Below are 55,485 nucleotides of genomic sequence, written 5' to 3' on the forward strand. Positions count from 1 at the left end.
AACGCTGACCGGCTACGACGACCTGCTGAGCACCAACGCCACGATCCAGAGCGCACCATGAGTGCTCGAACCCAGGACGCCGCCCAAGCCGCCATCGGTGCCGCGGCCCGCGAACTGCATCTGCCCACCGTCCGCGACGAAGCCACCCGCCTGGCCGAGATCGCCGTGCGGGAACGTCAAACCCACCTGGGCTTCCTCGCCGAAGTCCTCACCGCCGAAGTCGACGACCGCAACGATCGGCGCCGCGCTCGGCGCATCAGCGAAGCGAAATTCCCTCGCCTCAAACGGCTCGCCGAGTTCAACACCGACGCCGTGGCATCGGTCAGCGCCGCGCAGCTGGCCACTTTGGCCGGCGGCGCCTGGATCGACAACGGGCAACCGCTGGTGCTGCTCGGCGACTCCGGGACCGGCAAAACACATCTGCTCATCGGCCTGGGACTGGCGGCCTGCGAACAAGGCCGCCGGGTCCGCTACGTGACCACCGCACAGCTCGTCAACGAACTCGTCGAGGCCGCCGACGACCGGCAACTATCCCGCGTCGTTGGTCGATACGCCCGCCTGGACCTGCTGCTGCTCGACGAGCTGGGCTACGTCCAAATCGACACCCGCGGAGCCGAACTGCTGTTCCAGATCATCACCGAACGAGAGGAACGCGCCAGCATCGCCATCGGCACCAACCTCCCCTTCAGCGAGTGGGGAACCGTCGTCGCCGATCCGCGCCTGGTCGCCGCGATCGTGGACCGAATCACCTTCAACGCCCACATCCTCGAGACCGGCACCCAGTCCTACCGGCTACGCACCAGCAAGACCCGTCGAACCAAGAACACCCCCTGACCAGCGAAAGGAAAAACGACCATGCCCGACATCACCATCAACAGCGGCGACGCCGCCGAATTCGCCGACCTGCTGAGCTGCCTGCGCGACTGGATCGACCTCGAGCAAGACCAACTCGATCCGCTGCTGACCAAACACGGCTACGACCTCACCGGCCTGCGGGTCGGCCTCGACCAACTCAGCGCGCTGCTGAGCCGCAACGACGACGAACCGGTGTTCTGATGCCAGACACAACCACAACCACCGAGCACCTCACCGCCGGCCAACTGGCCGACCGGGCCGCGCACGCCATCTACCAGCTCAACCACCGCACCCACCCGGGCGGTGACGACCTCGTCTATCCCGCCGACACCGCCGCGATCATCGCCACCCTGGCACACATGACCGGCATGCTCCCGCAGTTGCTCGCCCAGCTCACCCGCTGGCTGGCACACCAGCACCAAACCGGCAGGCTGACCCTCGACTCACTCGCGCCGCAGCCCGACCTCGCCCCGACGATGCACGCCCTGACCAGCAGCCTGCAACACGCCATCGAACACGCGCAGCACACCGCCGCCGAACTCGACACCGCACACCAACACGCAACGCACCTCGCCGCTGCCGAACCAGCCACCAACGATCAAGAACCGAACACCGCCACATGGGGCCAAAATTCATGCAGATCAGTGGGGCCAAACCACTTGACGAAACGCAGCACGTTCTGCTCGTCGAGCAGTCTGGGCGTCAGAGGGGTTTCTCGCGCAGGTGAAAACTTAGTCTGCCAAGACGATGGCAGCGGAAAGAATCGCTGGCTCCCCCTCCGCGAAGGTGTGTTCTGCTCGGCAAGCAGTCTAGGAGACAATGGATTTTCTTCGGCGGGGCAAAACTTGGTCTGCCAAGACGATGGCAATGGTCAGAACCTCTGGCTTCCAGAGCCTCCCCAGGAGGCGGCGAACTAGCTAGGACAAAATGACTCTCCGGCGAGTGGTCGCCCTGGCCCGTACGGCTACTCGTTGCGGGGCACCCACGCTGAGTGGGAACCGGTGTCGCTGATGGGCACGGCCTGGGCTCGCCCGCCCGGCCAGCCGGTCCTTGGGGGCCGGTTCGACATGCCGCAGCTGACCCACGTCGGGCACAGGCACGGGCTGCCCTAAGTGAAGTCAACGGACACCCGTTAACTTCACTTAACCACATAAGTGAGGCTAACCCGAAGCAATGACTTCACATCGCCCCCCCGGCTCGGGCGCGGCTGCGCTAAGTGAAGTCACCCGGCGCTATTAACCTCACTTAGTCGTATAAGTGAGGTTAGACTGCAGCAATGACTTCACTTCGCCCCATCACCTACGAGGACGTTCGTTGGGAACCACAGGGGACGCGGTACGCGAGCGCGGCGCTGCCGAAGTACGGCACCTACCACCCTGCCGTGCCGGCCAACATTGCCGAGCTGATCCTGGACCTGCCGCCGTCCATGCTCGCAGAAGCCGAATCCGCCAGCCGCGAGGTCACGCGCTTCGACGCGGAACTCGGAGGCGAAATCGCGCCGCTTGCCGCCGTGTTGCTGCGGTCAGAGTCCGCCGCCAGCTCACAGATCGAGAACCTGACCGCATCAGCCCGCGCTATCGCCGAGGCCGAGCTGCCCGGCGGCAGGGCCAAGCGCAACGCTCAGATGATCGTCGCCAACACCGCTGCGATGCAAGCAGCGGTCGCCCTGTCCGACACTGTTGACGCCGACGCCATCCTGGCGATGCACCGCGCGTTGATGGCCACCGAGCCACGCCATACACCAGGCGAATTCCGTACCGCGCCAGTGTGGATCGGCGGCGGCTCCACCCCCATCGGCGCGACATTCGTCGGCCCGCGCCACGAGCTGGTCCCCGGCGCGATTGACGACTTGATCGCCTTCGCGCAGCGCGCCGACGTTCCCGCACTGCCGCAGATCGCGGTGGCCCATGCACAGTTCGAAACCATTCACCCCTTCACCGACGGGAACGGACGCACGGGCCGCGCACTAGTACAAGCCATGCTGCGCAACAAAGGCTTGACCCGCCAGGTGACGGTGCCGGTCTCGGCCGGGCTGCTGGCCGACACGGGCGCATACTTCGCCGCGCTGACTACCTACCGCGACGGTGACGCCGCGCCGATTGTCGAGCGCTTCTCACAGGCCAGCGTCCTGGCTATCGCGAACGGGCGTCAGCTGATCGCCGACATTCGCGATATCCGCGAAACCTGGAACGACGTGATCACCGCGCGGTCCGACTCGGCGGTGTGGAAGGTCGCTGATTTGTTGACCCGCCGCCCGGTCGTCAACGCTGCCCTACTCGCGCACGAGCTGGGCATCGAGTCCACCAACGCTCACCGCTACCTCAACCCGCTCACCGAGGCGGGAATCCTCGTCGAGACGACCAGCGGCCCCCGCAACCGCGTGTGGCGTTCTCCTGCAGTGCTCGCTGCACTCGACGCATTCGCCGAACGGGCCGGACGGCGGGGCTGACCGCCGTGTGAAAACTTCATTGGCGTTGCGACCCAACACTATTGCCCGGACGTTAAAACATGATCGCCCTGCTCATGTCCGATCGCGAATGATCTGGCTCCACTTCACTGTCAGCAACGACTCGAGCCGTCGACGTAGGTTAGGTGCCGGGTGGTCTCATTGAAGGTCAGGCGCCCCTCCGGAACCGCGACGTCGCGGCCGTCAGCGCTGAAGTAGCGCGCCGAGCTGGGTTCTTCGTCCTCTCGGACTAGACATCCCAGGGCCCCAATTCGTCAAGCGGCGGCCATGCGGTGTGCCCAGACGGGTGTGTTCGTTGAAGGGCTGTTTGTGGCGTAGGCGGCCGTGCAGGATGCCGACGAGGCGGTTGCCTAGGTGGCTGGTGTTTTTCGCGTGGCGTTGACCGGGTAATCGGGTGCGGTCGGCGAGAATGGTTGGGTGAGTTTGGGTTTGACGCCGAAACAGGCGGATTTGTGGCGGTCGACGGTGGATTTCTGCGAGGGCCGGGTGGCGCCGGACTCGATTTACAGCGTGCTGCACCGGGAGTGCTTCAACTTGTTCGGCGATGAAATGTTCGCCGACTTGTTCACCGATGTCGGCCGGCGCAGCGTGCCGCCGATGATTGTGGCGGTGGTGATGGTGTTGCAGCGCATCGAGGGGCTTTCGGATCGGGAGGCGGTGGATCGGTTCGCGTTCGACGCGCGGTGGAAGTATGCCGCGGGCGGGCTGGACTTCGATTATCCGGGGTTTGTGCACACCGTGTTGGTGGACATGCGCGCGAGGCTGGCCCGCTCGGATCGCCCGGACCGGATCTTTGAGGTCACCCTGCAAGCGGCCAAGGCGGCCGGGCTGGTGGGCCGTAAGCGGGTGCTGGACTCGACCCCGCTGTATGACGCGGTGGCCACCATGGACACGGTCACATTGATCCGCTCGGCGATCCGGGGACTGCTGGCGGTCGCCGGCGCGGAGCTGCAACCCGCGCTGCGGGCGCGGCTGTCCCGCGACGACGACTACGTCAGCGCCGGCAAACCGGTGTGTGACTACGACGACGTGGCGGCGCGCGAGGCGCTGGTGGACGCGCTGGCCCGCGACGCGTCTGCGCTGCTGGCCTGCCTGGATGAGCAGGCGCTGAAGCCCGAGGTGGACAAGGCGGCCAAACTGTTGGCCACCGTGGTCGGCCAGGACCTCGACCAAGACGCCGCCGACGGGATATTCCGCATCGCGCGCCGTGTGGCCGCCGATCGGGTGATCTCCACGGTGGACCCGCAGGCACGCCACGGCCACAAGACCTCCGCGCGGGGTTTCGACGGATACAAGGGTCACATCGCGATCGACCCCGACGCCGAGATCATCACCGCCACCGAAGTCACCGCCGGCAACGCCGGCGACGCCCAACCCGCCACCGACCTGCTGGCCGGCGACCTACCCACTCCGGTGACCAGCGACACCAACACCGCCGACGGAGATTGCGTTGATCCTCAGGACGACTCGAGCCTCGGTGCAAGTGCTGGCACGACGACCGCGGCCAGCGCGGTCGGTGATGGTGATGGCGACGGGAGCGCCCCCAGCGTGTGCGGAGCCCAAGACCAGCGATGCCCGGCGGTTTACGGCGACGCCGCCTACGGTGCGGGCAAACTGCTGGCCGTGTTGGAAACCGCGGGCGCGGAAATCTTCACCAAGGTGCAGCCACCGACCGCGCCGGGTGGCCGCTACGCCAAGGACCGCTTCGTCATCGACCTCGACGTCGGCACGGTCACCTGCCCGGGCGCGGTGACCGTGCCGATCCGCCCGGCCAAGGGCGGCGGCGGCAACGCGGTGTTCGGCCCGGCTTGCGCCTGCTGCCCACTGGCCGAGCAGTGCACCAGCTCAACCGCCGGGCGCACCATCGCGATCAGCCGCTACGAGGCCGAACTCACCCGTGCTCGCACCACCCAAGCAGATCCGGGCTGGGTCGCCGACTACAAGGCCACCCGGCCGAAAGTGGAACGCAAGATCGGCCACCTGATGCGCCGCCGCCACGGCGGCCGCCGTGCGCGCGTGCGCGGCACCACCAAGGTCGCCGCCGATTTCTCCCTGCTGGCCGCCGCGATCAACCTCGCACGCCTGGGTGTGCTCGGATTACACCGGGAAGGCGCAAACTGGGCCGCCGCCACGACCTGAGGCCGGTCGGCGATGCCAACCGGCCCACCAGGACCGCCTGTAGACCAGCCAAGCAACGGAATCGCCAATCCCGACAACCGAATTCACCTGAGCTAGGAACCGCTCACGACCACACGAGCATCGCCCAATAGCCCGACCGGTCAACCAGCGCCCCCACAATGGCCGTTCGACACCAGCCACCTAGGGCGCGGAGGGCTTGATGGTGAGTGTCGCCGGCTGCGCGTGTTGGTCGCAGAACGCGCGAGCGCCGGGGCTGGTCGACAGCGCGCTAAATGCCCATAGCGCATCCGCAACTCCGCGAGAAGACCTCGCGCCGGTGGCGGACGATTTCGGTCCCGTGCAGGATGAGCACGTGACTCATATGCAGGCGGGCTTCGCGATGCAGGTTCCGGTCGACTTCGACCTGCACGGCTATGAGTTGACCGTGCCGTCCGGGCACGTCCTGCTGCAGTTCCACTCCCCCGGCGGGGGCCTGTTCCAGCCGTACCGCGAGCAGGGCCTGGCCGAGGTGGTGACCGCGCTGGAGCGGCTCGGTCGCCGCGGTGTCGCGGTGGACATCGGCGCCAACGTCGGCGACACCCTGGCGCTCATCGCCCGCTACAGCACGCTGAACGTCCTCTGCGTGGAGCCGTCGGACTACTTCCTGACGTACCTGCGCGACAACGTCGCTCGCCACTTCGCGGGTCGAGCCACGGTCGCGGACTGCTACGTCACGGCGCACGAGGACGAACCCGCCCGGGCGTTGTTCCACTGGGGCGGCACGGCCAAGCCGATCGACGGGCCGTACTCCGAACACGGGGCGGTCGTCCCGATCGGTCGACTGGTCAGCGAGGCCGGGGACGTGGCGCTGGTGAAGATCGACACCGACGGCACCGACCTGGCGCTCGTCGACGGTTGCCTGGATCTGCCGGCGCCGACGTTTCCCATCTACTTCGAGCTCGAGATCACCACGCCCGACCGAGCGGAAGCGACGGCGGCGTGCACACGGGCCCGACGACTTTTCGCGCGCCTGGTCGAGGCCGGGTATCGGCGGGCTTTCGTCTGGGACGACCCGGGACGATTTTATGGCCGCCTCGATCTTTCGGCCGAACCGCCCGTCACCAACCTGCTCAACTACCTGACCCACATCCGGCACCGCCCGGTTTGGGGCTTTGACATCTGCGTCGTTCACGACAGCGACTCGCCACTGGCAAAGACTCTGTCGTGTGTGATCTCCGAAGACCTCTCGCTCCCGCTGGTTTGACGCGCGGCAGCCTCCGACAAGAGTTGCGCGCCTTGACATCGCGCTTACTCTGTAAGGCGGTTTCAGCCAAAGGAGGCACCGTTGAGCGAGCACGAAGTGAAGATGATCATCTTGTCGACCGACGACCTGGACGAGTCGATCCGGTTCTACAGCGAGACGCTGGGAATGCCGCTGAAGTTTCGCGACGGTGCCCATTTCGCGGCCCTGGATGGCGGGCCGGTCACCCTCGCCCTGGCGACCGAGGTGGACCACCCCATTCCCGGACAGGTCGTCGTCGGCATCAAGACCGCCGACGTCGACGCCGCGGCGAAGGCGGTGGAGGACAGCGGCGGCGGCATCGTGAAAGGCCCGTACGACGACGCACACGAACGCCGTGCCGTGGTCTACGACAACAAGGGCAACGGCCTGGTTTTCTACAAACCGCTGGCCCGGTGAAAGACGACGTGCCGCAACGCCCTTCCGCCTGACAGCGAGCACGCGGCGCAGCGGTGAATTAATTTCGCGTTCGCCGCCCGTACCCGTTGAGCGGCCGTCGATGCCACGCAATTGACGCACAATGTCGCGTCAGACCGGACAGCGTGGCGTCGAAGGAGCCCCCTGTGTGACAGGGTTAGGTGAGACAGCAGCAGTAGCCGATTATCGCTACAGGGCGAGACAGGATCACCATTTCCGTGACTATGACGATCGCATCCCTGCAGGGGTGCGCTGATACTGATCAAGTGGACAGCGCGCCGGATCCAGGTGCTCGGGCCCGGCGGCGCACGTTTACCGCTGAGTACAAGGCCCGGATCCTCGATGAGTACGACGCGCTGCCGGCGGGTTCGTCCGAGCGTGGTGCGTTGCTGCGCCGCGAGGGCCTGTATAGCTCGCACATCGCCGAGTGGCGCAAGGCCCGCGACGCCGGTGCCCGTGCCGGGCTGGCGTCGCGGGGCAAGCCGAAACGCAGCGCTGAGCAGGTCGAGCTGGACAAGCTGCGGCGGCGCACCAAGGCGCTGGAAGCCGAGCTGAGCCGCACCAAGCTGGCCCTGGAGATCACGGGAAAAGCACACGCGCTCTTGGAGATGCTCTCCGGGAGCGCGGACTCCGAGCCGAGGTGCAAGCCGTGATCGGCGAGCATCTGCCCGCCCTGGAGGCGGCGACGTCGACGACGCGGGCGTGTGAGTTGCTGGGCGCGTCACGGGCCACGCTGTATCGGCGCCGCAACCCGCCACCACGCCCGGCGCCGCGGGCTCGGCCGGAGCCGCCCAACAAGCTCACCGAGGCCCAACGCCAGCAGATCCTGACGGTGCTGCGATCGGCGGAGTACTGCGATCTGGCACCGGCGCAGGTGTGGGCGCGGCTACTCGATGACGGCATCTACTTGTGCTCGATTCGCACCATGTACCGGCTTTTAGCCATTGCCGGGGAGAATCGGGAGCGGCGCCGTCAGCGCACCCACCCGGCGCGCAAGAAACCCGAGCTGATCGCCACCGCACCCAACCAGGTCTGGTCGTGGGACATAACGAAACTGCAAGGGCCGCAACGCGGTATCTTCTATCAGCTGTATGTGATCATCGACATCTTCTCGCGCTACGTGGTCGGTTGGACCCTCGCTGCCACCGAGACCGGTGAGTTGGCCAAGCAGTTCATCGACGACACGCTGGCCAGCCACGGCATCGAGCCCGGTCAACTGGCCCTACATGCCGATCGCGGCACTTCGATGACCTCCAAGCCGGTCGCCCAACTGCTGACCGACCTGGGTGTGGACCGCAGCCACAGCCGCCCGCATGTATCCAACGACAATCCCTACTCGGAGGCCAATTTCAAGACCCTCAAGTACTGCCCGGCGTTCCCGGCCCGGTTCGGCTCCATCGAAGACGCCCGCGCCTTCTGCGGCGCATTCTTCGATTACTACAACCATGAACATCGTCACAGTGGCATTGCGCTACACACCGCGGCCTCAGTGCACTACGGCACCGCAACCCAGATCCAGGCCCAGCGCGCCGCCACCCTGGATGCGACCTACGCCGCCAACCCCGCCAGATTCCGGCACCGCCGACCCACCCCACCGAAACTGCCCACCGTCGCCTGGATCAACCAACCAACCCCCGAAGCACTCATCAAATCCGCGTAAGAAACTGTCTCACCGGCCTTGACATGTTCCGGCCGGATGTCGTTTGTGATCGCGGCCCCGGAAACGTTGGTGTCGGCGGCGCGTGACCTGGCCGGGATCGGCTCGGCGATCAGCGGCGCCCAGGCGGCCATCGCGGCACGGTTCAGCACCCACGCGCTGGCCTATCACGCGCTGAGTGAGCGGGCGGCGGCGTTCCACGACCAGTTCGTGCAGGCCGTGACCGCCGGCGGTGGCTCGTATGCGGCCACCGAGGCCGCCAACGTCGAGCAGAGCCTGCTCGGTGCGATCAACGCGCCCACCGAGGCGCTGTTCGGCCGCCCGCTGATCGGCAACGGCGTCAATGGGACCACCGTCAACGGCGTCGGGCAGCAGGGTGGTCCCGGCGGGATCCTGTACGGCAACGGCGGCGCCAGCACGACCGCAGGGGTGGCCGGCGGGGCAGGCGGGCCGGCGGGACTGATCGGCGTCGGGGGCGGTGGCGGCGGCGTGCCCGGCTTCGGCAGCACCGTCGGCTACGGTGGCGCGGGCGCCACACCGGGCGGCGGCCGCGGCGGCTACGACGTCGGCGGTGCCGGCGGCGCGGGCACAGCGGTGGCTCCGGCGGCGGGGGTGGCGGTGGCGGCGCCTACAACGGTGGCGCCGGTGGCGCCGATCCGGGCTGGTGGTGGCTGTAGCGCGTGGAACGCCGCGGCTACGGCAGCACCGTGTGCATCAACATCACGTCATAGGCCGACCACAGCGACAGGTTGAAGTACAGGTCCCTGCCCGACGACCACGGGTGGATCATCGGCGCGTAGATGCCACCGGGCATCTGGAACGACGACACGAGCGGTTGCTCGGGGCTCCACGGCCCCTGTGGGGCGGGCGCCGTCCTCGCCACGACGTCGTTGCTGCCGCCGTTGGTGTAGAGCACCAGGTACTGCTTGAGGTAGTTGTTGTACTGGGCCGACATCTCCCCGACCGGGCCCGGGATCACCGGTGTCGCGGCCCCCGGATCGGCCGGGACCCAGGTGTTGGAGTCGCCGTTCCAGTACTGGTATTTGCTCAGGTCGGGCAGGACGCCCGGCTGCACCCGGGCCAGGTAGGCGTTCCCGCCACGGCCGGACGGGGTGCCGAACGAATACAGGTAGCCGTCGTTACCCTTCATGAACGCGCCCATCTGGAAGTTCTCGTTCCCCGGGACGAACCTGGCGCCGGGAATGGCGTCCGGTGAGGCGGTACGGATGGTCCCGGGGTAGACACCCCAAGTCTGGCCATTGTCAAGCGATCTCGCGATCGCCGAATAGTTCGTCGACCACTCGCCGTCGCGGCCCCATTGCCGGATGGACATGTAGTTCATGAACTGGGTTCGCCCGACGGAGATGGCCGCGGTGGGAATGATCCCCGTCTCGTGGGGGGCCTTGTGGATGCTGTTGACGACCTGTTTGGAGAGGCCGCTCGTCCACACCGGCGAGCCGGAGTACCTGTTGTTGGGCACGCCGTCGGCGATGTGGATCCCCTGGGACAAATCGCGGTCCGAGCTGCGGAAGAGCGTGTTGTAGCGCCACTGCTGGCCGTGCACGCTGCAGTAGCCGAACGTGTCACCGAAGGCCATCAGCACCTGGTGGTTGACGGGATCGCCGTTGTCCCAGGCGATTCCGAGGTCAGTCCCGGAGATGCCGAACCGCTTGAGGGTCTGGTTGGGGCTGTTGGTCCCGGTCACGAAGTCGACGAGGGACGTCGGGGCCCCCGCGATCGAGGGAACCTCGGCCTCCGGCGCCGGCGCCGGCGGCTGCGCCGGTGCGGCGTTCGGCGCCAGCTGGTTCGCATTCGGCGGCTGCGGGGCCGGGGGGTTGGGTCCGGGCGGAGCGACCCCCGCCTGCGGCTGCAGCGGCGCGGCGTACCTCGTGTTCGGGGCAACGGGCTTGAGCAGCGACGAGATCAGTGGACCCAGCTTGGGCAACGGCGCGCTGTCGTTGGTGTGCGCGGGCCGGCGACCCGTCGGCGGTTGCACGACAGGACCGGGCGCCGGCATGGCCGGCTGCATGTTGGGCGGCGGAATGTTCGCTTCCGGCGCACTGCAAGGCGTGGCGGTCGCCGACGGAGCGGTACCTATCGCGACGGTAAGTCCGATAGCAGCCGCCGACGCCATCGAAAGCGCCAGGCTTCGAAGAATCGCCGACATGTAACACCTTTCCGCGGGCAGAACCTCGCATTGACGCCGCAGTGGGCAAATGTGACGATAGTGATTCACGGGGCGATTGTGACTAGTGAGTTGCCGATAGGTATGCATCCGTGACCGTGTCGAAACTCAGCCGCCTCGGGGTCGACGGCGACGAAACCGCGGTAGTCAGCGCCCCGCGGCCCCACGGCCGTTGCGTGCTCCCGCACCGGCCGGGCGCACCCGCCCGCGTTCCCCTCCCGGAAGACCGGCGGCAAACGTCGTGACCTCATTTTTTCCCCGCCGATCGGGCCTTGCGCGGCACGCCCGCGGTGCTATCCGGTCGGGACGACAGATTCGCACCACGGATCAATACGATTCGCTATCCGGAACTGCCGCCGGACGAGTCAACCGCCCTCTCCCATTTCGGACAGGAGCACGGCCCATGAAAGCCCGACACTCGCGGCATTACGCCCTGCTGGCGATCGGCGCGGGAATCGCTCTCGCCGGAATCGCCTGGGATGAGAATTGGCACTCGAACGCCCTCGTCTCCGCGACGCGCCACCACGCCCACCCCGCTCACGACGTTGCCGCCGCCGTCGACCCTTTCCGCTCCCCCCGGCGCCGTCGGCGCCGCCAGCTCCGCCGCTGCAGTAGGCTCGGCGACGCTCGAAACACCCGTCGTACCGCTGTACGATGGCGCGCGACCATCGTGGGCACCGCGATGATCGCCGAAATGCGCTGCCGCACAACCGGTCCGACGCCTCGTGAGCTTGCGTGCCGTACTGGGCAAACCACGGCGCCCACGGCTCGAGGCGTTCACCGCGCCCTCACAGAGTGTCGAATTCCGATGTTTGTCTCCTGGCGCCGGGGGCAATGTTCCAAAAGAGGTGAGCGCGTCGGCCGGCCTACGTGCTCGCCCAGGTCCCGTCGGTTCAGCCCGAGAGCCGGCGGGGCCGCCCTTTATCCGAGCGAAGGGGGATTCATTGCGGGGTCTCGCCGCCGACTGATTCACCCTGGCCGGGGTGCACACTGGTTGCTGCGGGTCCGCATCCGCGCGCCGCGCGGCAGCGTAGCTCGGCGGATCGGAGAAGCCGTGGAAGACCGGAGACCTCACCGCGCAACGCACTGGCCCGCGCAGTTGGCGCCGATCGGCGCGATCCGCTTCGCCCGGCGCTCGCCGAACTTCCACGACACCGTGCGGTTCTACCGCGATCTGGTGGGCCTGCCGCTCTTCGAGACGTTCGAAGCCAGCTATGGCAGCACCGGTGCGATATTCGGCCTGCCCAGCTGGAATCTGACGCTCGAAATCGTCGAGTCGGTCGAGCCCGTGACGGTGGATCCCCACGACCAGCTGTGCCTGTACTTCCCCGACGAGCACGCCTTGCAGGCGGCGACCGCGCGGCTGCGGGCCGCGGCAGCCGAACCGGTGCCGCAGCACCCGTACTGGGAAGCGACGGGGGCGGTCACCTATCGGGACCCGGACGGTCGCGAAGTCGTGTTCGCGCCGTTCGTGTTCGGCGTCAACGAGCCCGCGGGCAGCGCCGACTCGGGGCGGCACGAGTTCCCCCCACGCTGAGCCTCACTGCGCGCGCCCGCCCGAGGCCGCCGCGACGACGGCCACGAGCGAGCACGCCGCCGCGCACAGCGCGGCGATCGCCCCGACGTAGAGCCCGTACTCGGCCGACACCGGCGGATTGACGTTGAGCTGGTAGTACCACGCCGTCAGCCCCACCAGCATCAGCGAAATGATCAGGGCGGCAACCGAAGCGAGCTTCACCGATAAACCGCGGCCCACCATCGCCCCGGCGACCAGCAGAGCCGAGGACAGCAACACGATGAGCTGCCCGGCACCGAAGCCGGGGGGAAGGTGCAAGCTGCCGTGCGCCCCCCCGATGGCGTTGGCCCAGCCCCCGCCGTTGACCGCCGTCGTCAGCCACGGCATCCAGGCGCTGGCCGAGATGATCAGCGCGCAGAGCGCCACCAGCCAACCAGGGCCCAGCCGCCGAGTCACGAGTTCCCACATTAGTAGGGGGCTCGGACAGGTTTCCGGCTCGCCACGCGGCGCCCGGGCCGGCACGGCCGTCAGCGTCGGGAGCGGCCGTCTCCGTTCAGGCCCGGGCGGGACGAGGTGCCGGTTCCCGTGAACACGGTGAGGAAGTTCTGCAGCGATTCGTTGATGTCGCTGCGCAACGCCGCGGCGACGATCATGCCGATCGGCCCGAACAGGGCCGGGCCGCCGAGATGGACGTCGAAGCTGACGACGGAGCCGTCGTCCTTGGGCGCGACCTTGGCCATCAGCTTGACCTTGACACCGCCGACGCCGTCACCGTTGAGGGTCATGCCCTCCGGCGGCTTGTAGCGCACGACCGTCCATCTGACCCGGTTGTACATCCCCTTGACCTCGACGATCGACTCGATGACGGTGCCCTTGTCGATCTCGTCGGGCAGGGTGCTGCGCCACACCCGGTGGATGGTCAGCCATTCCCTGAACCGGGACAGGTCCGAGGCGTGCTGCCAGGCCGTCTCCGGGGGTAGGGGGACGTCGATGGATCCCGAGAGTTTCGCCATCGCTCAGCCCTGCTGATCGGCCACGGAACCGGCCGCCTTCTTGGCCTCTTCGGCCACCTTGTGAACGGTGTCGGAGTACTTGCCCTGCGTCTTGTCGTCGACGAACGCGCCGGCGCTGTCGATGGCCTTCTCGACCGTCTCCGTGTTCTGCAACAGCAGGTCCTTCGCCTTGTCCAGGAATCCCATGCACCTGTCCTTCCCCCGGGAAACCCTACTCAACCGCTGCAAACCCTACTTGCCTGCTAACCGGCCTGACGCCACAGCCGCGGGCGCTCGCCGAGCATCCTGGCCCGCGTCCACCACAGCGCCTCGATCGCCGCGGCGCCCAGCACGCCGATCCCCAGCGCGACCGCGGTGACCGTCACATTGGACGGATCCAGCAGGAACTTCTGCCGGGCCAGCGGGATGCTGAAGATCACCACATAGGCCAGCCCGGAGCCGGCCACGAGCGCCACCCGCCACCACTGGTACGGCCGTGCCACCACGGCCAGCACCCACAGCGCGGTGACCAGCAGCGTGATCAGCGCGGCGGTCGACGCCTGATCCTGCTGCCGGAACGTGGCGTGGCGGCCCTGGTAGGCGGCCAGGTAGGAGACGAATGTCGCGACGCCCACGATCAGTCCCGACGGCAGCGCCGACGTCAGCACCCGCCGCACGAAGCCGGTCTGGGCGCGCTCGTTGTTGGGTGCCAGCGAAAGGATGAACGAGGGGATCCCGATCGTGAACCACGCCGCGATGGTGACGTGGATGGGCTGGAACGGGTAGAGCAGCGGATCGGCGTTCAGCGCTTTGGCGAACAGGCATTCGGCGCCGACCAGCAACGCCAGCAGCACCGAGTACACCGTCTTGGTCAGGAACAGGTTGGCAACCCGCTCGATGTTGCCGATCACCCGCCTGCCCTCGCCCACGACATAGGGGAGCGTGGCAAACCTGTTGTCCAGCAACACGATCTGCGCGACGGCGCGCGACGCCGGGCTGCCCGCGCCCATCGCGACACCGATGTCCGCGTCCTTGAGGGCCAGCACGTCGTTGACGCCGTCACCGGTCATCGCCACGGTGTGACCGCGCGCCTGCAGTGCATGCACGACGGCCCGCTTCTGGTCGGGGCGCACCCGGCCGAAGGTGGTGTGTGACTCCAGAGCGTCGGCCAGCGCCGCGTCGTCGGCCGGCAACCGGCGCGCGTCCATCGTCTCCCCGTGCAGCCCGAGCTCGCGGACTACCGCAGCCACCGACACCGCGTTGTCGCCGGACAGCACCTTGACGGAAACCCCCTGGGCGGCAAAGTAATCGAGCGTTTCGTGGGCGTCCGGGCGCACCTTCTGCTCGAGCACCACCAGGGCGACCGCCCGGACGCGGCCCGGCGCGTCCGGGCGGTCCACGGCACCCTCGGCGGCACCCAACAGCAACACCCGCAGCCCCCGCGACCCGAGGCGCTCGGCCTGCTGCGCGGCCGCCGAGGCGGGGTCGAGCAGCACATCGGGCGCCCCGATGACCCAGTGGCCGTGGTCGCGGAACGACACGCCGCTCCACTTGGTCGCCGACTTGAACGGCGCACTCGCCGTGACGATCCAGCCGGGCGGGCGGCCGTAAGATTCTGCGATCGCCTGCATGCTGGCGTTCGGTCGCGGGTCGGCGGCGGCCAGCGCGGCCAGGACGTCGGCGACGGTTGCCGGGCTCGCGACCAGTTCCTGGACCTCGCGGACCCGCATGCCGCTCTCGGTCAGCGTGCCCGTCTTGTCGGCGCAGACCACGTCGACGCGGGCCAGTCCCTCGATGGCCGGCAGTTCCTGTACCAGACAACGGCGTTGGCCCAGCCTGACGACGCCGACGGCGAACGCGATCGAGGTCAGCAGCACCAGCCCCTCGGGCACCATCGGCACCAGCGCACCGACCGTGCGCAACACCGACTGCCGCCACCCGACGTGGGTGGTGAACAACTGGGTGTAGATGGTCAACAGGCCGGCCGGCACCAACAGGTAGGTGATGAACTGCAGGATCCGGTTGATGCCCTTGCGCAGTTCGGAATTCACCAGGCTGAACTTGCTGGCCTCCTCGGCGAGCCTGGCGGCGTAGGACTCCGGCCCGACGTTCGTCGCCCGGTAGGCCCCGGTGCCGGCGACGACGAAGCTGCCCGACATCACCGCGTCGCCGGTGTCCTTGGCGATCGGATCGGCCTCCCCGGTGAGCAGCGATTCGTCGATCTCCAGGTTGTTCTCCTCGACGATCTCGCCGTCGACGACGACCTGGTCACCGGGTCCCAGCTCGATGACATCGTCGCGCACCACCTGCTCGGGCGGCAACGCGCGCGTCCCGGAGGCCCTGCGCACCAAGGGTTTCGCCTGCCCGATGATCGCCAGCTTGTCCAGCGTCTGTTTGGCGCGGATCTCCTGGACCATGCCGATGACGCTGTTGGCGACGATCAGCAGGCCGAACAGCCCGTTGATCAACGAGCCGGTCGCCAGCACGATCAGCAACAGCACCCCCAGGATCGCGTTGATCCGGGTGAAGACGTTGGCGCGCACGATCGCGGCGACGCTGCGGGTGGCGCGTCGCGGGGTGGTGTTGCCGTGGCCCTCGGCGACCCGCCGGGCCACCTCGGCGTCGGTCAGGCCGACGGCGCCGGCCGGCGTCATCGGGTGAAGGTTCCCAGCTTGTCGGAGTCGAAGTACTCCAAGTTCAGCGTGGCGGCCGGGGCCCCGGCGAATGCCGCCTTGGAAATCGTTCCGGGCGGCGCGTTTTCGTCGGTCACCGGAAAGGTGAAGGTGTCGCCGTCCCAGTGCGTCAAGGGGAACGTCCGGTTTTTGGGCCCCATCTCCAGCTGCAGCGCGCCGTCGTGTTCGGTCACGATCGCCGGGCCGCAGTAGTCGCTGGTGTACACGCCGAGGTACTCGCCGAGCGGCCTGGCCGGCGCGGGATCGGCGGGGGGCTGCTTGCCGACCAGCGAGCCCTCGGGGTTGTTCATCCAGCCCGTCGCCTTCTGGTAGAGCCCGGCCCAGTCCTCGCGGATCTGACCGTACTGCACCAGATCCAGGAATTCGGCGGTCAGCGTCTCCGGCACGCCGATGGGCGCGGCGTTGGTCAGCGCGACGATGGCCAGGTCCTCGGACGGCAAGACCACGAAGTTGGTCGCGGCGCCCATCGTGAAGGCGCCGGAATGGCTCAGCTCGGTGCGCCCCGACGAGCTCACCGTGACGTTGAACCCGTGGCCGTAGAAACCGGAGCGCGCCTTGGGGTTTGCGGCCGGGATCGAGACGATCTGCGGGGTGATGGCGGGCAGCAGGGCTTCGGGCGAGGTGATCCGCCCGCCGTCGTAGGCGCCGTTGGCCAGCAGCATCGTCAGCCAGCGCGCCATGTCGTTGACCGAGGAGCTCACGCCACCGGCGGCCGACTGGGGGTCGGGATCCCGCTGGTAGCGCGGCTCCCACTTGTCGCCGACCTTGACGTGGCCGACCGCGTGGTCGGGCCGGGCCAGGAAGTCGGCGTAGCGCGAGCTCGTCGACGCCATGCCCAGCGGCCGGTAGAGCACCTCGCCGGAGAGCTCCGCCCACGGTTTGCCCGCCGCCGCGGCCACCGCCTCGGCCGCGGCGGTCACGCCGAAGTTGGTGTAGGCGTAGGTGTTTCGAAACGGCGCCAGGGGAACGTACTTGAGCCGCTCCAGCGTCTGGCGGCGGTCGTAGCCCAGGTCCTCGAGTTTGTCGCCGGCGTGGTCGGGCAGCCCGGAGCGGTGCGAGTAGAAGTCGGCGACGGTCACGTGGCTGGTGACGTAGGGGTCGGACAGCGAGAACCACGGCAGCACCGACGCCACCGGCGTGTCCCAGGCGATCACCTTGTCGGTCACCTCGTGCGCCACCACCGTCGCACCCACCGACTTGGACACCGATGCCAGCTGGAAGACGGTGTCGGCGTCGACCCTGTTGCCCTGACGGTCGCCCCTGCTCGCGTCCCGGACACCGAAACCCTTGGCGTACAGTATTTTCCCTCCGTGCACGATGGCGACCGCCATGCCCGGGATGCCGCTGGTCTTCATCAGGTCGGCGACCAGGCCGTCGAGTCTGGATACGGCGTCGCCGATGCGGCCGGGCGGGATGTCAACTCCCGAGAACTCGTTGGGTGGGGCCTGCGACACCGCCGACGGCGGGTTCGACAGGTGTTGTGCGGTTTCGCATCCGGTGAACGCGAGCGACAACATCACGACAGCGGCCGTTGCCGCGCGTTTCGTCATGGCGGAACCTTAGCGCGGTACGTCGGTTGGCGGCCTGATCACTCGTGCACCTAAAGTGCGGGCGCATGGACATCGTGTTCGTCGACGCCGCCGCCTCGGCTTACGATCCGGACACGCCGTTCCAGCGGCCCCTGGGCGGGTCGCAGTCCGCGGCCTGCTACCTGAGCACCGAACTGGTGAAGCTGGGTCACCGGGTCACGCTGGCCAGTCGTGACGCCGAGGTCAAGCTGGTGCGCGGAGTCCACTGCCAACCGATCCCCGTCGCCGGGGACGGGGTGCTCCGCAACGCCGACTGCGTCGTGCACCTGGGCGGGGTGCACGCCAGGCTCGCCGAACTCACGGCGCTGTGCCGGCCCGGCACCCGCCACATCCTGTGGACCGGCCTCGCGCACGACCAGCCCTTCGTCGCGGCCCTGGCGCAGCCCGAGATCCGGGCCCTGTTCCACGGTTTCGCGATGGTCAGCGAGTGGCAGGCCGACTGTTTCCACCAGGCGTTCGGGCTCGATCCCGCACGCATCGGCATCCTGCGCAACGCCGTCGGCCCGGCCTTCGCCAACCTATTCGGCGACGGCCCGATCCTGGCGGCCAAACCGGGCCCGCCAACCCTGTGCTACACCAGCACGCCCTACCGGGGGCTGGACCGGCTGCTGGCCGCGTTCACCCTCGTCCGTGCCTCGGTGCCCGACGCCCGCCTCGAGGTCTACAGCAGCATGGCCGTCTACAACGCCCTGATGGACCCGTTCCGGCCCCTCTACGACGCGGCCCGCACCACACCCGGCGTCACCTATCACGGTTCGGTCGCCCAACCGGCGCTGGCGAACGCGCTGCGCGGCGCCACCCTGCTGGCCTACCCCAACACCTTCGCCGAAACGTCGTGCATCGCCGTGCTGGAGGCGATGGCGGCAGGGTGCACCGTCGTCACCAGCGAACTCGGCGCCTTGCCCGAGACGGGCGCCGGTTTCGCCGAACTGATGGAGCCGCCGGCCGATCCGCACGCACACGCCGAGGCCTTCGCCAAGCACGTCATCCGCACACTGGCCGCGCGCGAGGCCGATCCCGCCGGCACCGAGGCCCGCCTGCGGGCCCAGGTGACCTACACGGTCGCCGAGAACAACTGGACCCGGCGCGCCGAGCAGTGGGATACCTGGCTGTCCATGCTGGCCTGACGTCAGAGCCGCCACCAGGCATCGGTGCCCACCCGCCCGGCCGGGCCGACGCGTTCGCCGGGCACCGGGACCGCCACCTCGACACCGGCGGCTTTCGCGGCCTCGAGCAGACGCTCGACCGGCTCCGCCCAGGGGTGTGGGGCGAGGCGGAAGGTGCCCCAGTGAACGGGCACCAGCAGGCCCGACCCTGCGGTCGTCATGTCGAGGTGGGCCTGCACCGCTTCCTCGGGGTTCATGTGAATGTCCGGCCAGGCCCGGTTATAGGCGCCGATGGGCAGCAGGGTCAGGTCGAACGGCCCGTGGTCGGCGCCGATCCGGGCGAAGCTTTCGGTGTAGCCGGTGTCGCCGCCGAAATAGGCGCGATGACGCGACCCGACGATCGCCCACGACGCCCACAGCGTGGTGTTGCGGTCCAGGAAGCGCCCCGAGAAGTGCCGTGCCGGGGCGCAGATCAGGGTGAGTTCGTCGACCCGGGCGCTCTGGTTCCAGTCGAGTTCGACGACGCGGTGCTCGGGGATGCCCCACGCGCGCAGATGTGCGCCCACCCCGAGCGGCACGAAGAACGGCGCCCGCTGGGTCCGCGCCAGCATCATCACGGTGTCGATGTCGAGATGGTCGTAGTGGTCGTGACTGATGACCACCGCGTCGAGGGCGGGCAGCGCCTCCAGCTGCACCGGCGGCGGATGCAGCCGCTCGGGGCCGACCACGTCCGACGGTGAGCAGCGCCGGCTCCACACCGGATCCGTCAACACCCGGTAGCCGTCGATCTCCAGCAGCGCCGTGGAATGACCGAACCAGCTCACGGCCAGCCGACCGGGGTCGCTGTCGAAGATTCCGGGCGCACTCAGCGGGATCGACGCCGGCGGGCGGCTTTTGGCGCGCCCGGCCACCAAATCCCAGGCGACGAGCCTCAGCTCCTCGCGGTCCATGGTGAACATCGACACCGGGTCCAGGTTGACGAAGACGCCGTCGCGACAGTGCGGCGAGCGCTCCGTCACCGCCCGGATCGACGTGGCATCCGCGCCCAGCGCTATCGGCGCGCCGTGCAGCGCGCGGACCACCCAGCCCCCGGCGGCCAGCGAGGCCGTGCCGGCGGCCAGCCGCAGCGCCCCCCGCACCATGACCGTCAGGCGCCCGTGAAGTTGGGCGGCCGCTTCTCGATGCGGGCGACCTGGGCCTCGACGACGTCCTTGCTCGCCCACGCCTTGTCGAAAAGCTCCTTGTGGATCGGCAGCTGATCGTCCATGGATCCGTCGTCGTTGAGCACCCGCTTGGCGTGCTGGATGGCCAGCGGGGCCAGGCCGGCGATCTCGGCGGCCCACGCCTGGGCGTCGGCGAGGGTGCCGATGCGGTTGGCCATCCCGGTCTGCAACGCCGTCTCGGCGGTCAGCTTCTCCGCGGTCAGCAGCATCGCACTGGCCCGCCCGTGACCGACCAGCGAGGCCAGCCGGCGGATGCTCCAATTGTCCAGGGCCAGACCGTACTTCGACGTCGGGAACTGGAAGAACGCCTCGGGCGCGACGACCCGCAGGTCACACCGCATGGCCAGCTGCAGCCCCGCGCCGACGGCGGGGCCGTTGACGGCGCCGATCACCGGGATCAGGGTGGCGTCCATCAACCTGTGCAGTTCGATGAGCCGGTCGGGGTAGTCCGCGGCGAAGGCGTCACCGCTCAGGTCGGCGCCGGCGCAGAACGCGGTGCCCTGGCCGGTCAGCACGATCGCCCGGACCGTCCCGTCGCCGGCCTTCTGGAAAATCTCCCGCAACTCCTCGACGAGCTGGGAGTTCAGGGCGTTGCGGCGCTCGGGTCGTTGCAGCTCAATGGTCAAAACGGCCCCGGCCTGGGTGACACCGATCATGCAGGCCACCTTATATAGCCTCGTGGCGTGAGTCGTATCACGGCCGGTCAACTCCGGCACGCGGTGCTGGACGAGGGATCCTTTCTCAGCTGGGACAGTGCGCCGCCACCGTTGCCGCTCAGCGAGTCCTACGAGCGGGAACTGGCAGAGGCGCGGGCCGCCACCGGACTGGACGAATCGGTGCTCACCGGCGAGGGCCGGATCTACGGGCGCCGGGTAGCGGTGGTGGTCTGCGAGTTCGGCTTCCTGGGCGGCTCGATCGGGGTGGCCGCGGCCGAACGGATCACCGCCGCGGTCGAGCGGGCCACCGCCGAACGGCTGCCGCTGCTGGCCTCGCCGAGTTCCGGCGGCACCCGCATGCAGGAGGGCACGGTCGCGTTCCTGCAGATGGTGAAAATCGCGGCCGCGGTCACGCTGCACAAACGGGCGCACCTGCCCTACCTGGTCTACCTGCGCCACCCGACCACGGGCGGGGTGTTCGCGTCGTGGGGATCGCTGGGCCATGTCACCATCGCCGAGCCGGACGCCCTGATCGGCTTTCTGGGTCCGCGCGTCTACGAGTTGCTGTATGACGAACCCTTCCCGGAAGGCGTGCAGACCGCGGAAAACCTGCAACGGTGCGGAGTCCTCGACGGGGTCGTCGCCCTCGATGAGCTGCGGCAGACGCTGGACCGCGCGCTGACCGTCATCGCCGACCCCGCCGCGCCGCTGCCGGATCCGCCACCGGCCCAACCGATCGCCGACGTGCCGGCGTGGGATTCGGTGGTGGCATCCCGGCGACCGGACCGGCCGGGCGTCAGGTTCCTGTTGCGGCACGGCGCGAGTGACGTCGTGCTGTTGTCGGGCACCGGTTACGGCGAGGCGGCGACCACCCTCCTGGCACTGGCGCGATTCGCCGGCCAGCCCGCCGTGGTGCTGGGCCAACAACGGGTGACCGGCGGTCTGGTCGGGCCGGCCGCGCTGCGCGAGGCCCGGCGCGGCATGGCGCTGGCCGCCGAACTGCGCCTGCCCCTGGTGCTGGTGATCGACACGGCCGGGCCCGCGTTGTCGGCCGAGGCCGAGCAGGACGGGCTGGCCGCCCAGATCGCCCAGTGCCTGGCCGAGCTGGTGACGCTGGACACCCCGACGGTGTCGGTGCTGCTCGGGCAGGGCAGCGGCGGTCCGGCGCTGGCGATGGTCCCCGCCGACCGGGTGCTGGCCGCGCTGCACGGCTGGCTCGCGCCGCTGCCGCCCGAAGGTGCCAGCGCGATCGTCTTCCGGGACACCGCACACGCGGCCGAGCTCGCCGCGATCCAGGGGATCCGCTCGGCCGAGTTGTTGGCCGCCGGGATCGTCGACGTCGTGGTGCCGGAGGATCCCGACGCCGCCGACGAGCCGGCCGAGTTCAGCCACCGGATGTCGCGCGCCATCGCCGCCGAGCTGCACGCGCTGCGGGACGTGCCGGACGGCGAGCGGCTGGCCGCGCGGCTGCGACGGTACCGGCGCATCGGCTTGCCGGGAGACGCCTGATCAGACCGGTCGGCGCGGCTTTGCCGCCGCCTCCCACGGTCGACGACCGAAATCCGGCAAAATGGTGAGCATGGACACTGGTGCGACCTCGCCTCGGGTTTTGGTCGTCGACGACGACTCCGACGTGCTTGCCTCGTTGGAACGCGGTCTGCGCCTGTCCGGCTTCGAGGTGTCGACGGCGGTCGACGGCGCCGAGGCCTTGCGCAGCGCGACCGAGACGCGCCCGGACGCGATCGTGCTCGACATCAACATGCCCGTCCTGGACGGGGTCAGCGTGGTGACCGCGCTGCGCGCCATGGACAACGACGTCCCGGTCTGCGTGCTGTCCGCCCGCAGCTCCGTCGACGACCGGGTGGCAGGCCTGGAGGCCGGCGCCGACGACTACCTGGTCAAACCGTTCGTGCTGGCCGAGCTCGTCGCACGCGTCAAGGCGCTCCTGCGCCGTCGCGGCGCGACCGCGACGTCGTCGTCGGAAACCATCACCGTGGGTCCGCTGGAAGTCGACATCCCGGGCCGGCGGGCCCGGGTCAACGGCGTCGACGTCGACCTGACCAAGCGGGAGTTCGACCTGTTGGCGGTCCTGGCCGAACACAAGACCGCGGTGCTGTCCCGCGCCCAGCTGCTGGAGCTGGTGTGGGGTTACGACTTCGCCGCCGACACCAACGTCGTCGACGTGTTCATCGGGTATCTGCGCCGCAAGCTGGAGGCCAACGGCGGCCCCCGCCTGCTGCACACCGTCCGCGGGGTCGGGTTCGTGCTGCGTATGCAGTGACCGAGCCGAAGCAGGTCATGCGAATTTTGTCGCGGATCTTCGCCCGTACGCCCTCGCTGCGAACGCGGGTCGTCGTCGCGACGGTCATCGGCGCCGCGATTCCGGTGCTCATCGTCGGCACGGTCGTCTGGGTCGGGATCACCAACGACCGCAAGGAGCGGCTGGACCGCCGGCTCGACGAGGCCGCGGGCTTTGCGATCCCGTTCCTGCCGCGCGGTCTGGACGAGATACCGCGTACGCCCAACGACCAGGACGCCATCATCACGGTGCGGCGCGGTGACCTGGTCAAGTCGAATTCGGGCGTCACGTTGCCGAAGCTGAACGTCGACTACGCCGACACCTATGTGCACGGCGTGCGCTACCGGGTGCGCACGGTGGAGATCCCGGGCCCGCAGCCGACCTCGGTGGCCGTGGGCGCGACGTATGACACCACCATCGCCGAGACCAACAATCTGCACCGCAGGGTACTGCTGATCTGCGGCTTCGCGATCGGAGCGGCGGCGGTGTTCGCCTGGCTGCTGGCGGCCTTCGCGGTGCGCCCGTTCAAACAGCTCGCCCAGCAGACCCGCTCGATCGACGCGGGCGACGAGGCGCCGCAGGTGGAGGTGCACGGCGCCAGTGAGGCGGTGGAGATCGCCGAAGCGATGCGGGGCATGCTGCAGCGGATCTGGAACGAGCAGAACCGCACCAAGGAGGCGCTCGCGTCGGCCCGCGATTTCGCCGCCGTCTCGTCGCACGAACTGCGCACTCCCCTGACCGCGATGCGCACCAATCTCGAGGTGTTGTCCACCCTCGACCTGGCCGAGGACCAGCGCAAGGAGGTGATCAACGACGTCGTGCGCACCCAGTCGCGCATCGAGGCCACGCTGAGCGCGCTGGAGCGGTTGGCCCAGGGCGAGCTGTCGACGTCTGATGACCACGTGCCGGTGGACATCACCGAGCTGCTCGACCGCGCCGCACATGACGCCACCCGGGTCTACCCCGACCTGGATGTCTCGCTGGTGCCGTCGCCCACCTGCATCATCGTGGGGCTACCGGCGGGGTTGCGCCTCGCCGTGGACAACGCGATCGCCAACGCCGTCAAGCACGGGGGTGCCACCCGGGTCCAGCTGTCGGCGGTCAGCTCCCGGGCCGGAGTGGAGATCACCGTCGACGACAACGGCAGCGGAGTGCCCGAGGAGGAGCGCCGGGTGGTGTTCGAGCGGTTCTCCCGCGGGTCGACCGCCTCCCATTCCGGGTCGGGCCTGGGGTTGGCGTTGGTGGCCCAGCAGGCCAAGCTGCACCGCGGCACGGCATCGCTGGAGGACAGCCCGCTGGGCGGCGCCCGGCTGGTGCTGCGGCTGCCCGGTCCCTGCTGATCAGGCCCGCGCCGTCACGCGAATCCCGCCGACTCCGCGGGTCACTTCCTCCGGGAGCTGTTACGCCAGGGCGTGAAGGCGGCACGCACAGCCGCCTGCTCGTCCTTGAACCAGACTTGAGCGACTGTGAGGTAATAGGCAGGGTCGTCGGGGGTGTAGAAGAGCCGGGTGTCCGAGCGCCCCTTCACCAACCAGCCCGACGGTCCGCCACCCTCGGGGGTGGCGCGGGCGGAGCCGGGGCCGTAGGGCGCATACGGCAGCGTGGGCCGCTTTGGCGGCGCGGCTTTGGCGGGCCGCGGCCTTTTGCCGGGTGGGGCCTTCTTCACCGCCGGGGCCTTCGCGGGTCGGGCCTTCTTCGCGGGCGGGGGCTTGCGCACCGGTGCCGTCGCGGCGGGCGGGGACTTGCGCACCGGCTGGACCGGCGTGCCGGCTGAAGCCTCGTTCGCCGGCTGGACCGACGTGCCGGGCCGCGTCGTCCAGGGCGACTCATCGGTCACCGGGAACTCCTTGGTCACCGGCTCCTCGGCGACCGGATGCTCCACAGGCGGCGACTCCACGGGCACCGGGGCCTCCTCCGCCACCGGGGCCGCTTCAGTAACCGGGGCCTCTTCGCCAACCGAGGGCTCCGCCACCCGGGCCTCCGCGACAACCGGCGCCTTCCTTGCCAACAGGTCCTCGATACCGGAGGCCCTACGGGCCACCGGCCGCTCGGCAGCCGGCGGTTCCGTCGGCGTCGGCGCCTCGGCAACCGCGAGTCCTTCCGACGGCGCCGGATCCCCGGTGACCGGGCTTTCCCTCGACAACAAATCCTCGACAGCCGCAAGGCTGGCCGGCACCGGTTCCTCGACGGCCGGAGCCTCCCCCTCCCCCTCCTCCTCCGCGACCGGGGCCTTCGTCGCCACCCTTTCGTCGGGAACTGCAACCATCGTGGTCAACAACTCGACAGCGTGAGCCCCCTGCGCGCTCGGCCACTCGAGAGTGCTGGGCGGCGGACCGGGCGGCTCCCCGATCCCCGCCATTACGGCCTCCAACGACGTCTCCAACAGCGAAGAACCCTTGGCAGGGCGCAGTATCAGCGCGGACGTCAAAACCAATCCCATGACGAAGGACAAGCCGACGAGCCACCAGTGCACGTGACTCATCGCCGCACTCCGGTCTCCTCGCCGGTCAGACCGGCAAAAACCTTCCTGGCGGCGATGCGCTTGATCAGTCTCGTCGCGATCACCCAGGCGACGGTCGAGCCCGCCACAAAAGCCAGCAGGTACCACAACCACTGGATGACGAAATCCATGCTGCTTCTCCTTAGCTGACGATTATTTCAGCTGACCACTATTTCGACGCGGCGATTCTTGGCGCGGTCCCCGGCCGTGTCGTTGGGAGCCACCGGGGTGACCGAACCCAGACCCCTGACCACCAACTGCCCGCTGGGGACGCCGCGGCCAGCCAGGTAGTCAGCGACCTTTTGTGCTCGCTGGCTGCTCAGCGCAATGTTAATGGCCTCGGTGCCGTTGTCGTCGCTGTAACCGTTGATCGTCGCGCGGGCCGAGGGACATGCCTTGAGCTTCTCCGCCACCTGGCTGAGGCTTTGCTCGTCGGCCGGGGTCAAGCTGAACCCGTCTTCGCCGAAGGCGATTTGCCCGCCCGTCACCGCGTTGATGGCCGAGGGTAGATCGGGACACGCCGCAGGGGGCGGTGGAGGCGAGCCGGGTTCTCCGGGAGACGACGTACCCGTGACCGCGAGGCTGTCGACCACGTTCACACCCGACCACGTGGTCGCGGCGTCGCGCTCCACCGCAATCTTCTCGTCCTGCGATCCGGTGGTACCCGCCAAGATGATCGTGTTCCCATTGACCGTCAGATTGAAATCGGGAATCGACGCGCTGTCCCTGAAAAGCACTCCGGCATTTGAAAAGTCGAGTGAGTCGACTTTGGGGTCGATAATAATTTGGTCGATGATGTTGATACCCGGGCCCAGTGCGTTCTTGAGCGCCGCGATCAAGGCCAACTTGGTGGAATCATCGGGGAAATTACCGCTGAGCGCGACATCGTTGCCGTTACGGACGATGGAAAGCGGCGCCAGGGACAACTTCGGGGCCTCGGACTTGTTCGGCGGCGTCAAGGTCGGGAGCACGCCGGTCGGCCCCGTGGTGGCGGCCGGGCGGTCCAACGCGCCGTAGCCGATGACCGCTATCAGCAATGGAATAACGACGAGCGCAATTAGCCAGGGCAGGCCGAGTGACCGCCGAAAAGACAACGGAATGACCAACAACGCGATCAGCCAGGGACGACCCAGCGACCGCCGGAACATTTCCGGACTCCGCCGCGGGTCGGTTGTTTCGGGCGGTCGACTCAAATCCGTCCCTAAACTCACTTGCGCCCCCTAGCTCAATTTCCATCCCCGTGCCCGTCGGTTCTTCGGGCGATATGCAGCCTACCTAGTGCGGAGCGCCGCGACTTTGGGTCGGGCACACTGGAGCGATGGGCAACGGCAGTAAACCGACCGACACCGAGACGCTGGGGCGCATCCGCGAACTGGTCGCCGAGGAGAAGGCGCTGCGGTCGCAGGTGCAGCGCGGCGACGTCACCGCGTCCGAGGAACACGAGCGCCTGCGTCGGCTGGAAGTCGAGCTCGACCAGTGCTGGGACCTGCTGCGGCAGCGCCGGGCGCTGCGCGACAGTGGTGGCGATCCACGCGAGGCGGAGGTGCGTCCGCCTGACGAGGTCGAGGGCTACCTGAGCTGACGCAGCGCACGGCAGATGTCGACGTCGTCGTGGTCGGTGGCGGCCACAACGGGCTGGTCGCGGCCGGCTACCTGGCCCGGGCGGGCCTGCGCGTGCGGGTGTTGGAGCGGCTTGGGCACGTCGGCGGCGCCGCCGTGTCGGCGCACGCCTTCGACGGCGTCGACGTCCGGGTGTCGCGCTACTCCTATCTGGTCAGCCTGCTGCCGCCGCGCATCCTCGACGATCTGGGCGTCACCGTGCGCCTGCGGGGACGACGGTTCTCGTCCTACACCCCGGACCCGGTCACCGGCGGACGTTCCGGCCTGCTGATCGGGGCGCAGAGCGGGCAGCACGGCCCGGCCGGCTTCGCCGCGGTCGGCGCCGCCGCCGACGAACACGGTTTCGCCGCTTTCTACCAACGCTGCCGGATGGTGACCAGCCGGCTCTGGCCCACCCTGCTCGAACCGCTGCGCACCCGTGAACAAGCCCGCCGCCACGTGCTGGCCTCCGGAGACCGGGACGCGGCGGCCGCATGGCGGGCGATGACGGACGAGCCGATCGGGCACGCCATCGCCGCGGCTGTCGGCAGTGACCTGGTCCGCGGCGTCATCGCGACCGACGCGCTGATCGGAACCTTCGCTCGCCTCGACGATCCGTCGCTGACGCAGAACATCTGCTTCCTATACCACCTGCTCGGCGGAGGCGTCGGCGACTGGGACGTCCCGGTCGGCGGCATGGGCGCGGTGAGCACCGCCCTGGCCGCGGCGGCCGTCGGCCAGGGAGCCGAAATCGTCACCGGCGCCGACGTTTACGCCGTCGACCCGGACGGGCGGGCGCGCTACCGCGCCGGCGGCGAGGACCACGTGGTCCGTGGGCGGTTCCTCCTGGCCGGCGTCAGCCCCGCAGTACTCGACGGGTTGCTCGGCGAGACGCCCTCGACACCGGCGCAGGGCGCACAGGTCAAGGTGAACATGGTGCTGGGGCGGCTGCCCCGGCTACATGACGACCGCGTCACCCCCGACCAGGCATTCGCCGGCACCTTCCACGCCAACGAAACCTGGACCCAGCTGGACGCGGGGTACTCGGACGCCGCGGCCGGCCGGCTGCCCGATCCCCTGCCGTGCGAGGCCTACTGCCACTCCCTGACCGACCCCAGCATCCTGTCGCCCGGGCTGCGCGGCGCCGGTGTTCACACCATGACGGTGTTCGGGCTGCACACCCCGCACTCCCTGTTTGGCGACGCCGACCCGGACACCCTGCGCGACCAGTTGACCGAGTCGGTGCTGGCGTCGCTGAACTCCGTCCTGGCCGAACCGATCCAGGACGTGCTGCTGAACGACGCGCACGGCAGTCCGTGCATCGAGACCACCACCACCAGGGATCTGCACCACACGCTGGCGATGACCGACGGCAACATCTTCCACGGCGGACTGTCGTGGCCGTTCGCCGGCGACGACGATCCGCTGGACACCCCGGCGCGGCGCTGGGGAGTGGCCACCGGCAATGACCGGATCATGCTGTGCGGGTCGGGAGCCCGCCGCGGCGGTGCGGTGTCGGGCATCGGAGGTCACAACGCCGCGATGGCGGTCCTGTCGTCCCTGTGACGCGGACGCGCGCCGGTCTATCTAGCGCGCGTCGATGCTCACGTAGTCGCGCTCGGTGTAGCCGGTGTAGATCTGGCGCGGACGGCCGATCTTGCTGTCGCCCTCGTCGTGCATCTCACGCCAGTGCGCGATCCAGCCGGGCAGCCGGCCCAACGCGAACAACACCGTGAACATCCGGGTCGGGAACCCGAGGGCCCGGTAGATCAGGCCGGTGTAGAAGTCGACGTTCGGGTAGAGCTTGCGCTCGATGAAGTAGTCGTCGGTCAGCGCCGTCTCTTCGAGTTCCTTCGCGATGCCCAGCAGGTCGTCGTCGCCGCCGAGCTTGGAAAGGATCTTGTCGGCCTGCTCCTTGACGATGCGCGCCCGGGGGTCGTAGTTCTTGTAGACGCGGTGGCCGAAGCCCATGAGCTTGACGCCGGCCTCGCGGTTCTTGACCTTGCGGACGAATTCCCCGACGCCGTCACCGCTCTCGCGGATTCCCTCGAGCATCTCGAGCACCGCCTGGTTGGCGCCGCCGTGCAGCGGGCCCCACAGCGCGTTGATGCCACCGGAGATCGAGGTGAACAGGTTGGCCCGCGACGAGCCGACCAGGCGCACGGTCGACGTCGAGCAGTTCTGTTCGTGGTCGGCATGCAGGATGAACAGCATGTCCAGCGCCCGCACGATCTCCGGATCCGGCAGGTAAGGCTCGGCCGGCAACCCGAAGGTCATCCGCAGGAAGTTCTCCACCAGGGTCAGCGAGTTGTCCGGGTACAGGAACGGCTGCCCGATCGACTTCTTGTAGGCGTACGCGGCGATGGTCGGCAGCTTGGCCAGCAGGCGGGTGGTCGACAGCTCCACCTGCTCGGTGTCCATCGGGTCCAGCGCGTCCGGGTAGTAGGAGCTCAGCGCGTTGACGACGCTGGACAGCACCGGCATCGGGTGGGCGTTGGGCGGGAATCCGTCGAAGAACCGCTTGAGGTCCTCGTGCAGCATGGTGTGCCGCTGGATCCGGTTGGTGAACTCCGCCAACTGGTCCTTGTTCGGCAACTCCCCGTAGATCAGCAGGTAGCTGACCTCGATGAACGTCGACTTCTCCGCCAGCTGCTCGATCGGGACGCCCCGGTAGCGCAGGATGCCGGCATCGCCGTCGATGTAGGTGATGGAACTCTTGGTGGACGCGGTGTTCACGAAGCCGTTGTCGAAGGTGGTGTACCCCGTCTTGGCCAAGAGGGATCCGAGCGCGATACCGTCGTTTCCTTCGGTGGCGCGGACGACCTCCAGGTCGATTTCGCCCCCCGGATACCGGAGGGTCGCGCTGTCGTCGGTGTCGGCCACGAGAACCCCTTTGCACTCTGGCTGAACTGATATGGCTGGCCCGCACGTGGGTGCGTACTGCTGAACGTAGTCGTTATCGCGACGGCGCGCCTGCCCGGGGTCGGGTTCGCTGGTCGTGCGGCCTCCCGTCCGGCGCCGTCAGGGCTGCAGTCGCTCCACACGGCCGCCGCTGACCCGAATCCGGTTGTGCAGCCGATTTTCCCGTCCCTGCCAGAACTCCACCACCTCGGGCGCGATGAGATACCCGCCCCAGTTGGGCGGCACCGGCACGCTCTCGGTGCCGGCGAAACGTGCGGTCACCTCAGCCAGCTGGTCGAGCAGCGCGCCCCGCGACGCGATGGGCCGCGACTGCTGCGAGGCCCACGCCCCCAGTTGCGAGCCGCGCGGGCGCTTGACCCAGTAGTCGGCGGTGGCCTGCGGCTCGACCCGGCTGACCGGGCCCCGGATGTGGACCTGCCGGCCCAGCCGATACCAGGGGAACGTGGCCGACGCGAAGGGCGTCGACGCCAGCTCGTCCCCCTTGGCCGAGTCGTAGTTGGTGAAGAATGTGATTCCGGTCTCGTCGGCGCTCTTGCACAACACCGTTCGGCTGACGGGTCTGCCGTCCGCGACCGTGGCCAACACCATGGCGTTGGGCTCGGCCAGCCCCGCCCGCTCGGCATCGTCAATCCACCTGCGGAACAACGCAAGCCAGCCGTCTGCCAGCCAGTCGGTGTCCAGGTCGGGGCTGCCGTCCTTCTCCACCGACCCATATTCCACCCGCATCTGCGAAAGATGCCGGTCGTCCGGCCCTACCATCGGCCCCACGCTACCGGGCGTGACCCGTTAGCTACCGGCCGGTAGCAGCGCCGCGGGCACGGGGTGCGAGAATTTTCCCCATGACTGTGGTCCCGGAAGACTTCGTGCCCGGCCTCGAAGGCGTCGTCGCCTTCACCACCGAAATCGCCGAACCGGACAAGGACGGCGGCGCGTTGCGCTACCGCGGCGTCGACATCGAGGACCTGGTGAGCCAGAAGGTCACGTTCGGCGACGTGTGGGCCCTGCTGGTCGACGGCAGGTTCGGACACGGGCTGCCGCCCGCCGAGCCGTTCCCGCTGCCGATCCACACCGGCGACGTGCGCGTCGACGTGCAGGCGGGCCTGGCGATGCTGGCACCCATCTGGGGCTACAAGCCGCTGCTCGACACCGACGACGCCACCGCCCGCGAACAGCTGGCCCGGGCGTCGGTGATGGCACTGTCCTACGTCGCGCAGTCGGCGCGTGGCATCTACCAGCCGGCGGTTCCCCAGCGGGTCATCGACGAATGCCCCACCGTCACAGCGCGTTTCATGACGCGCTGGCAGGGCGAGCCGGACCCCAGGCACGTCGAGGCCATCGACGCCTACTGGGTATCGGCGGCCGAGCACGGCATGAACGCCTCGACGTTCACCGCGCGGGTGATCGCCTCGACGGGCGCCGATGTGGCCGCGGCGCTGTCCGGCGCGATCGGCGCGATGAGCGGGCCGCTGCACGGCGGCGCGCCGGCGCGGGTGCTGCCGATGATCGAGGAGGTCGAGCGCACCGGTGACGCCCGCGGCCTGGTCAAGGGGATCCTGGACCGCGGGGAGAAGCTGATGGGATTCGGGCACCGGGTCTACCGGGCCGAGGACCCGCGGGCGCGGGTGCTGCGCGCGGCCGCCGAACGGCTGGGCGCCCCGCGCCACGAGGTCGCCGTCGCGCTCGAGCAGGCCGCGCTGGCCGAGTTGCGCGAACGCCGCCCGGACCGGGCCATCGAAACCAACGTGGAGTTCTGGGCCGCGGTGATCCTGGACTTCGCGCGGGTGCCGGCCAACATGATGCCGGCGATGTTCACCTGTGGACGCACCGCGGGATGGTGCGCCCACATCCTGGAGCAGAAGCACCTGGGCAAGCTGGTCCGCCCGTCGGCCATCTACGTCGGTCCGGGCCCGCGCAGCCCGGAGGCGGTCGAGGGCTGGGATCGGGTGCGCACCAGCCCCTGAGCGCGCCACGGCGGACGCGCGAGCGTGCGCAAACTGACGGCTGTCACGGCGTGTCGGCGTACCGACACGCACGCTCGCGAACGCGCGCGGGCGCGGGCGCGCGTGCCGCTAACCCCGGTCGAGCAGGCGGTTCAGCAGCTTCTGCCGCCGCGGGGGCGGCGCGGCTGACGCGGCCGCGAGCATGTCGGCGACATCGGTGAACTTGTTGCGCGGCCGTCCGTCGCGCCTGCCGCGGGCGACCTCGGCCGAGTCGATCGCACGCCACCCGGCGGAGCCGACGGCCTCGGGCCGGCGGGCCCGCACCAGCTCGTCGAGCGCGTCGGGCCGGGCCACCGGGTCGGCCAGCGCGCCGGCGTTGAAATCGGCGACCAGGGCCTGCACGGTCTGGAAGGAGCAGGACTTGTTGGTGCCGATGAAACCCGTGGGCCCCCGCTTGATCCAGCCCGCGACATACGTGCCCGGGATCGGCCGGCCGGATTCGGGGTCCACCACCCGGCCATCCTCGTTGGGGACCGCACCGGCTGACTCGTCGAACGGAAGATCGCGAATCATCTTGCCGCGATAGCCGATCGAGGTCAGCACGAGACCCGCGTCGAGCCGGCGCAACTCCCGGGTGCCGGTGACCGAGAACTCCACGCCGCTGGCACGGTGCTCACCGAGCACGCGCTCGGGTGTGAGCTGGTACGCCAACCGGATTCGCGGGCGCCCGGCAGCCCGGGGCGGCGCCGACCCGTCGCCGAGCTTGCTCAGGATCTCCAGCTTGGTCCTGGTCAACGTGTCCGACGCCGTCGCCAGATCCCGCGCGACCAATTCGTGGTCACCGGCGTCCAGCACGACCTCGGAGGAGCCCGTGAGCCCGATCAACTCGGGCAACGTGAACGCCGAGTGGGCGGGACCGCGCCGCGCGGCGATGACGACTTCGCGCACCGCGGAGCGTCGGAATGCGTCCAGCGCGCGGTCGGAGACGTCGGTGCGGGCCAGGTCGTCCGGGTCCGCGGTGAGCACCCGGGCCACATCGAGGGCGACGTTGCCGTTGCCGATGATCACCACGCGCTCGTGGCTGAGATCGACCGGAAGCCCGGCGAAGTCGGGGTGGCCGTTGATCCACGCCACCACCTGGGTGGCGGTTCCGGTGCCCGCGAGGCCCATCCCGTCGATCTCGAGCCGACGGTCCTCGGGCGCACCGACGGCGTAGAGCACGGCGTGATGATGCGCCAACAGATCGGCATGGCTCAGGTGTTCGCCGACCTCGACGTTGAGGTAGAACCGGAAGTGGCGATGACCGGCGACCCGGTCGAACAGCCTTGTGACCCGTTTGGTGCTCTGATGATCCGGTGCGACCCCGGCGCGCACCAGCCCGTACGGCGTGGGCAGCTTCTCGAACACGTTGACCCGCACGCCAGGCTGCGTGAGCAGTTCGTCGGCGGCATACATCGCCGCCGGACCGGACCCCACGATCGCCACGGTCAGCGGCCGGCGACGGGCGCGCACCTCGGCCGCGGGAATCACGGGCGCCAGCTTCGAGGTGGGCGGCAACTTCTCCCCCGCGGGCCGCTTCGGGTAGAACGACGCGTTGAGCTCGACGAACGGCAGCTGCCTGGCTTCCAGCCGGGTGTCGGGCGCGATCGCGCCCACCGGGCAGGCGCTCACGCAGGCACCGCAGTCCACGCATGCCACCGGGTCGATGTACAACATCTCCGAGGCGGCAAAGCCCGGCTCATCCGGTGTCGGATGAATGCAGTTCACCGGACACGCGTAAACGCAGGACCCGTCGTTGCAGCACGACTGGGTGATCACGTGCGGCATGTGGCAACCGGGGACGTGCTAGGCGGCCGGGGCCACGGCAAGGTGCCGGCGTTGCGGCTCACTGCGGTAGCGCGACGGCTTGCCGTCGATCTTGCAGATCCGCCACATCAGCCGCGCGAGACGGCTTTCCATCAGGCCGGTGTCACACGCCAGCATCCGCACGTCGGCGAACATGTCGCTCAGCCACTTTCGCGACTCGGGTGACTTGAAGAAGAGTTCCTTCTTGACCTCGCGGGGGATGTCGAACTCGTCCCAGAACGCCTTGGGCGGCACCACGATGGCCTGGCAGAGCACGCGCATCGTCAGCGGGTAGAACAGCGAGATCCAGAACCGTTGCCTGCGGGTCAGCTCCGGCAACCGCTTGCGCAGGAACTCGTGGGCGAAGGAGATGTGCCGCGCCTCCTCGGCCACGTGGATGGCCATCACCCGTTCCATGATCGGGTGCAACGACTTGCCTTCGCGCAGCACGTTCTTCTGCGTGTGGTCGATGGGCTCCTCACCGGCGAGCACCCCGATGAAGAACGCCGCCGGTAGCGGGCCGGCCACCAACGGCACCAGCGGCGAGAGCCAGCGCAGCATCCGCGGCATCCCGGGGACGTCGGCGCCGACCCGGTTGACCATCTCCTGGAACATCATCGTGTGGTTGCACTCTTCGACGGATTCGTGCAGGCAGTAGCGGTATTCCGGGGACCCGTTGGGCAGCCAGAACGTGTAGTTCATCAGGCCGCGGATCAGGATGGATTCGAAGTGCAGTCCCACCTTGGCCACGTTGGCCTGGCGCCACATGCCGATCTTGATCTTGCGCTCGTCGGACTGCGCCTGGTACCACGGGTGGCGCCCCAGCGGGTCGGTCGCCGGCAGGATCCACCGGGGATCGTCGTCGGTGACCGCGAACTCCGGCGAGTCCCAGTCGATGTCGGTGTACGGGTTGAAGTTTCGCCGCACCGACCCCTCGGACAATGTGGCGAGCATGTCGACGTACTCGACGTCGTCGCGCACCTCCATGTTGCGGCGCCAACGCCGGACCATTCGCGTCCTGTCCATCCCGAGCCTCCCCAAGCGAGGTTTACATTCGGACGTGCAATGTCTAGACGGTACCGCAGGTACTGGATATGTTCCAGACCCTCTTGGACCACTGTGACCTGACCACTGGTCACCGGATCGGTGAGGTTTGGATCACAGTCGACGGGTGCGACGGGACCGCCGCTTCTGGGCGCCGGCCCGGCTCACTACGCTGGTGAGCATGGCTGACGAGCTCGAGATTCCCGCTGACCTCAAACCCCGCGACGGCCGCTTCGGATGCGGTCCGTCAAAGGTCCGACCCGAACAGCTGAACGCGCTGAGCACCACCGCGGCCGGCCTGTTCGGCACGTCGCACCGGCAAGCGCCGGTCAAGAACCTGGTGGGAAGGGTGCGCTCGGGCGTGGCGGAGCTGTTCTCGCTGCCGGACGGCTACGAGGTCATCCTGGGCAACGGCGGCGCCACGGCGTTCTGGGATGCCGCGGCCTTCGGGTTGATCGACAAGCGTTCGCTGCACCTGACCTACGGGGAGTTCAGCTCGAAGTTCGCCTCCGCCGTCACCAAGAACCCGTTCGTCGGCGATCCGGTCGTCATCAAGGCGGATCCCGGCAGCGCCCCCGAACCGCAGTCCGACCCGTCCGTCGACGTGATCGCCTGGGCGCACAACGAGACGTCGACCGGGGTCGCCGTGCCGATCCGCCGCCCGTCGGGCTCCGGCGAGGCGCTCGTCGTCATCGACGCCACCTCCGGGGCCGGGGGCCTCCCGGTCGACATCACCGAGACCGATGCGTACTACTTCTCGCCGCAGAAGAACTTCGCCAGCGACGGCGGCCTGTGGCTGGCCGTCATGAGCCCTGCCGCGCTGGCCCGCGTCGAGGCCATCGCCGGCTCGGGTCGCTGGGTGCCCGACTTCTTGTCGCTGCCGACGGCGATCGACAACAGCCTGAAGAACCAGACCTACAACACCCCGGCCATCGGCACGCTGGTGCTGATGGCGGAGCAGCTCGACTGGATGCTGGGCAACGGCGGCCTGGACTGGGCGGTCAAGCGCACGGCCGACTCGTCGCAGCGGCTGTACTCGTGGGCCGAAGAGCGGCCCTACACCACGCCGTTCGTCGCCGATCCCGCCCTGCGTTCGCAGGTGGTGGGCACGATCGACTTCGCCGACGACGTCGACGCCGCCGCCGTTGCGAAGGTGCTGCGGGCCAACGGCATCGTCGACACCGAGCCGTACCGCAAGCTCGGCCGCAACCAGCTGCGCGTCGCGATGTTCCCCGCGGTCGATCCCGATGACGTCAGCGCCCTCACCCGGTGCGTCGACTGGGTCGTCGAGCGGCTTTAACTTCGGCGTCATCAGCTCGCAACCGGCCAGCGTGTCAGGCCCGGTTACGGGCGTTAGCCGGACTAGAGTGCGCACGTGACGGGTCCTTTGCGACGCACCTGGACCCTGCGAGGAGAAGCCATGCGGGAACTCAAGATGGTTGGGCTCGATGCCGACGGCAAATACCTCATCTGCGAAGGCGGCGACCCCGCGGACCGGTTCAAGCTGGCGGTCGATGACCGGTTGCGGGCCGTCCTGCGGGACGGACCCACAGCCTCGGAGCAACCGCAGCTCGACATCGAGATCACGAACATGCTGAGCCCCAGGGAGATTCAGTCGAAAATCCGCGCCGGCGCGTCCGTCGAGCAGGTGGCCACGGCGTCGGGCTCCGACATCTCGCGGGTCCGCCGGTTCGCCCACCCGGTGCTGCTGGAACGCGCCCGCGCGGCCGAGCTGGCGACGGCCGCACATCCCGTGCTCGCCGACGGCCCCGCGGTGCTGACGCTGCTGGAAACCGTGAGCACGGCCCTGGTGGCGCGCGGCCTCGACCCGCACCAGGTCGGCTGGGACGCCTGGCGCAACGAAGACAACCGGTGGACGGTGCAGCTGGCCTGGAAGGTGGGCCGCTCCGACAACCTCGCACACTTCTGCTTCATGCCCGGCGCCCACGGCGGAACTGTCACCGCGGTCGACGACGCGGCCAGCGAGCTGATCGACCCGAACTTCGAACGCCCGCTGCGGCCGCTCGCGCGGGTGGCCCACCTCGACTTCGAGGAAACGGCCGAACCGGAGACCGCGCCGGAGGCCGCTGCGCCCGCGCCCGTCGCTCCTGCACCGCCCGAGCAACCCGCGCCCACCCGGCGCGGCAAGGCGAGCAAGGCGGCCAAGCCGACCATTCCCGCCTGGGAAGACGTGCTGCTCGGGGTGCGCTCGAGCGGGCAGCGCTAGCGCTGGCCGCTGCCTGACACCGTCAGGGCCAGCAGCGCCAGCCACCCGCCGACCACACCGACCGCTGCGCCCAGCACCAGCCAGCGCAGCACCGGGGTCCGCCGCCACCCCCACAATGTGGGCGCCAGTCCACCGGCCGCCACCGCGTTGAGGCCGACCGCCAACAGCGGATTCACCCGGATCAACCCGAGGCTCAGCACCACTATCGCGGCGCCGGTCACCGCGGCGACGAACCCCGCGACGGCCAATCCCGTGGCCCACGGCACCGGCTCGTTCACGAACGCAGCCTAGATCGTTCGTAGAACGCCACGGCGGCCGCTGTCGCCACGTTGAGCGAGTCGGTTCCCCGCGACATGGGGATGCGCACCCGCATATCGCTCAACCGCAGCGTGGCGGCCGTCAGTCCCGGGCCTTCGGCGCCCACGACGATCGCGACCCGGTCGTCGCGCGCCGCCGCCATCGCCTCCGGCAGCGCACGGGCGTCGCCGCGCGGGGTCATCGCCAGCAGCCGGAACCCGCGTTCCCGCAACGTCACCAGATCGGCGGGCCAGTCGGTCGCCCGCGCGTAGGGCACCAGCAGCGCATGCCCCATGGACACCCGGACGGCGCGACGATACAGCGGGTCGGCGCAGCCGCTACCGAACACCACCGCGTCCACGCCCAGGCCCGCGGCGTTGCGGAACATCGAGCCCAGGTTCTCGTGATCGTTGACCCCCTCGAGCACCGCAAGGGTGCGGGCGCCCGCGGCGACCTGGTCCACCCCGTGTTCGGGCACCCTCCTGGCGGCCGCCAGCACGCCCCGGTTGAGATGAAAACCCACCACCTGCGCCATGACCTCGGCGGACGTTCGATAAAACGGCGCCGCGACGCCGGTGAGGTCGTCCGCGAGTTCGGCCAGTCGCCGGTCGGTGCCCAGCAGGGCGTGCGCGGTGAACCGGGAGGCGAGCATGCGCTGGACGACCAGGACGCCCTCGGCGATCACCAGCCCCTTGCCGCCGGGCAGGTCGGGACGACGATCGACGCTGTTCAGGTCGCGGAAGTCGTCGAGGCGGGGATCGTCGGGATCGTCGACGTCGTGAACGTCCGGGCCGTCGCTCACGGGCTTTCGTCGACGAGGGCCAGCATCAGGTCGGCGGCGGCGCGCAGGGTCTCGCGTTGCGTGCCGTCCAGCGTCGCGAGCCGCTTGGCCAGCCACTCCTGCCGGGCCCGCCGCGTCGCCTTGACCAACTCGGCGCCGGCCTCGGACACCGAGACCAGCACCTGCCGGCCGTCGACGGGGTGCGGAACGCGGTCCACCAAACCCATCTCGGCGAGCGAAGCGATCACCCTGGTCATCGACGGCGGCCGGACCCCCTCGCGGATCGCCAGCGTGCCCGGGGTCATCGCGCCCTCGCCGAGCAGCGTCGCCAGCGCCGACAACTGCGACAACGACACCGGCGAGGGGGGGCTGCGAAACCGCAGCTGGCGGGACAGCCGCATCACGGCCAGCGACAAGTCGCTGGCCAGTCGCGCATCGCTGTCAGGCATGGCGCGAGGGTACACGCAACCCGCAGAATTCGGCATGACCACCTGGCTAATGGCCGGTGCGGACCCTGGTCGGCACCCGGCGGCAAATTGCGGCTGCCAACCGGCTGCTGCAGGCAGGTTTCCCGGCGACCCGGCTCGGGCCGTGAGCGTCCCGAGCCGCGGCAAAGCTATGTTGAGGGGTATGTCCGTCGAGCCGGGCCGGAGCCGCAAACCACCACCGCTGCCGCCGCCGTTGCTCGAGGTATGGCCGGTCATCGCGGTGGGCGCCGCGGGATGGCTGGTCGCCGCGGTGGCCGCCTTCCTCGTCCCGACGCTGCAGAGTTGGCGCCCGGTGGCGGTGGCCGGGCTGGCCGTGGGGTTGCTCGGTACGGGCATCTTCGTCTGGCAGCTGGCCGCGGCCCGTCGCGGTGACCGCGGTGCGCAGGCCGGGCTCGAGACGTATCTCCACCGGAGATAAAGTCGCCCAGGACACTTCAGATTCGGGGGGAATCAATGGTCGCCGAGCTACTGCAGGCCGAAATCGAGATCGCGGCACCGGCGTCGAAAGTCTGGGAGCTGATCTCCGATTTGCGGCGCATGCGCCACTGGAGCCCACAGTGCCGGTGGATGAAGGCGTTCGGCCCGCTCCACGCCGGCGTTCGGACCCTCAACCTCAACCGTCGCGGCCGATTGTTCTGGTTCACCACATGCACCGTCGTCGAGGTCGTTCCCGAAAAGCGGCTCGCCTTCAAGGTCGACGTCAACCGCACCATCTGGAGCTACGAGCTCGAGCCGCATGAGCGGGGCACGCGGCTGATCGAGAGTCGGCAGGCCGAAAACGGTGTGACGGCTTTCTCGAACCTCACGGCGAACGCCTTTTTCGGCGGAACCACCAAATTCGAGCGCGAATTGCTCGAGGGCATCGATATCTCGCTGGCGAAGATCAAAGCCGCCGCCGAGAACGGCTAGTCCGGCGGCTCCAGCGGCTCGGGCTGGGGCTCCGGAGGCGCCGGCGGGGACTCCGGGGTCTCGGGCAGCTCCGGCTCGACCTCGGGGTGGGGTTCCGCGGGTGCGGTTTCGGACTCCGCGGCCTCGGGTTCCGGGGACGCGGGCTCCGGCTCCGCGGCCTCCGTGACCGGCGCCGCCGCCTGCATGACATCGAGCACGCCGTCGTCGAATGCCTCGTACTTCGGTGAGCCGCTACCCGCCGGAGCGGGGGTGTCCGAATGGGCGCCGCACCCGTATTGCTTGTCCACGACATGGCCGTCGGCGGACAGTTCGTTGCCACACACCCCGAACATCGCGCCCAGCGATCCCTCCAGCGGCAGGAAAAAACCGCAGTCGCGGCAGACCCGTTTGGTGGACCGCGCCATCGGCGACTCGGGACCGTACTCTCCGGTGTGCCACCTCTCGGCGGCCTCGGACCGGCCCACGACGCCCAGCACCCAGCGTCGACCCAGCCCGACCTCCGCGGCGGTCTCGTCGACCTGGGGGTCACCGCTGGCGGTGTAGCCCGGAACCAGACGCGGGTCGTCGGCAGCCGGCGCCAGCAAATCTCCCGGGCTCAAGTCCCCCGGACGGACGCGGCGCTCCCACGGCACCCACTCTGGCGCCAGCAACGCCGTCGGACCGGGGATCAGGACGACCTCGCTGATGGTGGCGTGCCCGGCACCAGGATAGGCGGCGACCACGGCGGCCCACTGCCAGCCCTGGTAACCGGGCAGGTGCGCCAGGAACCGGTGGGTCGCGGCGTTGGGATCCTCGTAGCTCACGCCGAGGTAGTCACCGACCGCGTCCGGGCCACTGAACTCTTCCACGGCCGCCCTGGCCTGGTCGGCCGCACCCGCGAGCAACTCCGCCAGCCCCTCGTGCCAGTCGGCCACGGTCGCTGCGGCGGTCTCCTCGATGGGTCCGGTCACGCTTACCTCTCTCTGCATCGCGCCTCCAATACTAGGGGTGCGAGCCACACCCGGTGACCTACGGACGCAGGAAGCGGCCATGGGAGAGAATTGCGTGGTGTCTGGACGGCGGCGTGATGATCCGGGCCGCGCGGCCCCCAACCCGGGCCGCCGGACCCATTCGGACCTCCGGGGGGCGGCCAACCCGCATCCCGGCCTGGCCAACTACCCGCCCGACGGCTCCGACCAGCGGCGCGCGCGCCGCCCACCGCCGATGCCGAGCGCCAACCGCTACCTGCCGCCCCTGGGCGAACGACCCGAACCGGACCGCGGTAGCAGCGCGCCACGCGGTCCCGCCGCGGGCGAACGCATCACCGTCACCCGCGCCGCGGCGCAGCGCAGCCGGGAGATGGGTTCCCGGATGTACTCGATGGTGCAACGCGCCGCCACGGCCGACGGCGCGGACAAGTCCGGGCTGACGGCGCTGACCTGGCCGGTGGTGGCGAATTTCGCGGTGGACGCCGCGATGGCCGTCGCCCTGGCCAACACGCTCTTCTTCGCCGCGGCCACCGGGGAGAGCAAAGGCCGGGTCGCACTGTATCTGTTGATCACCATCGCCCCGTTCGCGGTGATCGCGCCGCTGATCGGTCCGGCGCTGGACAGGTTGCAGCATGGCCGCCGCGTGGCGCTGGCGACCTCGTTCGCGCTGCGCACCGGGTTGGCGGCGGTGCTGATCATGAACTACGACGGCCTGTCCGGCAGCTACCCCTCGTGGGTGCTCTATCCCTGCGCGCTGGCCATGATGGTGCTGTCGAAGTCGTTCAGCGTGCTGCGCAGCGCCGTCACACCCAGGGTCATGCCGCCGACCATCGACCTGGTGCGGGTCAACTCCCGGCTGACCGTGTTCGGTCTGCTGGGCGGCACCATCGCCGGCGGCGCGATCGCGGCGGGTGTCGAGTTCGTCTGCACCCACCTGCTCAAGCTGCCGGGCGCGCTGTTCGTCGTCGTCGCCGTCACCATCGTCGGCGCCATGCTGTCGATGCGGATTCCGCGCTGGGTCGAGGTGACCGCCGGTGAGGTCCCGGCGACGCTGAGCTACCGCCGGGACAGCGGCCCGCTGCGCCGCAGCTGGCCCGAAGAGGTCAAAAAGGTCAGCGGAACACTGCGACAACCACTGGGCCGCAACATCATCACTTCGCTGTGGGGCAATTGCACCGTGAAGGTCATGGTGGGATTTCTGTTCTTGTACCCGGCGTTCGTGGCCAAGGCGCACCAGGCGAACGGCTGGGTGCAGCTGGGCATGCTGGGCATGATCGGGGCCGCGGCGGGCATCGGCAACTTCGCCGGCAACTTCGCCAGCGCCCGCCTGCAACTGGGCAGGCCCGCGGTGCTGGTGGTGCGCTGCGCGGTGGCGGTGTGCACCGTCGCGCTGGCGGCGGCGGTGGCGGGCAACCTGATGGTGGCGGTGATCGCCACCTTGGTCACGTCGGGATCGAGCGCGATCGCCAAGGCCTCGCTGGACGCGTCGTTGCAGAACGATCTGCCGGAGGAGTCGCGGGCGTCGGGGTTCGGGCGTTCGGAGTCGACGCTGCAGCTGGCCTGGGTGCTGGGCGGGGCGCTGGGCGTCCTGGTGTACACGGAATGGTGGATCGGTTTCACCGCGGTCACCGCCCTGCTCATCCTCGGGCTGGCACAGACCCTGGTGAGCTTCCGCGGCGACTCGTTGATTCCCGGGCTCGGGGGCAATCGCCCGGTCATGGTCGAGCAGGAAGGCAGGCGGCGGCGCGGCACGGGCAAGCCGGCGGCGGTGCCGGAGTGAGACCCCGGCGCGGGCGCGGGGTGAGGTTGCTGGTCGTGACCCTGGTGACGCTGCTGTCCGTCGGCGGCGGGGTTGCGACATGGCTGTTGCTGCGTCACCCCGGGCCGCAGCGGCCGCAGATCAGCGCCTACTCGCACGGCCACCTGACCCGGGTCGGGCCGTACATGTACTGCAACGTGCTCGACCTCAACGACTGTCAAAACCCGCAGACCCAGGGCGAACTGCCGGTCAGCGACCGCTACCCGGTGCAGCTCTCGGTGCCCGAAGCCATCGCCCGGGCACCCTGGCGGCTCCTGCAGGTGTACGAGGACCCCGCCAACACGACGGCCACCCTGTTCCGACCGCACACCCGGATGGCGGTCACCATCCCCTCGGTCGACCGCCAACGCGGCCGGCTCACCGGGATAGTCGTGCAGTTGCTGACGCTGGCGCTGGACAGCTCCGGGCAGTTGCGCGATGTCCCGCACGCGGAATGGTCCGTGCGGCTTACCTCCTGAGCGAGCACCCGAGGGTCGGGTTGTTGGGCCTCAAGTCACCAATGCTTGGGACGAACGGCTCCTGACTGCGCGGTGGCGCGCTTTTAGGGTCGAGGGGCCGAAGCGAACTCTCGAGCGATGGGACAGCGATATGGTCAGCGACATAGCGGATCCGGGAATCGTCGTCGGGGTCGACGGATCGCCCGACGGGAACGCGGCCATGCAGTGGGCGGTCCACGAAGCGACGATGCGCAACGTGGCGCTGACCCTGGTGCACGCCGCCGCGCGGTTGCCGGCCGGCTCGCCGGTGCTCGAGTGGTCGGGTGAGTCCCTCCCGGCAGAAGTCGTCCAGCAGCTGGACGCGAACGCTCGTCAGGTGCTCGCCGACGCGGCCAAGCTCGTCGACGACATGACCCGGGAGCGCCGCCTGCGGGTCAACAGCGAGTTGTCCGCCGCGGGACCGGTCGCCAGCCTTGTCGAGTTGTCCACCAAAGCGGACATGGTCGTGGTGGGCAGAAGCGGCCACGGCGCGCTGGAGCGAGCGCTGCTGGGGTCTGTCAGCACGGGTTTGGTTCATCATGCCCACTGCCCGGTGGCGGTGATCCACAGCGGCTTTTCGCCGCCGCCACAGGGCTGCGTCCTGGTCGGCATCGACGGGTCACCGGCCTCGGAGCTGGCCACCGCGATCGCTTTCGACGAAGCTTCCTGGCGGGGTGTGGATTTGGTGGCGCTGCACGCCTGGACCGATGCCGAGGTCCCCGACCTCCCGAGCCGGGAGTGGGCCGGAACGACCAGGACGTCCTGGACGAGACTGCGCTCGGCGGCCGAGGAGACGTTGGTCGAGCGCCTGGTCGGCTGGCGGGAGCGCTATCCCGACGTCACCGTCCATCGGGTGGTCGTCACCAACCGGCCGGCGCAGCATCTGATCGAGCGTTCGGCGTCCGCGCAGCTGGTGGTCGTCGGCAGCCACGGGCGCGGTGGCTTCGCGGGGATGCTGCTCGGATCGGTGGGCACCGCCGTCGTGCAGGCCGTGCGCGCGCCGGTGATCGTCGCCCGGCAGGGCTAGCTACCCTCCCGCCGGTGGGCGACGCGTTCGCCGTCGAGGGGCGGGCCGGGCGGCGTTCCCTTCCCGAAGGGGTTGCCGCCCAGCGCTTCCCGCCCATGCGGGGTCAGCCAGTTTTGCAGCTCGGGTCCCTTGGGCACGATACGGGTCGGGTTGATGTCGGCATGCACGATGTAGTAGTGCCTCTTGATCTGGTTGAAGTCCACGGTGTCGCCGAAGCCCGGCGTCTGGAACAGGTCACGCGCGTAGCCCCACAGCACGGGCATCTCGCTGAGCTTGCGGCGATTGCATTTGAAATGCCCGTGGTAGACCGGGTCGAAGCGCACCAGGGTGGTGAACAGCCGCACGTCGGCCTCGGTGATGGTGTCGCCCACCAGGTAGCGCTGCCCGGCCAGGCGGTCGCTGACCCAGTCCAGGGCGGCGAACAGCCGATCGTAGGCGGCTTCGTAGGCCTGCTGTGAGCCGGCGAAGCCGCAACGGTACACGCCGTTGTTGATCTCGGTGTAAACCCTCTTGCTCACCTCGTCGATCTCGGCCCGCAGCGGCTCGGGGTACAGGTCCGGTGCCCCGTCACGATGATGGGCGGTCCACTGCGTCGAGAAATCCAGCGTCATCTGCGCGAAGTCATTGGTGACCACCGCCGCGGTCGGAATGTCGATGATCGCGGGGACGGTGATGCCCTTGGGGTAGGCGGGGAATCGCTTGAAATAGGCGTTCTGCAGTCGCGGGATCTTCAGCACGGGGTCGACACCGCCGGGGTCGTGATCGAACGTCCAACTGCGCTGATCGTGGGTGGGTCCGCAAAAGCCAATGGAGAGAGCGTTTTCCAAACCGAGCAGGCGCCGCACGATGATGGCGCGGTTGGCCCACGGGCAGGCCCGGGCGACGACGAGCCGATACCGGCCAGGCTCGACCGGGTACCCGTCGCGTCCGTCGGCGGTGATCCGCGTGGTGATGTAGTCGGTGTCGCGGGTGAATTCGCCCGCCGGTGCGACGTAGGAGGCCATGACGGCAATTCTGCCCCGCCGAGGAGCCGGTCCGCGGCTAGGTACTCAGAAAGCGCCGGGCCAGGTCCGTCTCGGTCGACGGTCCCGGTTCCCAGTGGGCGATCCAGGGGCCGGTGCCCTCCGACGGGTCGAAGATGCCCTCCTCCAGCCAGGTGTGACGCCCCGCGAGCGCGTCGTGGGTCAGCTGGACGTCGCCGCTGTCGGTGTTGGTCCACAACGCGTGGAACAACGCTTCGACCCGCAGGGTCGCCTGCCGGCAGAAAGTGTCGGCCAGCTCGTAGGCCTGGCGGCCGACGGCCGGGTCGGCGGACCGCTGCCCCTCGGCGCGCACGCATGCCGCCGACATCGCGAACAGCTCGGCGCCGATGTCGACGACGCGGCCCAGAAAGCCCTGCTTCTGCTCGAGCTTGGCCTGCCACCGCGCCATCCCGTAGAAGGTGTTGCGGGCCAGCTTTCGGGTGGACCGTTCGATGAACCGGAGATGACCCGCCAATGCACCGAACTCGCTGTAAGCCTTAGGCCGTTGGCCTTCACCGAAAACCAGCTGCGGCAACCACTTTGCATAGAATCCGCTGGCGCCGACCGCCGCGGCCGCCTTCTTCTTCAGATCGGTGTCGGGCTTCGCGAGGTCTCCGGCCGCGCTCAGGTGTACGTCGACCGCTTCCCGGGCGATCAGCAACCGCATGATCTCGCTGGATCCCTCGAAGATGCGGTTGATCCGCAGATCCCGCAGCATCTGCTCGGCCGGAACGGCGCGCTCCCCACGCGCGGCCAGGGATTCGGCGGTCTCATAGCCGCGCCCACCACGGATCTGCACCAACTCGTCGGCGACCTGGCAGGCCATCTCGCTGCTCCACAGCTTGGCCAGCGCAGCCTCGATCCGGATGTCGTTGCGGCTCTCGTCGGCCATCTGCGCCGACAACTCCAGCACCGCGTCCAGCGCGTAGGCGGTGGACGCGATGAACGAGATCTTGCGTGCCACCGCTTCGTGTTTGCCCACCGGCCTGCCCCACTGCACGCGCTCGGCAGACCACTCGCGGGCGATCTTCAGCGACCACTTCGACGCCCCTGCCGCGGTCGCCGGGATCGACAGCCGGCCGGCGTTGAGCGTGGTCAACGCGATCTTGAGGCCGTCGCCTTCGCGGCCGATCAGGTTTTCGCGCGGCACCCGCACGCGGTGGAACCGGGTCACACCGTTTTCGATGCCGCGCAGTCCCATGAACTTGTTGCGCCGCTCCACGGTGATCCCGGGGGAATCGGCCTCGACGACAAAGGCGCTGACCCCGCCACAGCTGTCCTCGCTCTTGGGCACCCGGGCCATCACCACCAGCAGTTCGGCGACCAGACCGTTGGTGGTCCACAGCTTCACGCCGTCGAGTTCGTAGGCGTCACCGCCGTCGACCGGTGTGGCCGTGGCACCCAGCCGCGCCGGGTCGGAGCCCACGTCGGGTTCGGTCAGCAGGAACGCCGATATCGCGCCGGCGGCGCAGCGCGGCAGGAACTTTCGCTTCTGCTCCGGGGTACCGGCGAGCTTGAGCGGCTCGGGCACACCGATCGATTGGTGGGCCGACAGCAGCGCGCCCAGGCTGGGGTTGACCGTCGAAACCATCATCAGCGCCCGGTTGTAGGCCACCTGCGACATCTCCAGGCCGCCGTACTCGGCCGGTATCTTCATGCCGAAGCAACCCAATCCGGCCAGCCCCTTGACGTATTCGTCCGGCATCCGGGCCTCACGCTCGATGACGCTGCCATCGACGGTGCGAAGGAACTGCCGCAACTTGTCGAGGAACGCACGCGTGCGGGTCTCTTCGGCGTCGGTGGGTTTGGGGAACGGGTGTATCAGATCCAGCGGAAACCGGCCCAGGAACAGCTCTCTGGCGAATGATGGCTTTTCCCAACCACTTTCGCGGGACTCCTCGGCAACGGCTCTGGCCTGCTCCTCGGTGACGTGTGCTTGCTGTGGCATTTGCAGCCTCCTCGCTGGTTGCGAGGAGCAATACCCAGCACGGGCCGTTTCTCACATCACCGCACCCGACGAGTGCGACGACCCGCCGACGCCCGGATCAGGCGTCGAGCTCGCGGGCCACGGCTTTGACCACCTCGGAAACCCGTCGGGCCGTCTTGCGGTCCGGGTAGCGCCCCTTGCGCAACTCGGGCTGCACGGTGCTCTCCAGCAACGTGATCATGTCCTCGACCATGCCGTGCAACTCGTCCGGGCTGTGCTTGTGCTCCGCGGGCACCTCGCGGCGGGCCTTGGTGAGGCTGGGTGGCGGTTCGATCAGCTTGAGGCTCAACGCCTGCGGTCCGCGCCGGCCCGAGGCGACGCCGAACTCCACCCGCTGCCCGGGTTTGAGACCCTCGATACCCTCGGGCAGCGCCGACGCGCGGACGTAGACGTCCTCGCCGTCCTCCTGCGACAGGAAGCCGAACCCCTTTTCGGAGTCGTACCACTTAACCTTGCCGGTCGGCACTGGTCTCACCTGCTTGTCTGACGGGTCACTAGTTGAACGACACAAGAAGCGCCCCGCCTGCGCGAGGCGCAATGTCGAGTCATGATGCTACTCGGATCGTTGTCCGACGAGCACCCCCCGGCCGAGCGTTACTCGCTAGGCTGGCACTACTGCGGAGGTGACATGCGCCCGATCCTGAACGTTGTGTGGCTGATATTCGGCGGCCTCTGGATGGCCGCCGGCTACCTCGTGGCGGCGCTCGTCTGCTTTCTGTTGATCGTCACGATCCCGTTCGGGTTCGCGTCGCTGCGCATCGCCTCTTATACGTTGTGGCCGTTCGGCCGGACGCTCGTCGACAAGCCGACCGCCGGAACCGGCGCGCTGCTGGGGAACGTCATCTGGGTGCTGCTGTTCGGGGTGTGGCTGGCGATCGGGCATCTGGTGAGCGCCGTGGCGATGGCGCTCACGGTCATCGGCCTGCCGCTGGCGCTGGCAAACCTCAAGCTGATCCCCGTCTCGCTGATGCCGCTGGGCAAGCAGATCGTTTCCGCCGACTCCCCGAACGAACTCGTACGGGTGCGCGCATGACGCTGACCGCCCTGGGCGTGCCTGTGGTGCCCGGCCGCACGGACGGTCGGTCCGCGGCGGGGCATGCCCCCGCGGGTGGCCCGCTGGCGGACGCCTACGGCCGGGTCGCCACCGACCTGCGGGTGTCGCTGACCGACCGGTGCAACCTGCGGTGCCGTTACTGCATGCCGGCCGACGGGCTGGACTGGCTGCCCGGAGAACAACTCCTGCGGCCCGACGAGCTGAGCCGGCTGATGCATATCGCCGTGACGCGGCTGGGCGTCACCAGTGTGCGCTTCACCGGCGGCGAGCCGCTGCTGTCTCGCCACCTCGAGGAGATGGTCGAGGCGGCCGCCGCCCTGCGGCCGCGCCCGGAGATCTCCCTGACCACCAATGGGGTGGGACTGGCGCGCCGCGCCGCCGCGCTGGCCAAAGCCGGCCTGGACCGGGTCAACGTGTCGTTGGACACCGTGGACCGGACCCGCTTTGCCACCATCACTCGCCGGGACCGGCTGGCCGACGTGCTGGACGGCCTGAGCGCCGCCAAGGAAGCGGGGCTGGCGCCGGTGAAGGTGAACGCCGTGCTCGATCCCGCCTCCGGCCGGGAGGACGTCGTCGAACTGTTGCGGTTCTGCCTGGCGCACGGCTACCAGTTGCGGGTCATCGAACAGATGCCGCTGGACGCCGGGCATCAATGGCGGCGCGGGGCGGCCCTGAGCGCCGACGACGTGCTGGACGCGCTGCGGCCGCACTTCCGGCTGCGGCCCGACCCGACGCCGCGCGGGTCCGCCCCGGCCGAGTTGTGGCTGGTCGACACCGGGCCCGGCACGCCGGCCGGAAAGGTCGGCGTGATCGCGTCGGTTTCGCACGCTTTCTGCGCGTCCTGCGATCGCACCCGGCTCACCGCCGACGGCCAGGTCCGCAGCTGCCTGTTCTCCACCGAGGAGACCGACCTTCGGGGCCTGCTGCGCGGCGGCGCGCCCGACGAGGCGATCGAGGCGGCCTGGCGCGACGCGATGTGGGGCAAGCCCGCCGGGCACGGCATCAACGACCCCGGCTTCGTCCAGCCTGACCGCCCGATGAGCGCGATCGGTGGCTAGCGCCACGAGCGAAGCCCCCGCCGATCCGGGCGGGATGCAGGTGACGGTCCGCTACTTCGCCGCCGCGCGCGCAGCCGCCGGAGCCGATGCCGAGACCGTGGTGCTGCCCGCGGGCACCACGCTCGCCGAGCTGGTCGACCGGCTGGCCGTGCGCGGAACCCGCCTGGCCACGGTGTTGCGCCGCTGCTCCTACCTGCGCGACGGGATCGCCGTGCGAGACGATGCCGCGGCGTTGTGCCCGGGCGACACGGTCGACGTCCTCCCGCCTTTTGCTGGCGGCTGAGGCCTGTGACATATCTCACGTAACGGAATGATAACGGGCCGAACACGGCACGATCTCGGGCGCAATGACCTGCGGAAAGCCATAGCGCTGCTGGGCTTTTCGAAGGTGTCCGAAGCGGAAACGCCGGGCTTCGCTAAACGTGACGCCGCCAACCGAAACCGCTAGCGTCTCCCGGAGGTTCGCCAAGCAAGCCGAATGGCGTTCCTCCCCTCCCTATCGCGCCGAGCTCCATCCAGTAGGCGGGGGGCAGACCGTACGTGGATGGAGGCGGGGGACCCACCGGGTCCACCGTGACCGAACCGGGGTCGCTCCGCGACTCCTTGGGGTGAAGCCGGCGTCGTCTCGATGCAGAGTTCGACGCGGCCGGGTGGCCTCTCCAACCCGAACCCGACAGCTGACCTCGTAGGCGCTAATCCGAAAATGGCGGTGAGCTGACTCGATACGGGTGTGGTCAGGCTGCGGGGGTGAGGGTGACGGTGTAGCCGAGTGCTTCGAGTTGGCGGATGTGGTTGCGTTTTTTGACCTCTGGGTTTGTGTGTTTGGTGAAGTGATCGGCGCCGAGATCGGTGAAGTGGGTGTCCTGGTCGGCCAGGAGGTGCCAGACGATGACGAGGATGGAGCGGCCGACGGCGACGATGGCGCGTTTCTTGCCTCGTCGGCGGGCGATGCGCCGGTAGCGTTCGCCCAGGAAGGTGTCGGTGCGCCCGGCCACCACGGCGGCCTCGCCCAGGACCCGCGCCAGGTAGCGATTACCGTGCCCGGTCGAGCCGTTGCCCTTGGTTTTGCCTGCCGAGGAGTTGATCCCCGGTGAGAACTTCGCCCATGAACACAGGTGCCCGGCGGTGGGGAAGCGGGACATGTCGGTGCCGATTTCGGCGAGGATGATCGCGGCGGCGATGGGCCCGATGCCGGGGATTTCATCCAGGCGTGTCGCCGCCGCGGCGAAAGGGGCCAGATAGGCCTCGATTTGTTCGTCGAGGGCGGCGATGTCGGCGTCGATACCGTCGATGCGGTCCAACATCCGCGCCAGCAGGAACCCGTGATGGGCGTCGAAGTGGCCGTTGAACGCGTCCTCGAGCCGGCCGATCTTGGTCCGCATCCGAGACCGCGCCATCTGCGCGAGTACCTTGGGGTCGCGTTCGCCGGAGATCAACGCCGCCATCATCGCGCGCCCGGACACCCCGAAAATATCGGAGGCCACCACCGAGAGCTTGATGCAGGCGTCCTCGAGCAGCTTTTCGACCCGGTTCTTCTCCGCGGTGCGCACCCCGACCAGGTCGATGCGGTAGCGGGTCAGATCCCGCAACCGCCGGATCGGTGGGGGTGGCACAAAGCTGGGCCGCAGCATCTGGCGTTCGGCCACCTTGCACAACCACACCGCATCCAGCACATCGGTCTTGGGTCGGCCCGGGAGATGTTTGACATCGCGGGCGTTGACCAGCCACGGATCCAGCCCGTGGGCCTCCAGCAGGTAGAACACCGGTTTCCAGTAATCCGAGGTGGCTTCCATCACCACCCGCTCGACCCGTAACTCGACCAGTCGGTTGGCCAACTCGATCAGCGAGCCGGTCATCGTCGACTGCGTCGACACCTCCTGCAACCGTTTGCGCGCGCTGTCGGGCGCAGGAACACGCACACAGCACACCAGTTCGGCCTTGCCGATATCCAGGGCCGCGACCCTGGCGATGATCTGTTCGTCATCATGGGACTCCTGCAACACCGCCACTGACCTCCCGTCTCCACACCGATCTATATCTAAGGGTGTGGTCGCCCGTGGAATCGCAAGGCCAACAACAGAATCTAATCCTCGTGCTCGAACAAGCGGCAACAATGAAGGGCCCACAACGCGATCCCAGCACCCGGCTAGACGACGGCCTGCAAGGACCATAGAGCGACGGCGTCGCAAGGCGACCACCACACCATTTTCACCCCGGAACGGGCGACCACAAGGTCAATTTGGCTAGACGAGAGGATTTACCCGGCGCGTATGAGTGGACGTCACCGCAAGCCCGCTACGTCAAACATCAATGTCGCCAAGATCGCCTTCACCGGGGTGGTGCTTGGCGGCGGCAGCATCGCCCTCGCCGGCCAGGCGGCCGCCGCCACCGATGGCGAATGGGACCAGGTAGCCCGTTGCGAGTCCGGCGGCAACTGGTCGATCAACACCGGCAATGGCTACCAAGGCGGCCTGCAGTTCAGCCAGGGCACCTGGGCCGCCCACGGCGGCGGTGAGTACGCCCCGGCGGCTCAGATGGCCACCCGGGAACAGCAGATCGCCGTCGCCGAGCGAGTCCTGGCGACCCAGGGCCGGGGTGCCTGGCCGGCATGCGGACACGGGCTGTCGAACGCGACCCCGCGCGAGGTGCTCGCTCCGGAGGGCGTGGACGCCCCGCCGGAGGACGCGCCGCCACCCGACGCTCCCCCGCCCGCGGACGGTCCCGCGCCCGACGCTCCCCCGCCGCCCCCTCCCGCCCCGGCGGAGCCCCCGCGGCCGGCCGTGGAACTGGCCTCGGACCATCAGCCGGCACCCCCCGAGGACCTGCCACCGGCACCCCCCGAAGACCTCGCACCCCCGGCCGACCTGCCACCGGCACCCCCCGAGGACGCACCGGTCGTCGACGCCGGCTTGCCGGACGCCGCGCCAGCCGACGTGCCCCCGCCGGCCGACGTGCCCCCGCCGCCGCCCGGCGACGACAACGGCTCGCCAGTGGAACCGCACCAGGCCTCCGAGGTCGGCTACACCAAGCAGCTGTGGGAAGCCATCCGGGGACTGGACATCCACGGCAACGACGCGCTGGACGCCCTGGCGCAGCCGTCCGCCGTCATCTGAGGCTCGCCAGAGCAGACTGCTCGACGCTGCCCCGCCGGCCACGCGCTCGCGGGGCGGCGTCGGCATTGCAGACCGCGACGGACCGGCGTCCGCGCCGTCAGGCCGAACCCACCCATTCGTCGGTGCCGTCGTCGAAGAACTGGTGCTTCCACACCGGCAGCCGCTCCTTGATGGTGTCGACCAACAAGGCGCACGTCGCGAATGCCTCTTGTCGGTGGTCGGCGGCCACCGCGGCCACCAGCGCCGCGTCACCGATGTGCAGCGCGCCGATGCGGTGGCTGGCCGCGATGGCACGCAAGCCGGTCGACCGCTCCGCGACCTCGGTGACGACATCGGTCATGACCTGCGCGGCCGACGGATGGGACGAATACTCCAGCCGCACCACGCGGCGCCCGCCGTCGTGGTCGCGGATCATCCCGACGAACCCGACGACGGCCCCGGCCGACCGGTGCCGCACCAGATCTTCGTGTTCGGGCAGAAAGATCGGCCGGTCGGTCAGCCCGGCCCGGACGACCAGCGTCATCGCGGGTGGTCTTCGCCGCCGAGCTGATCCAGCGCGTGATCGAGCACGTCGGCGAGCACCCCGAGGCCGTCCCGGACTCCGCCCGGCGAGCCCGGCAGGTTGACCACGAGGGTCCGCCCGACGACCCCGCACACGCCCCGCGACAGCACCGACGTCGGCACGCCGGGCAGCCCGGAGCGGCGGATGGCGTCGGCCAGCCCGGGAATCATGTAGTCCAGCACCGCCACGGTCTGGTCCGGGGTGCTGTCGGTGGGCGAGATGCCGGTGCCGCCGGAGGTGAGGATGACGTCGACGTCGGCGGCGACGGCTTTGCGCAGCGCCTCACCGACCGCCGACCCGTCGGGCACCACCTGGGGCGTGACGGGCGCGAATCCGCGCTGCTCGAGCCAGTCGGCGATGACGGGCCCGCACCGATCGGCGTACTGTCCGGTCGACGCGCGGGTGGAGGCGATGATGACTCGTGCGGATCGGTCGCTCATCCCCGCGCCCAGTTCCCGCTTTTGCCGCCCTCTTTGGAAAGCACCCGGATGTCGTCGATGCGAGCGGCCGGGTCAACCGCCTTGATCATGTCGTAGAGCGTAAGCCCGGCCACGCTGACGGCGGTGAGCGCTTCCATTTCCACGCCGGTGCGGTCGGTGCTGCGCACCGTCGCGGTGATCTCGATGTCCGACTCGCCCACGCTGAACTCCACGTCGACCCCGGTGAGCGCAAGCTGATGGCACAACGGGATCAGGTCGCTCGTGCGCTTTGCCGCGAGAATGCCCGCGATCCGTGCGGTGGCCAATGCGTCGCCCTTGGGTAGCCCGCCGGTCGAGATCAGCCCCACCACGTGGGCCGAGGTGCGCAGGATTCCCGCCGCCACGGCGGTGCGCTTGGTGGCGTCCTTGGCGGTGACGTCGACCATGCGCGCCGCCCCCTGCTCGTCCAGGTGCGACAGCGGGCCTGGGCGGGTCGCGGCCTCGGACGCCTCGGCCATCGCGGCGACCTAGCGGTTGATTTCGGTAACCGGGTGCACGTAGGGGAGGTCGTCGGAGGGCAGCGGGAAGGACAGCTCACCGAAGGGCGACAACGCGCCCGTGCGGTCGCTGACGAGTTCGCTCACCGCATGGTCGTCCGGCCCCGTCGCAGGCCAGCCGTTGTCGACGTACTTGGTCTTGCGGGCCTTGCCCTCAGCAATGTCAGCCACGATGTCCATTCTGACATTGCGCGCCCGGCCGCGCGGCGCAAGGTCGGCAGTCCGCACGCTTCGGGTGTCCCCGGCCTGCGGCGGCCTGACCGTGTCCTCGCTGCGGACGCGGGGTCTGGGGGCTGCTTTACGCTGGTCGGCAATGACCGACAACACCCCGGACATCCCGCTGGGGTCCTGGCTGGCCGACTTGCCCGACGAGCGGCTGATCCGGCTTCTGCAACTGCGGCCCGACCTGGCCCAGCCCCCACCCGGCAGCATCGCGGCGCTGGCGGCACGCGCGCAGGCCCGCCAGTCGGTCAAGGCCGCCACCGACGACCTCGACTTCCTGCGACTGGCGGTGCTCGATGCCCTGCTGGTGCTGCACGCCGATTCGGCGCCGGTGCCGAGCGCGAAGCTGCTGGCGCTGATCGGCGACCGCGCGCCCCAGACCGATGTGCTCGACGCGCTCGACGACCTCAGGGAGCGCGCACTGGCCTGGGGCGAGGCCGCCGTCCGGGTGGCCGCCGACGCGGGAACCGCCCTGCCGTGGCACCCGGGCCAGGTCCTGCTCGAGGACACCTCGCGCTCGGACGGGCAGATCGCCGACCTCGTCGACGGTCTCACCCCGCCACAGCGCGAGGTGCTGGACAAACTGCTCGAGGGTTCCCCGATCGGCCGCACCCGCGACGCCGCCCCGGGCGCCCCGGCGGACCGGCCGGTGCCGCAGCTGCTGGCGCTGGGCCTGCTGCGACGCATCGACGCCGAGACGGTGATCCTGCCCCGCCACGTCGGGCAGGTGCTGCGCGGCGAACAGCCGGGCCCGATGCAGCTGACGGCGCCCGACCCGGTGGTGTCGACCACCACGCCCGACGACGTCGACGCCGCGGCCGCCGGAGCCGTCATCGACCTGTTGCGGGAAGTCGACGTGGTGATCGAAACCCTGAGCACCGCACCGGTTCCCGAGCTGCGCAGCGGCGGACTGGGGGTGCGCGACCTCAAGCGGCTGGCCAAGGCGACCGGCATCGAGGAGCCGCGGCTCGGGTTGATCCTCGAGATCACGGCCGCGGCCGGCCTGATCGCCAGCGGCACCCCCGATCCGGAGCCGGCCGACGGCCCCAATGCCGACGGACCGTACTGGGCGCCGACGCCGGCCACCGACCGGTTCGCCGCGATGTCCCCCGCCGAGCGTTGGCATCTGCTGGCCGGGGCCTGGCTCGACCTGCCGGGCCGTCCGGCGCTGATCGGCACGCGCGGCCCGGACGCCAAACCGTATGGTGCCCTTTCGGATTCGCTGTACTCGACGGCGGCGCCGTTGGATCGGCAACTGCTGCTGGGCATGCTCTCGGAGTTGCCCGCCGGCGCCTGCGTCGACGCGGCCGCGGCGTCGGCCGCGCTGGTGTGGCGGCGGCCACGGTGGGCCCGACGGCTGCAGCCGGGGCCCGTCGGCGATCTGCTGAGCGAGAGCCACGCGCTGGGACTGGTGGGCCGCGGGGCGATCAGCACGCCCGGCCGCGCGCTGCTGGACGAGGACGCCGACCCCCGCTTGGCGATCGACGCGATGGCGCGCGCCCTGCCCGAGCCGATCGACCACTTCCTGGTGCAGGCCGATCTGACCGTCGTGGCGCCCGGCCCCCTGCAGCGCGAC

Annotated in this window: 56 protein-coding genes, 2 pseudogenes and 1 riboswitch (2 of these 59 running past the window's edge); of the genes and pseudogenes, 30 read left to right on the forward strand and 28 right to left on the reverse strand. The window is 69.3% G+C overall.

Annotated elements, in window-relative coordinates; translation table 11 throughout:
* The 10 genes and pseudogenes from istA to ACJ512_RS24690 all read left to right on the forward strand — a co-directional run.
* Positions 1 to 61: the 3' end of an IS21 family transposase gene (gene istA / locus ACJ512_RS24645; RefSeq protein WP_461479869.1), read on the forward strand. 1,490 nt of this gene lie to the left of the window's left edge; only the last 61 of its 1,551 coding nucleotides appear in the window; the start codon falls outside the window, past its left edge; its stop codon occupies positions 59 to 61.
* A complete protein-coding gene (istB, locus tag ACJ512_RS24650) occupies positions 58 to 834 on the forward strand; it encodes an IS21-like element helper ATPase IstB (protein ID WP_461479870.1) in 777 nt (258 codons plus the stop codon). The genes istA and istB overlap by 4 nt, the downstream gene beginning before the upstream one ends.
* A gap of 21 nt (positions 835 to 855) precedes the next feature.
* Positions 856 to 1,056, forward strand: coding sequence for a hypothetical protein (locus tag ACJ512_RS24655; protein ID WP_407689841.1), 201 nt, complete (start codon positions 856 to 858; stop codon positions 1,054 to 1,056).
* Positions 1,056 to 1,772 (forward strand): hypothetical protein, encoded by a 717-nt coding sequence (locus ACJ512_RS24660; protein WP_461479871.1) that lies wholly within the window; start codon positions 1,056 to 1,058, stop codon positions 1,770 to 1,772. The genes ACJ512_RS24655 and ACJ512_RS24660 overlap by 1 nt, the downstream gene beginning before the upstream one ends.
* Before the next feature lie 359 nt (positions 1,773 to 2,131).
* Positions 2,132 to 3,304 carry a Fic family protein gene (locus ACJ512_RS24665; protein ID WP_407689767.1) on the forward strand — a complete coding sequence of 391 codons (1,173 nt, stop codon included), beginning with the start codon at positions 2,132 to 2,134 and terminating at the stop codon, positions 3,302 to 3,304.
* 435 nt (positions 3,305 to 3,739) lie between these two features.
* A complete protein-coding gene (locus ACJ512_RS24670; RefSeq protein ID WP_407689781.1) occupies positions 3,740 to 5,461 on the forward strand; it encodes a transposase in 1,722 nt (573 codons plus the stop codon).
* A gap of 199 nt (positions 5,462 to 5,660) precedes the next feature.
* The gene (locus ACJ512_RS24675) at positions 5,661 to 6,704 is read left to right on the forward strand and encodes a class I SAM-dependent methyltransferase (protein WP_461479872.1); all 1,044 of its coding nucleotides are present in this window, start codon (positions 5,661 to 5,663) and stop codon (positions 6,702 to 6,704) included.
* 81 nt (positions 6,705 to 6,785) lie between these two features.
* Positions 6,786 to 7,139, forward strand: coding sequence for a VOC family protein (locus ACJ512_RS24680; protein ID WP_407689795.1), 354 nt, complete (start codon positions 6,786 to 6,788; stop codon positions 7,137 to 7,139).
* Positions 7,140 to 7,381: 242 nt separating this feature from the next.
* Positions 7,382 to 8,817 (forward strand): IS3 family transposase gene (locus ACJ512_RS24685; protein ID WP_407689799.1). Its coding sequence is split into 2 segments (ribosomal slippage): positions 7,382 to 7,742 and positions 7,742 to 8,817, totalling 1,437 coding nucleotides; the frame shifts between segments, so codons are not numbered across the junction.
* A gap of 36 nt (positions 8,818 to 8,853) precedes the next feature.
* Positions 8,854 to 9,476 (forward strand): annotated as a pseudogene (locus ACJ512_RS24690) (PE family protein); the annotation flags it as partial.
* Between the two features lie 32 nt (positions 9,477 to 9,508).
* Here the strand turns inward: ACJ512_RS24690 and ACJ512_RS24695 are convergent.
* Positions 9,509 to 10,981 (reverse strand): DUF4185 domain-containing protein, encoded by a 1,473-nt coding sequence (locus tag ACJ512_RS24695; protein ID WP_407687116.1) that lies wholly within the window; start codon positions 10,979 to 10,981, stop codon positions 9,509 to 9,511.
* A gap of 1,072 nt (positions 10,982 to 12,053) precedes the next feature.
* Here ACJ512_RS24695 and ACJ512_RS24700 point away from each other — a divergent pair.
* Positions 12,054 to 12,536, forward strand: coding sequence for a VOC family protein (locus ACJ512_RS24700; RefSeq protein WP_407687120.1), 483 nt, complete (start codon positions 12,054 to 12,056; stop codon positions 12,534 to 12,536).
* A gap of 3 nt (positions 12,537 to 12,539) precedes the next feature.
* Here ACJ512_RS24700 and ACJ512_RS24705 read toward each other — a convergent pair whose 3' ends face one another.
* The 5 genes from ACJ512_RS24705 to ACJ512_RS24725 form a co-directional block, all read right to left on the reverse strand.
* Positions 12,540 to 12,971, reverse strand: a complete 432-nt coding sequence (locus tag ACJ512_RS24705) for a hypothetical protein (protein ID WP_407687115.1) — start codon at positions 12,969 to 12,971, stop codon at positions 12,540 to 12,542.
* Between the two features lie 71 nt (positions 12,972 to 13,042).
* Complete coding sequence (locus ACJ512_RS24710; RefSeq protein WP_407687114.1) at positions 13,043 to 13,528, reverse strand: type II toxin-antitoxin system Rv0910 family toxin; 486 nt, start codon at positions 13,526 to 13,528, stop codon at positions 13,043 to 13,045.
* Between the two features lie 3 nt (positions 13,529 to 13,531).
* Complete coding sequence (locus ACJ512_RS24715) at positions 13,532 to 13,714, reverse strand: antitoxin (protein WP_407687113.1); 183 nt, start codon at positions 13,712 to 13,714, stop codon at positions 13,532 to 13,534.
* Between the two features lie 56 nt (positions 13,715 to 13,770).
* Entirely contained in the window at positions 13,771 to 16,161 is a 2,391-nt protein-coding gene (locus ACJ512_RS24720; protein WP_407687112.1) for an HAD-IC family P-type ATPase, read from the reverse strand.
* Positions 16,158 to 17,750 (reverse strand): serine hydrolase, encoded by a 1,593-nt coding sequence (locus ACJ512_RS24725; protein WP_407687111.1) that lies wholly within the window; start codon positions 17,748 to 17,750, stop codon positions 16,158 to 16,160. The genes ACJ512_RS24720 and ACJ512_RS24725 overlap by 4 nt, the downstream gene beginning before the upstream one ends.
* Positions 17,751 to 17,815: 65 nt before the next feature.
* On the opposite strand from ACJ512_RS24725, the gene ACJ512_RS24730 reads away from it, so the two are divergent.
* The gene (locus ACJ512_RS24730) at positions 17,816 to 18,916 is read left to right on the forward strand and encodes a glycosyltransferase family 4 protein (RefSeq protein ID WP_407687110.1); all 1,101 of its coding nucleotides are present in this window, start codon (positions 17,816 to 17,818) and stop codon (positions 18,914 to 18,916) included.
* A 2-nt stretch (positions 18,917 to 18,918) separates the two neighbouring features.
* Here ACJ512_RS24730 and ACJ512_RS24735 read toward each other — a convergent pair whose 3' ends face one another.
* Together ACJ512_RS24735 and ACJ512_RS24740 are read right to left on the reverse strand one after the other, a co-directional pair.
* Positions 18,919 to 20,037 carry an MBL fold metallo-hydrolase gene (locus tag ACJ512_RS24735; RefSeq protein ID WP_407687109.1) on the reverse strand — a complete coding sequence of 373 codons (1,119 nt, stop codon included), beginning with the start codon at positions 20,035 to 20,037 and terminating at the stop codon, positions 18,919 to 18,921.
* 5 nt (positions 20,038 to 20,042) lie between these two features.
* The gene (locus ACJ512_RS24740; protein ID WP_407687108.1) at positions 20,043 to 20,774 is read right to left on the reverse strand and encodes an enoyl-CoA hydratase; all 732 of its coding nucleotides are present in this window, start codon (positions 20,772 to 20,774) and stop codon (positions 20,043 to 20,045) included.
* Between the two features lie 27 nt (positions 20,775 to 20,801).
* Here ACJ512_RS24740 and ACJ512_RS24745 point away from each other — a divergent pair, with 27 nt between their 5' ends.
* From ACJ512_RS24745 to ACJ512_RS24755, 3 genes are all read left to right on the forward strand, one after another.
* On the forward strand, positions 20,802 to 22,283 hold the full coding sequence (locus ACJ512_RS24745) for a carboxyl transferase domain-containing protein (protein ID WP_407687107.1): 1,482 nt from the start codon (positions 20,802 to 20,804) through the stop codon (positions 22,281 to 22,283).
* A 61-nt stretch (positions 22,284 to 22,344) separates the two neighbouring features.
* A complete protein-coding gene (prrA, locus tag ACJ512_RS24750) occupies positions 22,345 to 23,055 on the forward strand; it encodes a two-component system response regulator PrrA (RefSeq protein WP_407687106.1) in 711 nt (236 codons plus the stop codon).
* A gap of 17 nt (positions 23,056 to 23,072) precedes the next feature.
* Entirely contained in the window at positions 23,073 to 24,413 is a 1,341-nt protein-coding gene (locus ACJ512_RS24755; protein ID WP_407687105.1) for a HAMP domain-containing sensor histidine kinase, read from the forward strand.
* A 41-nt stretch (positions 24,414 to 24,454) separates the two neighbouring features.
* Here ACJ512_RS24755 and arfC read toward each other — a convergent pair whose 3' ends face one another.
* The 4 genes and pseudogenes from arfC to arfA form a co-directional block, all read right to left on the reverse strand.
* Complete coding sequence (gene arfC, locus ACJ512_RS24760) at positions 24,455 to 25,513, reverse strand: channel accessory protein ArfC, sunset domain variant (protein ID WP_461480152.1); 1,059 nt, start codon at positions 25,511 to 25,513, stop codon at positions 24,455 to 24,457.
* Positions 25,505 to 25,555 (reverse strand): annotated as a pseudogene (locus tag ACJ512_RS24765) (hypothetical protein); the annotation flags it as partial. The pseudogene ACJ512_RS24765 and the gene arfC, both read right to left, overlap by 9 nt.
* Complete coding sequence (gene arfB, locus ACJ512_RS24770; RefSeq protein ID WP_407687104.1) at positions 25,552 to 25,704, reverse strand: channel accessory protein ArfB; 153 nt, start codon at positions 25,702 to 25,704, stop codon at positions 25,552 to 25,554. The pseudogene ACJ512_RS24765 and the gene arfB, both read right to left, overlap by 4 nt.
* 27 nt (positions 25,705 to 25,731) lie before the next feature.
* Positions 25,732 to 26,721, reverse strand: a complete 990-nt coding sequence (arfA, locus tag ACJ512_RS24775) for a channel-forming protein ArfA/OmpATb (RefSeq protein ID WP_461479873.1) — start codon at positions 26,719 to 26,721, stop codon at positions 25,732 to 25,734.
* A 170-nt stretch (positions 26,722 to 26,891) separates the two neighbouring features.
* Between arfA and ACJ512_RS24780 the strand changes: the two genes are divergently transcribed.
* Positions 26,892 to 27,155, forward strand: coding sequence for a DUF2630 family protein (locus ACJ512_RS24780; protein WP_407687102.1), 264 nt, complete (start codon positions 26,892 to 26,894; stop codon positions 27,153 to 27,155).
* Positions 27,152 to 28,738, forward strand: coding sequence for a phytoene desaturase family protein (locus ACJ512_RS24785; protein WP_407687119.1), 1,587 nt, complete (start codon positions 27,152 to 27,154; stop codon positions 28,736 to 28,738). Before ACJ512_RS24780 ends, ACJ512_RS24785 begins: the two co-directional genes overlap by 4 nt.
* 21 nt (positions 28,739 to 28,759) lie before the next feature.
* On the opposite strand, the gene ACJ512_RS24790 is transcribed toward ACJ512_RS24785, so the two are convergent.
* Entirely contained in the window at positions 28,760 to 30,055 is a 1,296-nt protein-coding gene (locus ACJ512_RS24790) for a citrate synthase (protein WP_407687101.1), read from the reverse strand.
* Positions 30,056 to 30,193: 138 nt separating this feature from the next.
* On the reverse strand, positions 30,194 to 30,853 hold the full coding sequence (gene pdxH / locus ACJ512_RS24795; RefSeq protein WP_407687100.1) for a pyridoxamine 5'-phosphate oxidase: 660 nt from the start codon (positions 30,851 to 30,853) through the stop codon (positions 30,194 to 30,196).
* Positions 30,854 to 30,933: 80 nt separating this feature from the next.
* Between pdxH and ACJ512_RS24800 the strand changes: the two genes are divergently transcribed.
* On the forward strand, positions 30,934 to 32,055 hold the full coding sequence (locus ACJ512_RS24800; RefSeq protein WP_407687099.1) for a citrate synthase 2: 1,122 nt from the start codon (positions 30,934 to 30,936) through the stop codon (positions 32,053 to 32,055).
* 108 nt (positions 32,056 to 32,163) lie between these two features.
* On the opposite strand, the gene ACJ512_RS24805 is transcribed toward ACJ512_RS24800, so the two are convergent.
* Both ACJ512_RS24805 and ACJ512_RS24810 read right to left on the reverse strand, forming a co-directional pair.
* Positions 32,164 to 33,861 carry an FAD-dependent oxidoreductase gene (locus tag ACJ512_RS24805; protein WP_407687098.1) on the reverse strand — a complete coding sequence of 566 codons (1,698 nt, stop codon included), beginning with the start codon at positions 33,859 to 33,861 and terminating at the stop codon, positions 32,164 to 32,166.
* Positions 33,862 to 33,879: 18 nt separating this feature from the next.
* A complete protein-coding gene (locus ACJ512_RS24810; protein WP_407687097.1) occupies positions 33,880 to 34,905 on the reverse strand; it encodes an AurF N-oxygenase family protein in 1,026 nt (341 codons plus the stop codon).
* A 199-nt stretch (positions 34,906 to 35,104) separates the two neighbouring features.
* On the opposite strand from ACJ512_RS24810, the gene serC reads away from it, so the two are divergent.
* Positions 35,105 to 36,223, forward strand: coding sequence for a phosphoserine transaminase (gene serC, locus ACJ512_RS24815; RefSeq protein ID WP_407687096.1), 1,119 nt, complete (start codon positions 35,105 to 35,107; stop codon positions 36,221 to 36,223).
* A 120-nt stretch (positions 36,224 to 36,343) separates the two neighbouring features.
* Positions 36,344 to 37,150 (forward strand): septation protein SepH, encoded by an 807-nt coding sequence (gene sepH / locus ACJ512_RS24820; RefSeq protein WP_407687095.1) that lies wholly within the window; start codon positions 36,344 to 36,346, stop codon positions 37,148 to 37,150.
* On the opposite strand, the gene ACJ512_RS24825 is transcribed toward sepH, so the two are convergent.
* Genes ACJ512_RS24825 through ACJ512_RS24835 form a run of 3 tightly spaced genes read right to left on the reverse strand, consistent with a single transcriptional unit; the run spans position 37,147 to position 38,677 of the window.
* Positions 37,147 to 37,428: a DUF2537 domain-containing protein gene (locus ACJ512_RS24825; RefSeq protein WP_407687094.1), complete on the reverse strand. Its 282-nt coding sequence runs from the start codon at positions 37,426 to 37,428 to the stop codon at positions 37,147 to 37,149. The two genes, sepH and ACJ512_RS24825, sit on opposite strands and share 4 nt — an antisense overlap.
* Positions 37,425 to 38,249 carry a TrmH family RNA methyltransferase gene (locus ACJ512_RS24830; protein ID WP_407687093.1) on the reverse strand — a complete coding sequence of 275 codons (825 nt, stop codon included), beginning with the start codon at positions 38,247 to 38,249 and terminating at the stop codon, positions 37,425 to 37,427. Before ACJ512_RS24830 ends, ACJ512_RS24825 begins: the two co-directional genes overlap by 4 nt.
* Entirely contained in the window at positions 38,246 to 38,677 is a 432-nt protein-coding gene (locus ACJ512_RS24835) for an Rv0880 family HTH-type transcriptional regulator (protein ID WP_407687092.1), read from the reverse strand. The genes ACJ512_RS24830 and ACJ512_RS24835 overlap by 4 nt, the downstream gene beginning before the upstream one ends.
* Positions 38,678 to 38,858: 181 nt before the next feature.
* On the opposite strand from ACJ512_RS24835, the gene ACJ512_RS24840 reads away from it, so the two are divergent.
* Positions 38,859 to 39,134 (forward strand): DUF2530 domain-containing protein, encoded by a 276-nt coding sequence (locus tag ACJ512_RS24840; RefSeq protein WP_407687091.1) that lies wholly within the window; start codon positions 38,859 to 38,861, stop codon positions 39,132 to 39,134.
* A 35-nt stretch (positions 39,135 to 39,169) separates the two neighbouring features.
* Positions 39,170 to 39,625, forward strand: coding sequence for an SRPBCC family protein (locus tag ACJ512_RS24845; protein ID WP_407687090.1), 456 nt, complete (start codon positions 39,170 to 39,172; stop codon positions 39,623 to 39,625).
* Here the strand turns inward: ACJ512_RS24845 and ACJ512_RS24850 are convergent.
* The gene (locus ACJ512_RS24850; RefSeq protein ID WP_407687089.1) at positions 39,622 to 40,575 is read right to left on the reverse strand and encodes a DUF3027 domain-containing protein; all 954 of its coding nucleotides are present in this window, start codon (positions 40,573 to 40,575) and stop codon (positions 39,622 to 39,624) included. The two genes, ACJ512_RS24845 and ACJ512_RS24850, sit on opposite strands and share 4 nt — an antisense overlap.
* 79 nt (positions 40,576 to 40,654) lie before the next feature.
* On the opposite strand from ACJ512_RS24850, the gene ACJ512_RS24855 reads away from it, so the two are divergent.
* From ACJ512_RS24855 to ACJ512_RS24865, 3 genes are all read left to right on the forward strand, one after another.
* Positions 40,655 to 42,373, forward strand: coding sequence for an MFS transporter (locus tag ACJ512_RS24855; protein WP_461479874.1), 1,719 nt, complete (start codon positions 40,655 to 40,657; stop codon positions 42,371 to 42,373).
* Positions 42,370 to 42,870 (forward strand): DUF2771 domain-containing protein, encoded by a 501-nt coding sequence (locus tag ACJ512_RS24860; RefSeq protein ID WP_407687087.1) that lies wholly within the window; start codon positions 42,370 to 42,372, stop codon positions 42,868 to 42,870. Before ACJ512_RS24855 ends, ACJ512_RS24860 begins: the two co-directional genes overlap by 4 nt.
* A 130-nt stretch (positions 42,871 to 43,000) precedes the next feature.
* A complete protein-coding gene (locus ACJ512_RS24865) occupies positions 43,001 to 43,915 on the forward strand; it encodes a universal stress protein (RefSeq protein WP_407687086.1) in 915 nt (304 codons plus the stop codon).
* Here the strand turns inward: ACJ512_RS24865 and ACJ512_RS24870 are convergent.
* The 3 genes from ACJ512_RS24870 to ACJ512_RS24880 all read right to left on the reverse strand — a co-directional run bounded on the left by ACJ512_RS24870 (position 43,912) and on the right by ACJ512_RS24880 (position 47,390).
* Positions 43,912 to 44,919 carry a glutathione S-transferase family protein gene (locus ACJ512_RS24870; RefSeq protein ID WP_407687085.1) on the reverse strand — a complete coding sequence of 336 codons (1,008 nt, stop codon included), beginning with the start codon at positions 44,917 to 44,919 and terminating at the stop codon, positions 43,912 to 43,914. The genes ACJ512_RS24865 and ACJ512_RS24870 overlap by 4 nt on opposite strands.
* A 37-nt stretch (positions 44,920 to 44,956) precedes the next feature.
* Positions 44,957 to 46,885 (reverse strand): acyl-CoA dehydrogenase family protein, encoded by a 1,929-nt coding sequence (locus ACJ512_RS24875; RefSeq protein ID WP_407687084.1) that lies wholly within the window; start codon positions 46,883 to 46,885, stop codon positions 44,957 to 44,959.
* 97 nt (positions 46,886 to 46,982) lie between these two features.
* Positions 46,983 to 47,390 (reverse strand): cold-shock protein, encoded by a 408-nt coding sequence (locus ACJ512_RS24880; RefSeq protein ID WP_407687083.1) that lies wholly within the window; start codon positions 47,388 to 47,390, stop codon positions 46,983 to 46,985.
* Between the two features lie 162 nt (positions 47,391 to 47,552).
* On the opposite strand from ACJ512_RS24880, the gene ACJ512_RS24885 reads away from it, so the two are divergent.
* From ACJ512_RS24885 to ACJ512_RS24895, 3 genes are read left to right on the forward strand one after another with little or no spacing between them, the layout of a single operon-like run.
* Complete coding sequence (locus tag ACJ512_RS24885; protein ID WP_407687118.1) at positions 47,553 to 47,957, forward strand: YccF domain-containing protein; 405 nt, start codon at positions 47,553 to 47,555, stop codon at positions 47,955 to 47,957.
* Entirely contained in the window at positions 47,954 to 49,036 is a 1,083-nt protein-coding gene (moaA, locus tag ACJ512_RS24890) for a GTP 3',8-cyclase MoaA (RefSeq protein WP_407687082.1), read from the forward strand. Before ACJ512_RS24885 ends, moaA begins: the two co-directional genes overlap by 4 nt.
* 34 nt (positions 49,037 to 49,070) lie before the next feature.
* A complete protein-coding gene (locus ACJ512_RS24895) occupies positions 49,071 to 49,319 on the forward strand; it encodes a MoaD/ThiS family protein (protein ID WP_407687117.1) in 249 nt (82 codons plus the stop codon).
* A 209-nt stretch (positions 49,320 to 49,528) separates the two neighbouring features.
* Positions 49,529 to 49,743, forward strand: a riboswitch (cyclic di-AMP (ydaO/yuaA leader).
* A 27-nt stretch (positions 49,744 to 49,770) separates the two neighbouring features.
* On the opposite strand, the gene ACJ512_RS24900 is transcribed toward ACJ512_RS24895, so the two are convergent.
* Complete coding sequence (locus ACJ512_RS24900; RefSeq protein ID WP_461480087.1) at positions 49,771 to 51,039, reverse strand: IS110 family RNA-guided transposase; 1,269 nt, start codon at positions 51,037 to 51,039, stop codon at positions 49,771 to 49,773.
* Between the two features lie 267 nt (positions 51,040 to 51,306).
* On the opposite strand from ACJ512_RS24900, the gene ACJ512_RS24905 reads away from it, so the two are divergent.
* The gene (locus tag ACJ512_RS24905) at positions 51,307 to 52,149 is read left to right on the forward strand and encodes a transglycosylase family protein (protein WP_407687546.1); all 843 of its coding nucleotides are present in this window, start codon (positions 51,307 to 51,309) and stop codon (positions 52,147 to 52,149) included.
* Between the two features lie 97 nt (positions 52,150 to 52,246).
* On the opposite strand, the gene ACJ512_RS24910 is transcribed toward ACJ512_RS24905, so the two are convergent.
* The 4 genes from ACJ512_RS24910 to ACJ512_RS24925 are packed head-to-tail and all read right to left on the reverse strand — an operon-like array spanning position 52,247 to position 53,858.
* The gene (locus tag ACJ512_RS24910; protein WP_407687514.1) at positions 52,247 to 52,672 is read right to left on the reverse strand and encodes a molybdenum cofactor biosynthesis protein MoaE; all 426 of its coding nucleotides are present in this window, start codon (positions 52,670 to 52,672) and stop codon (positions 52,247 to 52,249) included.
* A complete protein-coding gene (locus tag ACJ512_RS24915) occupies positions 52,669 to 53,151 on the reverse strand; it encodes a MogA/MoaB family molybdenum cofactor biosynthesis protein (protein ID WP_407687515.1) in 483 nt (160 codons plus the stop codon). The genes ACJ512_RS24910 and ACJ512_RS24915 overlap by 4 nt, the downstream gene beginning before the upstream one ends.
* Positions 53,148 to 53,648, reverse strand: a complete 501-nt coding sequence (gene moaC, locus ACJ512_RS24920) for a cyclic pyranopterin monophosphate synthase MoaC (protein ID WP_407687516.1) — start codon at positions 53,646 to 53,648, stop codon at positions 53,148 to 53,150. Before moaC ends, ACJ512_RS24915 begins: the two co-directional genes overlap by 4 nt.
* 9 nt (positions 53,649 to 53,657) lie before the next feature.
* Positions 53,658 to 53,858 carry a hypothetical protein gene (locus ACJ512_RS24925; RefSeq protein WP_369737097.1) on the reverse strand — a complete coding sequence of 67 codons (201 nt, stop codon included), beginning with the start codon at positions 53,856 to 53,858 and terminating at the stop codon, positions 53,658 to 53,660.
* A gap of 142 nt (positions 53,859 to 54,000) precedes the next feature.
* Here ACJ512_RS24925 and ACJ512_RS24930 point away from each other — a divergent pair, with 142 nt between their 5' ends.
* Positions 54,001 to 55,485: the 5' portion of a helicase-associated domain-containing protein gene (locus tag ACJ512_RS24930; protein WP_407687517.1), read on the forward strand. 783 nt of this gene lie beyond the right edge of the window; 1,485 of the gene's 2,268 nt are visible here — the first part of the coding sequence; the start codon lies at positions 54,001 to 54,003; the stop codon falls past the right edge of the window.

The sequence above is a fragment of the Mycobacterium cajalii genome (assembly GCF_045809005.2).
Lineage (GTDB): Bacteria > Actinomycetota > Actinomycetes > Mycobacteriales > Mycobacteriaceae > Mycobacterium.

Bases quoted from the DNA above. Each gene is read 5' to 3' on its own strand.
- moaC (WP_407687516.1), bottom strand. From the start codon at position 53,648: ATGGCCGAGGCGTCCGAGGCCGCGACCCGCCCAGGCCCGCTGTCGCAC.
- prrA (WP_407687106.1), top strand. From the start codon at position 22,345: ATGGTGAGCATGGACACTGGTGCGACCTCGCCTCGGGTTTTGGTCGTC.
- ACJ512_RS24910 (WP_407687514.1), bottom strand. From the start codon at position 52,672: ATGACGCTGGTCGTCCGGGCCGGGCTGACCGACCGGCCGATCTTTCTG.
- ACJ512_RS24730 (WP_407687110.1), top strand. From the start codon at position 17,816: ATGGACATCGTGTTCGTCGACGCCGCCGCCTCGGCTTACGATCCGGAC.
- ACJ512_RS24915 (WP_407687515.1), bottom strand. From the start codon at position 53,151: ATGAGCGACCGATCCGCACGAGTCATCATCGCCTCCACCCGCGCGTCG.
- arfB (WP_407687104.1), bottom strand. From the start codon at position 25,704: ATGGATTTCGTCATCCAGTGGTTGTGGTACCTGCTGGCTTTTGTGGCG.
- ACJ512_RS24845 (WP_407687090.1), top strand. From the start codon at position 39,170: ATGGTCGCCGAGCTACTGCAGGCCGAAATCGAGATCGCGGCACCGGCG.
- ACJ512_RS24675 (WP_461479872.1), top strand. From the start codon at position 5,661: ATGGTGAGTGTCGCCGGCTGCGCGTGTTGGTCGCAGAACGCGCGAGCG.
- ACJ512_RS24840 (WP_407687091.1), top strand. From the start codon at position 38,859: ATGTCCGTCGAGCCGGGCCGGAGCCGCAAACCACCACCGCTGCCGCCG.
- ACJ512_RS24905 (WP_407687546.1), top strand. From the start codon at position 51,307: ATGAGTGGACGTCACCGCAAGCCCGCTACGTCAAACATCAATGTCGCC.
- ACJ512_RS24855 (WP_461479874.1), top strand. From the start codon at position 40,655: ATGGGAGAGAATTGCGTGGTGTCTGGACGGCGGCGTGATGATCCGGGC.
- ACJ512_RS24865 (WP_407687086.1), top strand. From the start codon at position 43,001: ATGGTCAGCGACATAGCGGATCCGGGAATCGTCGTCGGGGTCGACGGA.
- ACJ512_RS24725 (WP_407687111.1), bottom strand. From the start codon at position 17,750: ATGACGAAACGCGCGGCAACGGCCGCTGTCGTGATGTTGTCGCTCGCG.
- ACJ512_RS24715 (WP_407687113.1), bottom strand. From the start codon at position 13,714: ATGGGATTCCTGGACAAGGCGAAGGACCTGCTGTTGCAGAACACGGAG.
- ACJ512_RS24720 (WP_407687112.1), bottom strand. From the start codon at position 16,161: ATGACGCCGGCCGGCGCCGTCGGCCTGACCGACGCCGAGGTGGCCCGG.
- ACJ512_RS24875 (WP_407687084.1), bottom strand. From the start codon at position 46,885: ATGCCACAGCAAGCACACGTCACCGAGGAGCAGGCCAGAGCCGTTGCC.
- arfC (WP_461480152.1), bottom strand. From the start codon at position 25,513: ATGGGATTGGTTTTGACGTCCGCGCTGATACTGCGCCCTGCCAAGGGT.
- ACJ512_RS24800 (WP_407687099.1), top strand. From the start codon at position 30,934: ATGACTGTGGTCCCGGAAGACTTCGTGCCCGGCCTCGAAGGCGTCGTC.
- ACJ512_RS24780 (WP_407687102.1), top strand. From the start codon at position 26,892: ATGGGCAACGGCAGTAAACCGACCGACACCGAGACGCTGGGGCGCATC.
- ACJ512_RS24740 (WP_407687108.1), bottom strand. From the start codon at position 20,774: ATGATCGGTGTCACCCAGGCCGGGGCCGTTTTGACCATTGAGCTGCAA.
- ACJ512_RS24805 (WP_407687098.1), bottom strand. From the start codon at position 33,861: ATGCCGCACGTGATCACCCAGTCGTGCTGCAACGACGGGTCCTGCGTT.
- sepH (WP_407687095.1), top strand. From the start codon at position 36,344: ATGCGGGAACTCAAGATGGTTGGGCTCGATGCCGACGGCAAATACCTC.
- ACJ512_RS24710 (WP_407687114.1), bottom strand. From the start codon at position 13,528: ATGGCGAAACTCTCGGGATCCATCGACGTCCCCCTACCCCCGGAGACG.
- ACJ512_RS24870 (WP_407687085.1), bottom strand. From the start codon at position 44,919: ATGGCCTCCTACGTCGCACCGGCGGGCGAATTCACCCGCGACACCGAC.
- istB (WP_461479870.1), top strand. From the start codon at position 58: ATGAGTGCTCGAACCCAGGACGCCGCCCAAGCCGCCATCGGTGCCGCG.
- ACJ512_RS24655 (WP_407689841.1), top strand. From the start codon at position 856: ATGCCCGACATCACCATCAACAGCGGCGACGCCGCCGAATTCGCCGAC.
- ACJ512_RS24895 (WP_407687117.1), top strand. From the start codon at position 49,071: ATGCAGGTGACGGTCCGCTACTTCGCCGCCGCGCGCGCAGCCGCCGGA.
- ACJ512_RS24660 (WP_461479871.1), top strand. From the start codon at position 1,056: ATGCCAGACACAACCACAACCACCGAGCACCTCACCGCCGGCCAACTG.
- ACJ512_RS24885 (WP_407687118.1), top strand. From the start codon at position 47,553: ATGCGCCCGATCCTGAACGTTGTGTGGCTGATATTCGGCGGCCTCTGG.
- ACJ512_RS24835 (WP_407687092.1), bottom strand. From the start codon at position 38,677: ATGCCTGACAGCGATGCGCGACTGGCCAGCGACTTGTCGCTGGCCGTG.
- ACJ512_RS24695 (WP_407687116.1), bottom strand. From the start codon at position 10,981: ATGTCGGCGATTCTTCGAAGCCTGGCGCTTTCGATGGCGTCGGCGGCT.
- ACJ512_RS24755 (WP_407687105.1), top strand. From the start codon at position 23,073: ATGCGAATTTTGTCGCGGATCTTCGCCCGTACGCCCTCGCTGCGAACG.
- moaA (WP_407687082.1), top strand. From the start codon at position 47,954: ATGACGCTGACCGCCCTGGGCGTGCCTGTGGTGCCCGGCCGCACGGAC.
- ACJ512_RS24735 (WP_407687109.1), bottom strand. From the start codon at position 20,037: ATGGTGCGGGGGGCGCTGCGGCTGGCCGCCGGCACGGCCTCGCTGGCC.
- arfA (WP_461479873.1), bottom strand. From the start codon at position 26,721: ATGTTCCGGCGGTCGCTGGGTCGTCCCTGGCTGATCGCGTTGTTGGTC.
- pdxH (WP_407687100.1), bottom strand. From the start codon at position 30,853: ATGGTAGGGCCGGACGACCGGCATCTTTCGCAGATGCGGGTGGAATAT.
- ACJ512_RS24665 (WP_407689767.1), top strand. From the start codon at position 2,132: ATGACTTCACTTCGCCCCATCACCTACGAGGACGTTCGTTGGGAACCA.
- serC (WP_407687096.1), top strand. From the start codon at position 35,105: ATGGCTGACGAGCTCGAGATTCCCGCTGACCTCAAACCCCGCGACGGC.
- ACJ512_RS24810 (WP_407687097.1), bottom strand. From the start codon at position 34,905: ATGGACAGGACGCGAATGGTCCGGCGTTGGCGCCGCAACATGGAGGTG.